63 protein-coding genes (2 of these 63 cut by a window edge) are annotated in these 54920 nt (G+C 70.6%); 35 read left to right on the plus strand and 28 right to left on the minus strand.

Translation table 11 applies throughout. The features are described from left to right. From ACFWVV_RS10835 to ACFWVV_RS10845, 3 genes are all read right to left on the minus strand, one after another. On the minus strand, window positions 1–711 hold the 5' portion of the coding sequence (locus ACFWVV_RS10835; RefSeq protein WP_384345849.1) for a GNAT family N-acetyltransferase. The gene continues 732 nt to the left of window position 1, outside the view; only the first 711 of its 1443 coding nucleotides appear in the window; it begins with the start codon at window positions 709–711; its stop codon lies beyond the left edge, outside the window. A 24-nt stretch (window positions 712–735) separates the two neighbouring features. Continuing rightward, on the minus strand, window positions 736–1707 hold the full coding sequence (locus ACFWVV_RS10840) for an asparaginase (protein ID WP_384345852.1): 972 nt from the start codon (window positions 1705–1707) through the stop codon (window positions 736–738). A 78-nt stretch (window positions 1708–1785) separates the two neighbouring features. After that, on the minus strand, window positions 1786–2403 hold the full coding sequence (locus tag ACFWVV_RS10845; RefSeq protein WP_384345855.1) for an ABC transporter substrate-binding protein: 618 nt from the start codon (window positions 2401–2403) through the stop codon (window positions 1786–1788). Between the two features lie 138 nt (window positions 2404–2541). Here ACFWVV_RS10845 and dtd point away from each other — a divergent pair, with 138 nt between their 5' ends. After that, on the plus strand, window positions 2542–2967 hold the full coding sequence (dtd, locus tag ACFWVV_RS10850; RefSeq protein WP_384345857.1) for a D-aminoacyl-tRNA deacylase: 426 nt from the start codon (window positions 2542–2544) through the stop codon (window positions 2965–2967). A gap of 77 nt (window positions 2968–3044) precedes the next feature. On the opposite strand, the gene ACFWVV_RS10855 is transcribed toward dtd, so the two are convergent. Genes ACFWVV_RS10855 through ACFWVV_RS10865 form a run of 3 tightly spaced genes read right to left on the minus strand, consistent with a single transcriptional unit; the run spans window position 3045 to window position 5102 of the window. Then, window positions 3045–4010, minus strand: coding sequence for a YgfZ/GcvT domain-containing protein (locus tag ACFWVV_RS10855; RefSeq protein WP_384345860.1), 966 nt, complete (start codon window positions 4008–4010; stop codon window positions 3045–3047). Window positions 4011–4034: 24 nt separating this feature from the next. Next, a complete protein-coding gene (locus ACFWVV_RS10860) occupies window positions 4035–4472 on the minus strand; it encodes a Fur family transcriptional regulator (RefSeq protein WP_384345861.1) in 438 nt (145 codons plus the stop codon). 57 nt (window positions 4473–4529) lie between these two features. Then, complete coding sequence (locus tag ACFWVV_RS10865; RefSeq protein WP_384345864.1) at window positions 4530–5102, minus strand: FABP family protein; 573 nt, start codon at window positions 5100–5102, stop codon at window positions 4530–4532. 274 nt (window positions 5103–5376) lie between these two features. On the opposite strand from ACFWVV_RS10865, the gene ACFWVV_RS10870 reads away from it, so the two are divergent. Beyond that, window positions 5377–5646 (plus strand): DUF3099 domain-containing protein, encoded by a 270-nt coding sequence (locus ACFWVV_RS10870; protein ID WP_384345867.1) that lies wholly within the window; start codon window positions 5377–5379, stop codon window positions 5644–5646. 17 nt (window positions 5647–5663) lie between these two features. On the opposite strand, the gene ACFWVV_RS10875 is transcribed toward ACFWVV_RS10870, so the two are convergent. The 7 genes from ACFWVV_RS10875 to ACFWVV_RS10905 form a co-directional block, all read right to left on the minus strand. After that, window positions 5664–6026 (minus strand): DsrE family protein, encoded by a 363-nt coding sequence (locus ACFWVV_RS10875; RefSeq protein WP_384345869.1) that lies wholly within the window; start codon window positions 6024–6026, stop codon window positions 5664–5666. A gap of 154 nt (window positions 6027–6180) precedes the next feature. Further along, window positions 6181–6468: a DUF1416 domain-containing protein gene (locus ACFWVV_RS10880; protein ID WP_384345872.1), complete on the minus strand. Its 288-nt coding sequence runs from the start codon at window positions 6466–6468 to the stop codon at window positions 6181–6183. 67 nt (window positions 6469–6535) lie between these two features. Next, complete coding sequence (locus tag ACFWVV_RS10885) at window positions 6536–7375, minus strand: sulfurtransferase (protein WP_384345875.1); 840 nt, start codon at window positions 7373–7375, stop codon at window positions 6536–6538. A gap of 164 nt (window positions 7376–7539) precedes the next feature. After that, complete coding sequence (locus ACFWVV_RS10890) at window positions 7540–7626, minus strand: putative leader peptide (RefSeq protein ID WP_384346055.1); 87 nt, start codon at window positions 7624–7626, stop codon at window positions 7540–7542. Window positions 7627–7865: 239 nt separating this feature from the next. Beyond that, a complete protein-coding gene (locus tag ACFWVV_RS10895) occupies window positions 7866–8561 on the minus strand; it encodes a DUF2993 domain-containing protein (protein WP_384345876.1) in 696 nt (231 codons plus the stop codon). A 192-nt stretch (window positions 8562–8753) separates the two neighbouring features. Then, entirely contained in the window at window positions 8754–10208 is a 1455-nt protein-coding gene (locus ACFWVV_RS10900) for a hypothetical protein (RefSeq protein WP_384345879.1), read from the minus strand. A gap of 6 nt (window positions 10209–10214) precedes the next feature. Further along, window positions 10215–10469, minus strand: coding sequence for a MoaD/ThiS family protein (locus ACFWVV_RS10905; RefSeq protein WP_384345881.1), 255 nt, complete (start codon window positions 10467–10469; stop codon window positions 10215–10217). Between the two features lie 621 nt (window positions 10470–11090). On the opposite strand from ACFWVV_RS10905, the gene ACFWVV_RS10910 reads away from it, so the two are divergent. From ACFWVV_RS10910 to ACFWVV_RS10930, 5 genes are all read left to right on the plus strand, one after another. Beyond that, window positions 11091–11879, plus strand: a complete 789-nt coding sequence (locus tag ACFWVV_RS10910) for a winged-helix domain-containing protein (RefSeq protein WP_384345884.1) — start codon at window positions 11091–11093, stop codon at window positions 11877–11879. Window positions 11880–11974: 95 nt separating this feature from the next. Continuing rightward, window positions 11975–12997, plus strand: coding sequence for a LacI family DNA-binding transcriptional regulator (locus ACFWVV_RS10915; protein ID WP_384345886.1), 1023 nt, complete (start codon window positions 11975–11977; stop codon window positions 12995–12997). A 142-nt stretch (window positions 12998–13139) separates the two neighbouring features. Continuing rightward, window positions 13140–14234 (plus strand): trypsin-like peptidase domain-containing protein, encoded by a 1095-nt coding sequence (locus ACFWVV_RS10920; RefSeq protein ID WP_384345889.1) that lies wholly within the window; start codon window positions 13140–13142, stop codon window positions 14232–14234. A gap of 320 nt (window positions 14235–14554) precedes the next feature. After that, window positions 14555–15331, plus strand: coding sequence for a response regulator transcription factor (locus ACFWVV_RS10925; protein WP_384345891.1), 777 nt, complete (start codon window positions 14555–14557; stop codon window positions 15329–15331). Then, window positions 15328–16758, plus strand: a complete 1431-nt coding sequence (locus tag ACFWVV_RS10930) for a sensor histidine kinase (RefSeq protein ID WP_384345893.1) — start codon at window positions 15328–15330, stop codon at window positions 16756–16758. The genes ACFWVV_RS10925 and ACFWVV_RS10930 overlap by 4 nt, the downstream gene beginning before the upstream one ends. 18 nt (window positions 16759–16776) lie before the next feature. Here ACFWVV_RS10930 and ACFWVV_RS10935 read toward each other — a convergent pair whose 3' ends face one another. From ACFWVV_RS10935 to ACFWVV_RS10955, 5 genes are all read right to left on the minus strand, one after another. After that, window positions 16777–17040, minus strand: a complete 264-nt coding sequence (locus tag ACFWVV_RS10935; protein WP_384345896.1) for a type II toxin-antitoxin system RelE/ParE family toxin — start codon at window positions 17038–17040, stop codon at window positions 16777–16779. Further along, complete coding sequence (locus tag ACFWVV_RS10940) at window positions 17033–17302, minus strand: type II toxin-antitoxin system Phd/YefM family antitoxin (protein WP_384345899.1); 270 nt, start codon at window positions 17300–17302, stop codon at window positions 17033–17035. Before ACFWVV_RS10940 ends, ACFWVV_RS10935 begins: the two co-directional genes overlap by 8 nt. Window positions 17303–17371: 69 nt before the next feature. Further along, entirely contained in the window at window positions 17372–18346 is a 975-nt protein-coding gene (locus ACFWVV_RS10945) for a hypothetical protein (protein ID WP_384422650.1), read from the minus strand. A 300-nt stretch (window positions 18347–18646) separates the two neighbouring features. Beyond that, window positions 18647–19231 carry a hypothetical protein gene (locus ACFWVV_RS10950; RefSeq protein ID WP_384345905.1) on the minus strand — a complete coding sequence of 195 codons (585 nt, stop codon included), beginning with the start codon at window positions 19229–19231 and terminating at the stop codon, window positions 18647–18649. 207 nt (window positions 19232–19438) lie between these two features. After that, the gene (locus ACFWVV_RS10955) at window positions 19439–19759 is read right to left on the minus strand and encodes a hypothetical protein (protein ID WP_384345908.1); all 321 of its coding nucleotides are present in this window, start codon (window positions 19757–19759) and stop codon (window positions 19439–19441) included. Window positions 19760–19878: 119 nt separating this feature from the next. Here ACFWVV_RS10955 and ACFWVV_RS10960 point away from each other — a divergent pair, with 119 nt between their 5' ends. From ACFWVV_RS10960 to ACFWVV_RS11000, 9 genes are all read left to right on the plus strand, one after another. Then, window positions 19879–20697, plus strand: a complete 819-nt coding sequence (locus ACFWVV_RS10960; protein WP_384345911.1) for a Scr1 family TA system antitoxin-like transcriptional regulator — start codon at window positions 19879–19881, stop codon at window positions 20695–20697. Continuing rightward, the gene (locus ACFWVV_RS10965; protein WP_384345914.1) at window positions 20694–20879 is read left to right on the plus strand and encodes a DUF397 domain-containing protein; all 186 of its coding nucleotides are present in this window, start codon (window positions 20694–20696) and stop codon (window positions 20877–20879) included. The genes ACFWVV_RS10960 and ACFWVV_RS10965 overlap by 4 nt, the downstream gene beginning before the upstream one ends. A gap of 4 nt (window positions 20880–20883) precedes the next feature. Further along, window positions 20884–21381: a hypothetical protein gene (locus tag ACFWVV_RS10970; RefSeq protein WP_384345917.1), complete on the plus strand. Its 498-nt coding sequence runs from the start codon at window positions 20884–20886 to the stop codon at window positions 21379–21381. 136 nt (window positions 21382–21517) lie between these two features. After that, window positions 21518–22651, plus strand: coding sequence for a cellulose binding domain-containing protein (locus ACFWVV_RS10975; protein ID WP_384345920.1), 1134 nt, complete (start codon window positions 21518–21520; stop codon window positions 22649–22651). Window positions 22652–23082: 431 nt separating this feature from the next. After that, window positions 23083–23490 (plus strand): hypothetical protein, encoded by a 408-nt coding sequence (locus tag ACFWVV_RS10980; RefSeq protein ID WP_384345923.1) that lies wholly within the window; start codon window positions 23083–23085, stop codon window positions 23488–23490. Window positions 23491–23577: 87 nt separating this feature from the next. Then, window positions 23578–24321 carry an ATP-binding cassette domain-containing protein gene (locus tag ACFWVV_RS10985; RefSeq protein WP_384345926.1) on the plus strand — a complete coding sequence of 248 codons (744 nt, stop codon included), beginning with the start codon at window positions 23578–23580 and terminating at the stop codon, window positions 24319–24321. Window positions 24322–24528: 207 nt separating this feature from the next. After that, complete coding sequence (locus ACFWVV_RS10990) at window positions 24529–25623, plus strand: hypothetical protein (RefSeq protein ID WP_384345929.1); 1095 nt, start codon at window positions 24529–24531, stop codon at window positions 25621–25623. After that, window positions 25620–26213, plus strand: a complete 594-nt coding sequence (locus ACFWVV_RS10995) for a hypothetical protein (RefSeq protein WP_384345931.1) — start codon at window positions 25620–25622, stop codon at window positions 26211–26213. The genes ACFWVV_RS10990 and ACFWVV_RS10995 overlap by 4 nt, the downstream gene beginning before the upstream one ends. Before the next feature lie 18 nt (window positions 26214–26231). Next, window positions 26232–26585: a hypothetical protein gene (locus ACFWVV_RS11000; RefSeq protein WP_384345933.1), complete on the plus strand. Its 354-nt coding sequence runs from the start codon at window positions 26232–26234 to the stop codon at window positions 26583–26585. 21 nt (window positions 26586–26606) lie between these two features. Here ACFWVV_RS11000 and ACFWVV_RS11005 read toward each other — a convergent pair whose 3' ends face one another. Both ACFWVV_RS11005 and ACFWVV_RS11010 read right to left on the minus strand, forming a co-directional pair. After that, window positions 26607–26807: an excisionase family DNA-binding protein gene (locus tag ACFWVV_RS11005; RefSeq protein ID WP_384345936.1), complete on the minus strand. Its 201-nt coding sequence runs from the start codon at window positions 26805–26807 to the stop codon at window positions 26607–26609. Window positions 26808–27016: 209 nt separating this feature from the next. Beyond that, window positions 27017–28849, minus strand: coding sequence for a bifunctional metallophosphatase/5'-nucleotidase (locus tag ACFWVV_RS11010; RefSeq protein WP_384345939.1), 1833 nt, complete (start codon window positions 28847–28849; stop codon window positions 27017–27019). Between the two features lie 308 nt (window positions 28850–29157). Here ACFWVV_RS11010 and mshD point away from each other — a divergent pair, with 308 nt between their 5' ends. The 12 genes from mshD (at window position 29158) to pstB (ending at window position 42640) form a co-directional block, all read left to right on the plus strand. Continuing rightward, entirely contained in the window at window positions 29158–30111 is a 954-nt protein-coding gene (gene mshD / locus ACFWVV_RS11015; RefSeq protein ID WP_384345941.1) for a mycothiol synthase, read from the plus strand. 139 nt (window positions 30112–30250) lie between these two features. Further along, window positions 30251–30712 carry a GntR family transcriptional regulator gene (locus ACFWVV_RS11020; RefSeq protein WP_384346057.1) on the plus strand — a complete coding sequence of 154 codons (462 nt, stop codon included), beginning with the start codon at window positions 30251–30253 and terminating at the stop codon, window positions 30710–30712. Continuing rightward, window positions 30709–31656 carry an ABC transporter ATP-binding protein gene (locus tag ACFWVV_RS11025; protein ID WP_384345944.1) on the plus strand — a complete coding sequence of 316 codons (948 nt, stop codon included), beginning with the start codon at window positions 30709–30711 and terminating at the stop codon, window positions 31654–31656. Before ACFWVV_RS11020 ends, ACFWVV_RS11025 begins: the two co-directional genes overlap by 4 nt. Beyond that, window positions 31653–32597 (plus strand): ABC transporter permease, encoded by a 945-nt coding sequence (locus ACFWVV_RS11030; protein ID WP_384345947.1) that lies wholly within the window; start codon window positions 31653–31655, stop codon window positions 32595–32597. Before ACFWVV_RS11025 ends, ACFWVV_RS11030 begins: the two co-directional genes overlap by 4 nt. Then, window positions 32594–33619, plus strand: coding sequence for an ABC transporter permease (locus ACFWVV_RS11035; RefSeq protein ID WP_384345949.1), 1026 nt, complete (start codon window positions 32594–32596; stop codon window positions 33617–33619). Before ACFWVV_RS11030 ends, ACFWVV_RS11035 begins: the two co-directional genes overlap by 4 nt. Window positions 33620–33893: 274 nt before the next feature. Next, complete coding sequence (locus ACFWVV_RS11040; protein WP_384345952.1) at window positions 33894–36416, plus strand: RNA degradosome polyphosphate kinase; 2523 nt, start codon at window positions 33894–33896, stop codon at window positions 36414–36416. 67 nt (window positions 36417–36483) lie between these two features. Continuing rightward, window positions 36484–37563 (plus strand): CHAD domain-containing protein, encoded by a 1080-nt coding sequence (locus ACFWVV_RS11045; protein WP_384345955.1) that lies wholly within the window; start codon window positions 36484–36486, stop codon window positions 37561–37563. Then, a complete protein-coding gene (locus ACFWVV_RS11050) occupies window positions 37560–37964 on the plus strand; it encodes an NUDIX hydrolase (protein WP_384345958.1) in 405 nt (134 codons plus the stop codon). The genes ACFWVV_RS11045 and ACFWVV_RS11050 overlap by 4 nt, the downstream gene beginning before the upstream one ends. A 470-nt stretch (window positions 37965–38434) precedes the next feature. Beyond that, window positions 38435–39565: a phosphate ABC transporter substrate-binding protein PstS gene (pstS, locus tag ACFWVV_RS11055; RefSeq protein WP_384345960.1), complete on the plus strand. Its 1131-nt coding sequence runs from the start codon at window positions 38435–38437 to the stop codon at window positions 39563–39565. A gap of 201 nt (window positions 39566–39766) precedes the next feature. Beyond that, window positions 39767–40759, plus strand: a complete 993-nt coding sequence (gene pstC / locus ACFWVV_RS11060) for a phosphate ABC transporter permease subunit PstC (protein ID WP_384345963.1) — start codon at window positions 39767–39769, stop codon at window positions 40757–40759. Next, window positions 40756–41832 (plus strand): phosphate ABC transporter permease PstA, encoded by a 1077-nt coding sequence (gene pstA, locus ACFWVV_RS11065; protein ID WP_384345966.1) that lies wholly within the window; start codon window positions 40756–40758, stop codon window positions 41830–41832. The genes pstC and pstA overlap by 4 nt, the downstream gene beginning before the upstream one ends. A 31-nt stretch (window positions 41833–41863) precedes the next feature. Further along, window positions 41864–42640: a phosphate ABC transporter ATP-binding protein PstB gene (gene pstB, locus ACFWVV_RS11070; RefSeq protein ID WP_384345970.1), complete on the plus strand. Its 777-nt coding sequence runs from the start codon at window positions 41864–41866 to the stop codon at window positions 42638–42640. 241 nt (window positions 42641–42881) lie between these two features. Here pstB and ACFWVV_RS11075 read toward each other — a convergent pair whose 3' ends face one another. Continuing rightward, on the minus strand, window positions 42882–43880 hold the full coding sequence (locus tag ACFWVV_RS11075; RefSeq protein WP_384345972.1) for an anion permease: 999 nt from the start codon (window positions 43878–43880) through the stop codon (window positions 42882–42884). Between the two features lie 5 nt (window positions 43881–43885). Continuing rightward, entirely contained in the window at window positions 43886–44506 is a 621-nt protein-coding gene (locus ACFWVV_RS11080; RefSeq protein WP_384345975.1) for a DUF47 domain-containing protein, read from the minus strand. Window positions 44507–44778: 272 nt separating this feature from the next. Between ACFWVV_RS11080 and ACFWVV_RS11085 the strand changes: the two genes are divergently transcribed. Next, the gene (locus ACFWVV_RS11085) at window positions 44779–45123 is read left to right on the plus strand and encodes a metal-sensitive transcriptional regulator (protein WP_384345978.1); all 345 of its coding nucleotides are present in this window, start codon (window positions 44779–44781) and stop codon (window positions 45121–45123) included. 163 nt (window positions 45124–45286) lie between these two features. On the opposite strand, the gene ACFWVV_RS11090 is transcribed toward ACFWVV_RS11085, so the two are convergent. Then, window positions 45287–45448: a hypothetical protein gene (locus ACFWVV_RS11090; protein WP_384346060.1), complete on the minus strand. Its 162-nt coding sequence runs from the start codon at window positions 45446–45448 to the stop codon at window positions 45287–45289. Between the two features lie 182 nt (window positions 45449–45630). Beyond that, window positions 45631–46437: a hypothetical protein gene (locus tag ACFWVV_RS11095; RefSeq protein ID WP_384345981.1), complete on the minus strand. Its 807-nt coding sequence runs from the start codon at window positions 46435–46437 to the stop codon at window positions 45631–45633. A gap of 240 nt (window positions 46438–46677) precedes the next feature. Between ACFWVV_RS11095 and ACFWVV_RS11100 the strand changes: the two genes are divergently transcribed. Then, entirely contained in the window at window positions 46678–46890 is a 213-nt protein-coding gene (locus tag ACFWVV_RS11100; RefSeq protein ID WP_384345985.1) for a hypothetical protein, read from the plus strand. 150 nt (window positions 46891–47040) lie between these two features. Here the strand turns inward: ACFWVV_RS11100 and ACFWVV_RS11105 are convergent, their stop codons facing one another. From ACFWVV_RS11105 to ACFWVV_RS11120, 4 genes are all read right to left on the minus strand, one after another. Continuing rightward, a complete protein-coding gene (locus ACFWVV_RS11105; protein ID WP_384345988.1) occupies window positions 47041–47796 on the minus strand; it encodes a phosphatase PAP2 family protein in 756 nt (251 codons plus the stop codon). Window positions 47797–48134: 338 nt separating this feature from the next. After that, a complete protein-coding gene (locus ACFWVV_RS11110; protein ID WP_384345991.1) occupies window positions 48135–49151 on the minus strand; it encodes an NlpC/P60 family protein in 1017 nt (338 codons plus the stop codon). Window positions 49152–49231: 80 nt separating this feature from the next. Next, window positions 49232–50953 (minus strand): protein kinase, encoded by a 1722-nt coding sequence (locus ACFWVV_RS11115; RefSeq protein ID WP_384345993.1) that lies wholly within the window; start codon window positions 50951–50953, stop codon window positions 49232–49234. 68 nt (window positions 50954–51021) lie between these two features. Then, a complete protein-coding gene (locus tag ACFWVV_RS11120; RefSeq protein WP_384345996.1) occupies window positions 51022–51366 on the minus strand; it encodes a hypothetical protein in 345 nt (114 codons plus the stop codon). 191 nt (window positions 51367–51557) lie between these two features. On the opposite strand from ACFWVV_RS11120, the gene ACFWVV_RS11125 reads away from it, so the two are divergent. The 5 genes from ACFWVV_RS11125 to ACFWVV_RS11145 form a co-directional block, all read left to right on the plus strand. After that, window positions 51558–51803, plus strand: a complete 246-nt coding sequence (locus ACFWVV_RS11125; protein ID WP_384345999.1) for a DUF397 domain-containing protein — start codon at window positions 51558–51560, stop codon at window positions 51801–51803. Window positions 51804–52152: 349 nt separating this feature from the next. Further along, complete coding sequence (locus ACFWVV_RS11130; protein ID WP_384346002.1) at window positions 52153–52461, plus strand: hypothetical protein; 309 nt, start codon at window positions 52153–52155, stop codon at window positions 52459–52461. 188 nt (window positions 52462–52649) lie between these two features. Then, window positions 52650–53510 carry a hypothetical protein gene (locus ACFWVV_RS11135; protein ID WP_384346005.1) on the plus strand — a complete coding sequence of 287 codons (861 nt, stop codon included), beginning with the start codon at window positions 52650–52652 and terminating at the stop codon, window positions 53508–53510. After that, entirely contained in the window at window positions 53500–54918 is a 1419-nt protein-coding gene (locus tag ACFWVV_RS11140) for a hypothetical protein (RefSeq protein WP_384346008.1), read from the plus strand. Before ACFWVV_RS11135 ends, ACFWVV_RS11140 begins: the two co-directional genes overlap by 11 nt. Further along, window positions 54915–54920, plus strand: partial view of an SCO6880 family protein gene (locus ACFWVV_RS11145; RefSeq protein WP_384346011.1) — the beginning only. 1545 nt of this gene lie beyond the right edge of the window; 6 of the gene's 1551 nt are visible here — the first part of the coding sequence; it begins with the start codon at window positions 54915–54917; its stop codon lies off the right edge, out of view. The genes ACFWVV_RS11140 and ACFWVV_RS11145 overlap by 4 nt, the downstream gene beginning before the upstream one ends.

Genomic DNA, 54920 nt, shown 5'->3' on the forward strand with positions numbered 1-54920 from the left:
CAGCTCGGGGCCCAGCTTCCTCACGTCCGCCGCGTCGACGAGGTCGATCCGGCCGCCGCAGTCGGGTCCCGCCCGGTGGGGGTCGAGACCTGTGCGGTGCACGTCGATCTCCCACGAGGTGACCGAGGTCGCGTGGCCGAACCCGTACCGCCCGTAGATGGGGTACTCGGCCGCGACGAGCGTCGCGACCACGTCACCGCGTTCCTTCGCCACGCGGAGGTCCTCGCGCATCATCCGGCCGAGCAGGCCGCGCCGCCGGTGCGTGGGCGACACCGACACGCTGGTTACGGCGTCCGCCTGCACGAACCCGCCGCCGGGGACGGTGAGCTGCTGCGCGAAGGACCGGAACGTCGCCACGCACCTGCCCCCGTCGAACGCACCGCGCGTCCGCCCCAGGTCCACGCGCGACAGCCGCAGCGCGAGGTCCTCGTCGCTGTACGGCGTGGAATTGAGGAACCCGGTGTGGTTGGCCCGCGCCCAGCCGGGGAAATCGGCCTCGGAAATGGTCCGCACCTCAAGGGCGCCACCGGCGGGAGCGGAGCCCGGAACGGCGGTGCGGGCAGCGTCGGAAGCAGCGGAAGTGGCACCGGCAGAAACGGCGGCAGAGCCGGCAGCGGGTGAAGAGCCGGCAGCGGGCGAGGAATCGGCAGCGGGTGAAGAGCCGGCAGCGGGCGAGGAATCGGCGGCAGCGGGGTCAGCGTGGGCACTCATGCGCCCACGCTAAACACACCCCACTCAGAAAGTCGCCCGGATTTCGCCGACCCTGACCGGGCCCCCGAGCAGCGGCGCCTCACCGATCCGCGCGACCACCTCGCCGGTCACCCCGAGCATCCCGAGCGCCCTGGCCAGGACCGGTCCCAGCGCGCGCACCGCGCCGTCGTCGATCTTGAAAGCGAGGGCCCGCCCGTCCGGCAGGGCCACCGCCTGCACCGCCTCGGCGCCCATCTTCGACAGCACGCCGGGCACCGCCGTCATCAGCCAGGTGTCGGGGCGCCTGGTCCCCGCCACGTACTCCGGGTGCGCCCGCATGGCGTCCGCCACCCGGCGCTCCGGGGAGCCGGGCTCGGCGAGCACGAAGTGGCGGAAGGCGCGCGCGAGACCGGTGAGGCTGAGCGCCATCAGCGGGGCCCCGCAGCCGTCCGTGCCGACCGCGGTGACCCGCTCGCCGCTCGCCCGCTCCACGCACTCGAGGACCAGCTGCTGGAGCGGGTGCGCCGGGTCCAGGTAGGTGGCGGTGTCCCAGCCGTTGGCCCGGCAGGCGGCGATCATCGCGGCGTGCTTGCCGGAGCAGTTCATGGTGACGCGCTCGCGGACCCGGCCCGACGCCAGGTACGACTCGGCCTCCACGGGGTCCAGCGGCAGATCGGGGGGCGTCTGGAGGTCGGCCTCGGTCAGCCCGTACTCGCCGAGCATCGTGCGGACGAGGCCGAGGTGGAAGTCCTCGCCGGAGTGGCTCGCGGCGGCCAGCGCGAGGCGTTCCCCCGAGAGGTCGAGACCGGCCCGCAGCAGGGCGGCGGCCTGCATCGGCTTGTTGCTGGACCGGGGGAAGACGGGCGCGTTCACGTCGCCCAGGGCCAGCTCCACACCGCCGTCCGCCGCCAGGACGACCAGCGAGCCCCGGTGATGGCCCTCGACGAAGCCGGATCGGACGACTTCGGCGAGAACCGGGGGTATGGCGGGGGCTGCGGTGGTGCTGGAGGAGGTCATCGTCGACTTGGCCTTCCGGACGGGCGCGAACGGTGATCCGCCCGTACCGGGAGCCGCCCGGATCTCCGGGCGTGGACCTCAGTGGAGCAGATCGTCTACTTGTGCTTCGCCCTCACGGTACCTGCGGGCGATCTCCGCACTGCAATCGTCGGCGGTCCGCTGGAGCTGCTGCCGTTCCCGGGAAACCTGCTGCTCGTAGCCGATCAGGCGGCCCATTCCCGCGTGCAGCTCTTCGTCCGTCCGGGCGCCGAGGTCGGACAGTTCGACCTCCGCGAGCATGTCCGCCGCCAGCCGCCGGTACTCCTCGTTGCGCGGCGTGGACAGCGTCACGTGCCGGGCGGACGACCGGTGCCGCGAGGGACTGTCGGCGAGGATCTCGGAGAGCCGCTCGACCACAGGCGACTGCGGCCCGCCCCGCCGGGCCAGCTCGGCACGGAGGATGTCGATACGGCCGTGCAGCAGCCGGCGTACGTAGCTCAGATCGGCCTCGTCGCGCTGCGCGTCCCTGCGCAGGGTCCGCAGCTGCGGCAGCCCCAGCAAGGACAGCTCGGGCCGTGGGTGCGCGGGGAGTACGGGAGAGTCCCCGCCGCACGCGGAGCGGGCGGAGCGTGGCGCGGGTGCCCGGACCGCCTCCACCATGGGTGCCATTTGCATCGGTACGGGACCGGACCCTCGCCCGGCGCCAGAAGTGCTCATGAATTTCCGTCCCCTCGAACGGTGCGGCGCACCGCCTTGCCCCGCATCGTGCCACTCCTTCCCGTATCGACGCAGGAACACTGCACCCGTATGGCCCTTGTACGAAGAAGGACATCGGGAAAAGGCATCATGGTCGTCATGCGAGCTGTGGTGCAGAGGGTGGACGGTGCGAGCGTCGTCGTCGGTGGCGAGACGGTCGGCGAAGTCGTCGGCGAGGGCCTGTGTGTCCTGGTGGGAGTGACTCACGAGGACACGCCCGAGAAGGCGGCGCAGCTGGCGCGCAAGCTGTGGTCGGTGCGGATTCTTGAGGGCGAGAAGTCCTGCTCCGACGTAAATGCGCCACTTCTCGTGATTTCGCAATTCACTCTGTACGGGGACGCCCGGAAGGGCCGGCGCCCCACCTGGAACGCCGCGGCTCCGGGCGAGGTCGCCGAGCCGCTGGTCGACGAGGTGGTGGCGCAGCTGCGGAAGCTGGGCGCGACGGTGGAGACGGGCCGGTTCGGCGCGGACATGCGGGTGTCCCTGACGAACCACGGCCCGTTCACGGTGCTGATCGACGTCTGACGGGTGACGGGCGCAGGCCTGCTGCCGCGGGTACGCCGCCCGCGGGTACGCCGCCCGTCGCCTGCCCGCCGGTACGCCTACGGCTCGACGACCACTTCCTGTGCCGCCGCGGTGTCCCCGGCCAGCAGCCCGGCGTCCAGCGCCACGTTCCGCTTGACCAGGGCGAGGGCGATCGGGCCGAGTTCGTGGTGGCGCACGGCGGTGGTGACGAACCCGATCTGGCGTCCCTCGGGGCCGTCCGACGCGAGCCGCAGCGGGGTACCGGACGGCGGCAGGTGCACTTCGCTGCCGTCCAGGTGCAGGAAGACGAGACGGCGCGGCGGCTTCCCGAGGTTCTGCACGCGGGCGACGGTCTCCTGCCCCCGGTAGCAGCCCTTCTGAAGGTGTACGGCGCTGCCGATCCAGCCGAGCTCGTGCGGGATGGTCCGGTGGTCGGTCTCGAAGCCGAGGCGGGGGCGGTGCCCCTCGACCCGCAGTGCCTCGTACGCCAGGACACCGGCCGCCGGCCCGTATCCGGCGGCGTACGTTTCCAGGTCCTTGCGCGGCAGGAAGAGGTCCCGCCCGTGCGGGGTCTCCCGTACGACCACGTCCGGGGGGACTTCGGCGATGGAACCGGCGGGCAGCCACACCACCGCGAACTCCTCGGTGCGGTCGGCGACTTCCACCCGGTAGAAGAACTTCATGCCCTCCAGGTAGGCGATCAGCTCGCCCTGGGTGCCGGGCTCCACGTGCACCCAGGTCGTCTCGCCGTCGTCCACCAGGTAGAGGGCGTGCTCCACGTGCCCGTTGGCGGTCAGCACCAGCGCCTCGGTCGCCTGCCCGGCGGGCAGCTCCGTCACGTGCTGGGTGATCAGCAGGTGCAGCCAGCCGAGCCGGTCGGCGCCGCTGACGCTCAGTACGCCCCGGTGCGAGAGGTCGACGAACCCCTTCCCGTCCGCGAGCGAGCGCTGTTCACGGAACAGGTCGCCGTAGTGCGCGGCGACTCCTTCGTCACGCCCCTCGGCGGGAACGGCTCCGGGCAGGGCAAGCAGGGGACTCGTCATGCACCCCAGCCTACGACTCGTGGGCTACTCGCCCGCCGCATCCTTCTTCGCCGTGCACGCGGCGCACACCCCGAAGATCGCGAAGTGCTTCATATCGGTCTCGAAGCCGAATCCCGAGCGGAGTTTCGCGATGAAGTCCCCCGCCACCTCGACGTCCGCCTCGATGACCTCGGAGCAGTGCCGGCACACCAGGTGCAGATGGTGGTGCCGGTCGGCGAGGTGGTAGGTGGGCGCGCCGTGCCCGAGGTGGGCATGGCTGACGAGCCCGAGCTCCTCCAGCAGCTCCAGGGTGCGGTAGACGGTGGAGATGTTGACGCCGGACGCGGTTTTGCGCACCTCGACGAGGATCTCGTCGGGCGTACCGTGCTCCAGCGCGTCGACGGCCTCCAGCACGAGCTGCCGTTGCGGTGTCAGCCGGTAGCCGCGCTGCCGCAGGTCACTTTTCCAGTCGGTGCTCACCACACGGCCCAGTGTAGGCAGCGCGGTGAGCAACCGGAGGAGTCGGCGGGCCCGGCGGGCTCAGCGGAAGAACGCGATGCCGTCGTCCGGCATGTCGGGGAGGTTCTTGGCCATGGCCTCGACCTCCTCGGGCGTCACGGTCTTCTTCAGGTGCGCCGACATGTACGGGCGCAGCTCGACCTCGGGGGTGGCCTTCTCGCCGACCCACATCAGGTCGCTCTTCACATAGCCGTACAGCCGCTTGCCACCGGTGTACGGGCCCGAGGCGGCGGTCCGTGCGACGGCGTCGGTGACCAGGTCGATCTGCGGCTTCTGCGCGGCCAGCTCGCCGTACCAGATCTCGACGACACCGCTGTCGCGGGTCATGACGACCTCGACCTTGCGGTCCTTGTCGATGCGCCAGAAGCCGGACTCGGTCTCCAGGGGCTTCACCTTGTTGCCCTCGGCGTCCAGGATCCAGGAGTGCGAGACGTACTCCAGGAAGTCGCGGCCGTCGTGGCTGAAGGTGACTTCCTGGCCGAAGTTGGCCTTCTCCTGGCCGGGGAAGTCGGTGACGCCCGCACCCGTCCACTTTCCGAGAAGGAAGACGAGGGGGACGAGGTCCGGGTGCAGGTCGGACGGGATCTCGATCATGAGGGGCTCAGGCGATCTGTGTAGGGGGTGACGGCGGGAGAGGGCCGGTCGGGAACTAGCGCTGGCCCTGGTAGAGCTTCTTCACGGTCAGACCGGCGAAGGCGAGGACGCCTACGCAGACCAGGACCAGCAGGGCGGAGAAGAAAGCCTCAAGCACGTGGTGCTCCTTGCGACGATCGAGAGGTGGGTACGGGCCGCCCTCAGCTTAGTCGGCCGGGGCCGAGCCCTCTCGGTGAGGTTCGTCGCGCTGGGCCGACCGCCGTACGGTGGAGACATGTACGCACGTCGCCGCCGCGACTACTTCCTGATGATGGGGACGTGCCTGGTCCTCTTCATCACCGCGTGCGCCCTGGTCCGGCTGTGGTCGGTGCCGGTGGCGGTGGGCATGTGCGTGGTCGCGGCGCTGATTCCGCCGTTCGCGGCCATCGTCGCGAACCGGCGGGGGCCCGGCGACCGGTGGTGGGACGAGACCACGGGTGACGACCGCTCGGACGACTGGTGGGACGAACTGGACGGCCGGAGCAAACGGGACCGGCCGTACTGAGCCCGTCTCCTGCACTTCTAGTAGACGAGCGCCTGGACCCCGTCGCCCATGATCTCGCTGACGAAGACCTGGGCGCCCGCGATCCGTACACCGTCCAGCACCCCGTCCTCGGTGATCTCCCGCCGGGCCGCGCACTGCGTGCAGAGCGTGATCCGCCCGCCCGCGAGGACCGACTCGATGAGGTCCGGCAGCGGGGCGGCGTGCGGCAGCTCGAACTCGGCCGCCCTGCCCGGCACCGCGAACCAGGACGACTCCCCGGTCAGCCAGAGCGACACCTCGACCCCACTGGCCACCGCCACCGCGGCCACCGTGAACGCCTGCGAGCACCGCTCCGGGGCATCGGCCCCCGCGGTCACCTTGATCACGAGCTTCTTCGACATACGCGGAACCCTAACGGCGCGGGGCCCCGGACGGGCCCGTGCGGCTCGGGCCCGGACAACGCACGGGGCCGGAGAACCGCACCCTTCGTCACAGGCAAGCGTCCAACCCCCTGTGAGTGCGGCCCTCCGGCCGGTTCCGTGCGCCGCTCGGTGCTCAGACCGCGATCGCGACCTCCGCCAGACCGCCCGTCTGGGCCACGACCGTACGGTCCGCCGTGCCGCCGGGGACCAGGGCGCGCACCGTCCAGGTGCCCTCGGCCGCGTAGAAGCGGAACTGTCCGGTGGCGGAGGTGGGGACCTCGGCCGTGAATTCACCGGTCGAGTCCAGCAGACGGACGTAGCCCGTCACCGGCTCGCCGTCCTTGGTGACGCTGCCCTGGATGGTGGTCTCACCGGGCTTGATGGTCGAGGCGTCGGGGCCGCCTGCCTTGGCTCCACACATGGTTCAGTCCTTAAAACGAGGGAGGGAGGGGACTTACGAGGGGGAGGGCCTACGAGGGGGAGGAGGCCTACTTGTTGGCGCCGAGCTCGATCGGCACGCCGACCAGGGAGCCGTACTCGGTCCACGAGCCGTCGTAGTTCTTGACGTTCTCGACACCGAGCAGCTCGTGCAGGACGAACCAGGTCAGGGCCGAGCGCTCGCCGATGCGGCAGTACGCGATGGTGTCCTTCGCCAGATCGACCTGCTCGGCCTCGTAGAGGGCCTTGAGCTCGTCGTCCGACTTGAAGGTGCCGTCGTCGTTGGCGTTCTTCGACCACGGGATGTTGCGGGCGCTGGGCACGTGGCCGGGGCGCTGCGACTGCTCCTGCGGGAGGTGCGCCGGGGCGAGCAGCTTGCCGCTGAACTCGTCGGGCGAGCGGACGTCGACCAGGTTCTGGTTGTTGATCGCCTTGATCACGTCGTCGCGGTAGGCGCGGATCGACTCGTCCTGCGGCTGTGCCTTGTACGAGGTGGCCGGGCGGGAGGGGACCTCGGCGACCAGGTCGCGGGAGTCCAGCTCCCACTTCTTGCGGCCGCCGTCCAGCAGGCGGACGTCGCCGTGGCCGTAGAGCTTGAAGTACCAGAAGGCGTAGCTGGCGAACCAGTTGTTGTTGCCGCCGTACAGGACGACGGTCGTGTCGTTGCCGATGCCCTTCCCGGACAGCAGCTTCTCGAAGCCGGCCTGGTCGATGAAGTCGCGACGGACCGGGTCCTGGAGGTCCTTGGTCCAGTCGATCCGGATCGCGTTGCGGATGTGGTTCTTCTCGTACGCGGAGGTGTCCTCGTCGACCTCGACGATGGCCACCTTCGGGTCGTCGAGGTGGGCCTCGACCCAGTCTGCGTCTACCAGTACGTCGCTGCGGCTCATGGTGTTTCTCCTCCGGGGCAGTTACGGCGGGGCGGTGCGCGGGTGTCCGGGTACGGCGGCGGAGCCGTAGGTACGGGTCGGTACGCGGCACGGAAATACGGAGTGGGGGCGCAAATCGCCCTGGGGAAGCGGGAGTCGGGGGCTCGGCCCGGCCGGGATCCCGCTCAGGCAGCGCGGCGACAGAGCATGGCGGCGACGCGGCACAGGTCTACTGCCCGCCGCTTCGTGAGGTCCGCCTGTCGCTGCTGCATGGGACCGATCGTAGGGAGGAACGGGTGGGCGTGTCACCGGCGTGTCGTATGTTGAGACGAGATCGTCCACCCTGTGGGACAGCAGGAGGGGCCGGGACAGTGGTCCCGGCCCCTCGCACCGCTCGTACCGCTTCACGTCCTGCGGACTGGACGCCTCCGTCTCGCCATCCGGCCCGACCCGCTGCCGGGCCCGCTGTCCGGCCGGCTCTCCGGCCCGCTGATCGACCGCTGCCCGGCCGCTACCCCGCCAGTTTCACGTTCGTGCCGACGACGCCGATCTCCACGCCGGACGCGGTCGGGGTGACCTTGTCCAGCTTGAGCCCGTTCGGCAGCCCGCCGATCTGACGGACGAAGTCGATCTTCTTGCGGATCATGTCCTCGATGCCCGGGATGCCCTGCCCGGGGACCTCGTCGGCGCGCACCGAGATCGACTTGCCGCCGTCCATGAGGGTCACCGTGGACAGCACGCTGCGGGAGATCTCCCGGCCCATGACCGAGACGGTGCCGGTCACCTTGACCTTGCCGTTCTCGCCGTAGCCGACCTTGACGTCCTTGTCGCCCGCCGCGCGCGTCAGGTCCGCGTAGCTGATCAGTGCGGTGCCGGTGGCGCGGGCCGCGGTGGCGGAGGAGAAGTTGTTGGTGAGGACGACGTCGTGGAGCTCGGCGGTGATCCGGCCCAGCCGCAGCCGCTTGCCGTCGCTGTTCGCCTCGACGCCGTCCATCGTGACGTCGACCTGGTCGAGCTCCTTGGAGACGATCTGGGTGAGGAAGGGGAAGCCCTTGATGTCGATCTGCGGCTCGGCCGAAAGCCCCTGGCTCGTGCGGACCTTGGCCGCCACCTCGGACTCGGCGTAGTTGACCGCGAGCCGGTCCACGGCGACGAAGATGCCGCCGAGGATCACGCCCAGGATCAGAAGTATGCGAAGTGCGCGCATTGTCGGTGTTTCCCCCACCCGCGTTCGTTGGCCCCCGTACTGAACGTGAGCCTAACCGGTGAGATCCACACCATTCCCGCCCAACGCCGAACGGCCCGCTCCCCCGGGGTACGGCACCCCTGGGAGAACGGACCGCGTCACACACGGCGCACGCGGCGCGCAGGGCGCACACGGCGCTCTCCGCGCACTGGATCAGGCGAAGGCCCGGCCCAGCATGTAGACGGCGGGCGCCGCCGCGGCGAGCGGCAGGGCCACCCCGGCCGTCATGTGCACGAACTTCGACGGGTAGTCGTACGCCGCCACCCGCAGCCCGATCAGTGCGCACACCCCCGCCCCGAGGCCGATCACCGCTCCGCCGCCGCCGAGCCCGCCCACACCGCCGGCCGCGATGCCCGCGCCCGCCGCGGCGAGCAGGGCGACGACGACGGAGGCCGGAGTGGGCAGTGGCAGCGCGCGGGCCACGACGGCCGCCGCGACCGCGACCGCACCGGCGGTCGCCGCCTTGCCGTCGGCCGCGAGCAGCCCCGCGGCGACCACGGTCAGGGCGGCCGTGGTGACGCCCGCGGTGAGCGCGTACAGCCGCTCGTCGGCGGGCATCCGGTTGCGCAGGTGCAGGACGAGGGTGAGCAGCACCCACACCCCGAGCGTGCCCAGGATCGCGACGGGCGCGTGCACGGTGTCGACGGCGAGGATCGCGGCGTCCGCGACCAGACCGCCGAGGAAGGCGAGCGCGATGCCCTGCCGGGCGGGCCACATCCCGTTCAGCCGGAACCAGCCGGCCGCCGTGACCGCCTGTAGCAGCACCACCGGCACCACCACCGCGAACGGCCCGACGAGCGCCGCCCCGGCGATCAGCAGCGCGAGCACTGCCGTCAGCAGCGCGGGCTTGAACCCCGGGTCGATGATCGGCGACCTGCCCTCGGCGCGGGCACGCTGGGCGTCGGTGATCCGGGCGTTGCCACGGGTCGCCGGGGAGCTGTAGGCGGGCGCGGCAGGATCGTCGTACGGAGCGTTCGCCTGCGGGGCCGGGGGCTGCGCAGCCGCCGACCCGTGCACGGGCTCCGGCTCGGCGGCAGCCGCCCGCACGGGAACCTCAGGCGGCAGCGGATACGCCCCGGAGGGTCCACCGACGGGCCCGCTCCCGCCCTGCGAGGGCAGGTACGCGGTGTCGGCGGCACTCCCCTGCGGAAACGACGCCTGCTGAGCGTGCGGGGCCTGCGGGGCCTGCGCGTACGGCGAGTATGGGGGCTGGTGGTGCTGGGGCTGCTGCTGAGGCTGGGAGTGGTGCTGAGGCTGGTGCTGCTGCTGAGGCTGGGAGTGGTGCTGAGGCTGGTGCGGGTGCTGGGGCTGCTGCGGCTCCGGCTGGTACGGGTGCTGCTGCTGGTAGCCCGGCTGCTGCACCGGCTGGTACTGGGTGTCCCAGGTCTGCCCCTGCCAGCTCTGCGTGGCGTACGGGTCCTCGGCGGACGGCAGCTGCCCGCCCGGCTCCTGGAACTGCTGCTCCCCGGCGGGCTGCCGGCCGTACGAGGGCTGCGAGGGCTGTCCGGGCTGCGAGGGCTCCTCGTACGGCACACCCTCGTACGATGCCCCCTCGTAAGGCGGCCCCTCGTACGGGTACCGGCCGTCACCGTTCCTGTCGCTGCTCATGTCCCGTCACCCTCCCGCGAACGGCGGGAGCACCTCGACGGTGCCGCCCTCGGCCAGCCGTACCGTCCCGTGGTCGCGCGTGCCGACCGGATCGCCGTCCACCAGGAACGAGCACCGCTGGAGCACCCGCACCAGCTCCCCGGGGTGCTGCGCACGGACCGTGTCCAGTGCCTCGGCGAGGGTCTCGGCCGCGTACGGCTCCTCACCGGTACCGGCAGCGGCCTTGGCCGCCGCCCAAAAGCGGATGGTGCCCGCTGCCATGGCGGCACTCCTTTCGTCAGCTGTCCATGATGGGCCATCCCCCGCGTACCCCCCGCCCTCCGCCCGCGCACCGCCCGCCCTCCGCCGGAGCCCCCGCGTCCGGCGTCCGCGCCCGCGCGTGCTTCTGTGCGCCCCCCGTGCCGTACTCCCCGCCCGGACCCGTACAAATGCCTCCGCGTCGCCGGTGGTCAGTGCTCCGGAGACCGCTGTTCCGCCCGTACGGGGAGTGAACGGAGGGTGATGCACCGGTTGGCAGGAGTGATCAAGCGCACGGTCACCCGCGCTGTCGGTTGGGCTATTCTGCTGGGCAGAGGACTCGGGCACCGTTGCCCCCGGGTCCTTTTGTGCTTTCCGCGGGTCTAAAGGCCTGGGAAAGAACAGGGCAAGAGAGCGGGAAACGGGCAGGTCGGACCCCGGGGCGCGGGGGCCTTCCGCCTAGCAATGGAGCACCACGCAGTTCGAAGTGAGCAGTACGCAGTGAGCAGTACGCAGTACGAAGCAGTGCCGTAAACGTCCTCGCAGGGACCGAGGAGGAACCGACGTTATGGGCAGGCGAAACGTGCACCAACCGAAAACGACGACTCAGCAAGTGATGCGGGCAGTGCGGGCAGGTGGGGCGCGATGAGTTCTCTGCTGCTCCTCACCAATGCCCTCCAGCCGTCGACGGAGGTGCTTCCCGCCCTCGGCCTGCTGCTGCACAACGTGCGGGTCGCCCCCGCCGAAGGGCCCGCACTCGTGGACACCCCCGGGGCCGACACCATCCTGATCGACGGCCGCCGCGACCTCCCCCAGGTGCGGTCGCTGTGCCAGCTGCTGCGGTCCACCGGGCCCGGCTGTCCGCTCATCCTGGTGGTGACGGAGGGCGGGCTCGCCGCCGTCAGCGCGGACTGGGGTGTCGACGACGTACTCCTGGACACGGCGGGGCCCGCCGAGGTGGAGGCGCGGCTGCGGCTGGCGACCGGCCGGCAGAACCTGGCGGCCGACGACATCCCCACCGAGATCCGCAACGGCGACCTCTCCGTCGACGAGGCGACGTACAGCGCGAAGCTCAAGGGCCGGGTCCTGGACCTGACCTTCAAGGAGTTCGAGCTGCTGAAGTACCTGGCGCAGCACCCCGGCCGGGTCTTCACCCGGGCGCAGCTGCTCCAGGAGGTCTGGGGGTACGACTACTTCGGCGGTACGCGCACGGTCGACGTCCACGTACGGCGGCTGCGGGCGAAGCTCGGCGTCGAGAACGAGTCGCTGATCGGGACCGTCCGCAACGTCGGCTACCGCTTCGTCGTGCCGGAGAAGACCGACCGCTCGGCCGAGGAGGCGGAGAAGCGGAACAGCAGCCGGGAGGCCGAGAAGGCCCGGGCGCGTGCCTCCGCCTCCGTCACCCGGCCGGCGGAACCGGCGGGCGCGGATTAGCCGATTCGGCCGTAACCGGAGCATCCGGTACCAAGTCGGCCACATCCTTGCGACGACCGGCCTGTGACCTGGTCCATCCGCGTAGACTCCAGCCCGTGGCCAAGGTGACGCGGGACGATGTGGCGCGACTGGCGGGGACTTCGACCGCGGTCGTCAGTTACGTCATCAACAACGGACCTAGGCCGGTCGCCCCGGCCACGCGCGAGCGTGTCCTCGCCGCGATCAAGGAGCTGGGTTACCGCCCGGACCGGGTCGCGCAGGCGATGGCGTCCCGGCGGACGGACCTCATAGGGATGATCGTGCCGGACGCCCGGCAGCCGTTCTTCGCGGAGATGGCCCACGCGGTCGAACAGGCCGCCGCCGAGCGCGGGAAAATGGTGCTCGTCGGCAACTCCGACTACCGCAACGAGCGCGAGGTGCACTACCTCCGCGCCTTCCTCGGCATGCGCGTCTCGGGCCTCATCCTGGTCAGCCAGGGCATGACCGAGAGCGCGGCCGCGGAGATCGACGCGTGGGACGCCCGGGTGGTGCTGCTGCACGAGCGCCCCGAGGCGATCGACGACGTCGCGGTGGTCACCGACGACGTGGGCGGCGCCCAGCTCGCCACCCGCCACCTCCTGGAGCACGGCCACGCGTACGTGGCCTGCCTGGGCGGGGTGGAGTCCACCCCGTCCGTCGGTGACCCGGTCGCCGATCACGTGGAGGGCTGGCGCCGGGCCATGCGGGAGTCGGGCAGGACGACGGAGGGCCGGCTGTTCCAGGCCCCGTACGACAGGTACTCGGCGTACCAGGTCGCGCTGAAGCTGCTCGCGGGCCCCGACCGCCCGCCGGCCATCTTCTGCTCCACGGACGACCAGGCGATCGGCGTACTGCGGGCCGCCCGCGAGCTGCGCATCGACGTGCCGGGGGAACTGGCGGTGGCCGGGTTCGACGACGTCAAGGAGGCGGCCCTCACCGACCCGCCGCTGACCACGATCTCCTCGGACCGGCCCGCGATGGCCCGTGCGGCGGTGGACCTGGTGCTGGACGACGGGCTGCGGGTGGCGGGCTCCCGGCGCGAGCGCGTCAAGCAGTTCCCTTCCGCGCTGATCGTGCGGCGCTCCTGCGGCTGCGCCTGACCGCCGGGGGGGGGGTGGCTCCCTCCTGATCCCGCCGCCCTCAGACCGGGCCGGCTCCGGCCGCCCTTATATCGGGCATACGGGAATCTGCCCGCCTTCTTACGCTGTCCTCAGCCAGTTCTCATACTGCGTCGCGAAGCTCATGAGCATGACGAACGAGACCCCGCAGACCCCGCGTCCCGGCGACGAGCAGCCCTCCACGCAGCACGCCGCGCAGCCCGTCCCGCAGCCCTCTCCGTCGTACGCCGGTTTCCCGCCGCCGCCCGGGCACGCGCCGACCGCGCACCGGGCCCGCGCGGGACGGCCGGTCGCCCTCCTCGCCGCCGTCGCGATCGTCGCGGCCACGGTCGGCGGCGGGGCCGCCTACGTCACCGAGCGGTACGCCGGCGGAGGTGACGGCACCGGCAACGGCACGGGCGCGGTCGGTACGAACGTCTCGCAGTCCAGCATGGGTACGGTCGCGGGCGTGGCGCAGGCGGTCGGCCCTGCCATCGTCGAGATCAGCGCGACGTCGAGCGCGGGAGCCTCGACCGGCTCCGGCGTGATCATCACCGGGGACGGCGAGATCGTCACCAACAACCACGTGGTGGCCGGTGCGGACACGGTGAAGGTGACCCTGTCCACGGGCAAGACGTACACCGCGAAGGTGGTCGGCACCGACCCCGACAAGGACCTCGCGCTGATCAAGCTCCAGGGCGCGAGCAAGCTGCCGACCGCCAAGCTGGGCAGCAGCAAGGACGTCAAGGTGGGTGAGGAGGTCGTCGCGATCGGCTCGCCGGAGGGGCTGTCCGGCACGGTCACCAGCGGCATCGTCTCCGCGCTCGACCGTGACGTCACCGTCTCGAAGGACCAGGACAAGGGGCAGTCGCAGGGCGGTCAGGGCGGGCAGGACGGTGGATGGCCGTTCGAGTTCGGCGGGGAGCGGTTCAACGGGGACACCGGCTCGTCCAAGACCACGTACAAGGCGATCCAGACGGACGCCTCGCTGAACCCGGGCAACTCCGGTGGTGCGCTGATCAACATGCGTGGTGAGGTCATAGGGATCAACTCCGCGATGTACGCGCCGAGTTCGGGGTCGGGCAGCAGCTCGGGCAGTGTCGGGCTCGGTTTCGCGATCCCCGTCGACTCGGTCAAGGCGGACCTGGACAGCCTCCGCAAGGGCGGCAGCGGCGAGGACTCGTCCGAGAGCGGGACTCCGTCGTCCCCCGAGGACCGCCTGGGCGGGTTCGGCATCTAGCCCCCGCATCCCCCGAGGGGCCGCCCGGTGGGTTCGGCACCCAGCTCCCGCCGTCCCCGAGGACCACCCGGCGGGTTCGGCACCCAGCTCCCGCCGTCCCCGAGGACCACCCGGCGGGTTCGGCACCCAGCTCCCGCCGTCCCCCGGGCTCGCCCCGGCACACGCGTCCGACGCCCCTCCGGGCTCGACCCCGGCACACGCCTCGGCCGTACCCGCCCGGCACCCCCGGGCGTGCAAAGCTGGGCCGCGACCCGCCGAGCGGGCCGACCCGCCAGCCGGGTGGACCCGCGCCGCCCACCGGAGAACACCAGGAAGCCCCGATGACCCCCGCGAGCTCCGCAGCCCCGCCCCCCGAGGACCGCCCCCACGGCACCGAGCGCATCCTCATCGTCGACGACGAACCGGCCGTGCGGGAGGCGCTCCGGCGCAGCCTGGCCTTCGAGGGGTACGGGACGGAGACCGCCGCCGACGGCATCGAGGCGCTGACGAAGACGGCCACGTACGCACCGGACCTGATCATCCTGGACATCCAGATGCCGCGCATGGACGGGCTGACCGCCGCCCGGCGGATGCGGCACGCCGGGGACACCACACCGATCCTGATGCTCACGGCCCGCGACACGGTCGGCGACCGCGTCTCGGGACTGGACGCGGGGGCCGACGACTACCTGGTCAAGCCGTTCGAGCTGGACGAACTCTTCGCGCGGGTAAGGGCGTTGCTGCGGCGCAGCTCGTACGCGGCGCTGGCGGGGCTGCCGTCCGCTCCCGGTGACGTACTGACCTTCGAAGACCTCCGGATGGACATGATCACCCGCGAGGTGACCCGCGGGGACCGTCAGGTCGACCTGACCAGGACCGAGTTCACGTTGCTGGAGATGTTCCTGGCACACCCGCGTCAGGTCCTCACCCGCGAGCAGATCCTCAAGTCGGTCTGGGGCTTCGACTTCGAGCCGTCCTCGAACTCGCTGGACGTGTACGTGATGTACCTGCGCCGCAAGACGGAGGCGGGCGGTGAGCCGCGTCTGGTGCACACGGTGCGGGGCGTCGGGTACGTGCTGCGCGCGGACGCGGCCTCGCAGCCGGGCGGCCCCGCGTGACCTCGCTCGCCCAGCGGCTGCGCACCCTGCGCATCCGCACCCGGCTCTCACTGCTGGTCGCCACCACGGTGGCGGTCGCGGTGGCCCTGTGCGCGGCCGCGTGCTGGCTGGTGACCCGCAGCCAGCTCCAGGCGGAGATGGACAACACCCTGGGCAAGTCGCAGGCGGGGGCGGGCTACCTCACCCAGACGTACCGTGACTGCCGCCCCGACGACCCGCTGCACACTCCGCAGAACATGTCGCCCGGCACGGTGTCCGTGCAGGTGGTGCTGACCGACGGGACGCGCTGCGTGGGTCCCGGGTCGACACCGGTCGCGGTCCAGCGCTCCGACCAGGCGGTGGCGCTCGGTCTTGTCACGGAGGCGCTGCACGACGGGGTCAACGCGAAGGGCGAGGACGTACGCGTACTGACCCGGCGCGACGGGGAGACCGGGCTGACCGTCTCCCTCTCCCGCCAGCTCTCCGAGATCGACAACCCGCTCAACCGGCTCGCCCTGTTCCTGCTCGCCGTCTCCGGCGTCGGCATCGTCGGCGCCGGCGCGGCGGGCCTGTGGGTGGCCCGTACGGGACTGCGTCCGGTCGACCGGCTCGCCGAGACCGTCGAGCACATCGCCCGCACCGAGGACCTCACGGTCCGCATCCCGCCGTCCGGCTCGGCGGACGACGAGATCGCCCGGCTCTCCGCGTCCTTCAACGCCATGACGGCGGCGCTGGCCTCCTCCCGGGACCTCCAGTCGCAGCTGATCGCCGACGCGGGCCACGAACTGCGCACCCCGCTGACCTCCCTGCGCACCAACATCGAACTCCTGGCCCGCAGCGACGACACGGGCCGCCCGATCCCCCCGGCGGACCGCAAGGCGCTGCTGGACTCGGTCAAGGCCCAGATGACCGAACTGGCCGCGCTCATCGGCGACTTGCAGGTGCTGGCCCGCCCGGAGAAGACCGCGACGGGTACCTCGGCCTCCCCCCAGGTGGTCCCCTGGCACGACCTCACCCGCATCGCCCTGGACCGTGCCCGCCTGCGCGGCCCGGAACTGACCTTCGAAACGTCCCTGGCCCCCTGGTACGTCCGGGCCGAGCCGGCCGCCCTGGAGCGGGCCCTGGTCAACGTCCTCGACAACGCGGTCAAGTTCAGCCCGCCAGGCGGCACCCTCCACGTCCGGCTGCACCTGGGCGAGCTGACGGTCCGCGACCACGGCCCCGGCATCCCGCCCGCCGACCTCCCGCACGTCTTCGAACGCTTCTGGCGCTCGGAGTCCGCCCGCGCGCTGCCCGGCTCGGGCCTGGGCCTGTCGATCGTCGCCCGTACGATCCGCGAATCGGGCGGCGAGATCGTCCTGCGCGCCCCGGCGGACGGCGGCCCGGGAACGGAAGCGGTGATCCGCCTGCCGGGCGCACCGACACCACCGCCGAGCGAGGTTCCGTAGCTCTGCCGGGACGCCCTCTCAGGTGTCGTAGACGGTGGAGCGATGCCCCACGTGCACGACCCACACCACCAGCTCGCCTCTGTCGATTGTGTAGACGACGCGGTAGTCACCCACACGGAGCCGACGGCGGTCGGGCTGGGACACCAGAGCGGTGGTGCCGAAGCCCAGGGGATCGGTTTCCAGCTCGGTCAATTTGGCCAGGATGCGCAGTGCCGTGGCGCGGGGAATCTTACGCAGCTCCTCTTGGGCCTCGGGCCGAAAGACGGTGCGGAACTCACTCACTGCGCGCCAGCGTCTCCCTCATGATGTCCTCCATCGCGACGCCCGCCTCGGGGTTCGCCATGCGCTCGTCGATGATCCGGTTGATTTCGCGCTCTTCCCATTCCTGGTACTTGCGCAGCACCTCAATGGACACGACGGCGGCGACCTCTCTACCACGTCGCGTAATCACGGTGGGCACATCGTCACGGTCGGCACGCTCCACCACCTCGGCCAGGTGAGCACGCACATCGCGGATGGACTCTATGGGTGCGGGTTGCGTCATACACCAACGGTACCAAGTGTGCCATGTGTACACAACATGGCCCGGCCGTCCCGGCGGATGCGGCCAGGATTACCGGCGACGGCGACGGCGCGCCAAAGAGGCCCCACCGTCCCGCTCCCGCCGCACCCGCATCTCCCTGCGGATGCGCGCGGCCTTGCCGCGTACGGCCTTCGGTGAGGGGCGGCAGGTGGGGTCCGCGCAGGCGGGCCGGCCGCAGCCGCCTCGCTCCCCCGTCGCGCACCGCACCGGGTCCGTACTCCGGCAGGGGCGGCACAGCCCGCCCGGCAGTTCCTCCGGGCGCCCGGCCGCACCGCACCCGACGCACTCGGTCATCGGTACGCCGAGGGGGACCGGGGGCAGTTCAGGGGGCAGCTTGTCGAGCAGGCGGGACTGTACGAAGCCGAAGGGGTGGGTGACCCGCGGGGGCAGCAACAGCGTGATCCCGTACACGAGTTGCGTCTCGCTCGCCCCGCGCCGGAACCACTCCCCCGCCGTCTCCGCCAGGGCGTAGCACTCGCTCTCCGACAGCGCCAACTGCGGCTCCCGTCGCCCGAGCCGGGCCAGCGCGCGGAAGCCGCGCCCCTCGTGCCCGCCACTCCCGCCGCGCACGTCGCCCGGCTCCGGGTCGTCGTAGCCGGACGCGGGCACGCTGTCGGTGAAGACGTCGTGCCACCAGGCGTCGGGCCGGGGCGTACGGCTGAAGTGGGACTGGGTCACGTACCGGACGTTGCCCTGGTCGTCCACGAGGCCGGTGCGGCGGCGACGCAGGTGACCGGCGGCGGTGAGGCGGTTGAGGGCGGAGCCGATGGCGCACTGGCCGTAGTCGGCCATCTCGCGGGCCAGGGTCTTGATGCTGATGTCGGCGCCTTCGGGCAGCCGGTCGATGTACTGAGCAATGGCCGCCTCACGCCTGGGCAGGTGTGCGAAATCGCCCTTGCGGCGCGGCTGTTGGTCGGGCGCCTCGCGCTTCCCGAAGCCGGGAGAGGCCATGGGGTGGGCGGGGGCATGGGGGGTACGACTACGACTAAGCTGGCCAGCAGCCATGAGATCGGGCCTAACGATCGAAGTGGTGAGGCCTCTGTGCGGTGCGCCAAACACCCGCAGGGGCCGCTCTGTTGTGACGGACCGTACATGCTCGCCACGCGCTGCCGCCACTCGATCACAAATTGTCACCCGGCTTGCTGAAGCGGTGAGTTGAGAGGCGGTGGCCGCCTCGCGTGCGGGGGTGCGTACGCGCGAAGGGCGGGTGGGTGGGTAGGTTCCCACCAGCCTCTTCCGAGTAAAGAGCGCTCGATTCTCTGACCTCGAAGCTCAAGTGGTCGGGGCGTGCCTGGGCGGCACTGTTCAGGCCGTGCCCGGGGCCCGTGTGAGGCGGTGCAGGGAGGCGTCCGCCGGCTCACGGACCAGGCCCGGGGTCCGGGCCGCGAGCTTCTCCGCGATGTTGCCGCGGGCCACGACGGTGTCCGGGAAGGGAGGGGCCGTGTCTCCGTCGTACAGCACCGAGGAGTCCCAGCCCTCCGGGTCCGTCATCCCGCGCCGGTCCACGATCACCGCGCGCGTCGGCACCGGCAGGCGCGTCGCCGCCGCCGTCACGGCCGACTCGACACGGCGTGCCTCGTCGGTCGTCAGACCGTCCAGCCACAGGGTCTGAACCTCGCAGCCCAACGGGTCGTACACGAAGGTGTCCAGGACGTTGATGTCCGCCGAGAACCACCAGTTCATCGTGATCGACGCGATGCGGCGGCCGAGCAGGAGCCGCAGCTCCTCCCGCCCGAGCGGCACGTCGTCGCCCTCCACGTCGACCGCGCGCACCTCGCCCGTCGCCGGGTGCGCGAGATGGATCCCGTACCGCGCGAAGAGTTCCGTCTGCTCCGCGAAGACGGAGGTGGCTCCCGACTCCCGGTACCAGCGGATGTAACCGTCAGCCATCAGTCCTCCCCAAGGGCATACCCGGCCGGCCCGACCGCGGCTTCCGGGGGTGTGGTGGCGAGATCGTAGATGGCCTGCCCACCTGCCGCGTCGGCGGTGCCATGGGCAGCGGTGTGCGGCAGGCCGGGCAGCGGCTCGTACCGTCCATCCACAGGACGATCTTCTCGCACGCGGGGCACAGGACCGCCGAGCCCCCGTCCTCGGCGCTCACTTCCGGTCCGCCGTCCGCCGGTGCTCGCTGTGCTCGCTGTGCCCCGGGAGGACGGGCCGGTACTTCCGTACGTCGGCCTCCAGCGCCAGGAGGAGGTTGAGCCTCCGGGCCAGGTGGAGGCAGTCCACGGCGCTCAGCCGCCCGAGGTCCAGCGGGACACCCGGCTCGTCGAGGCACAGCGTGAGGTGCGGGAGGAGGGTGCCCGCCTTCACCATGGCGGCGAAGAGCTCGTTGAACGCGACGGTCGCGGTCTGGTTCTGCCGCTCCTGGGCGGTGTCGCGCGTGGGTGTGGTGTGGGCTCTGGGGTGGAGGGTCATGCCTCTTCTTCCTGTTCCTGCTCGCGCAGTGGAACTCCGTTGTTCTTCCTCCAGGTTGGCGACTCTTAGTTACGATCGGTAGGAGTTTGCTACCTGAGCGCGATCGAGGTACTGGGCATATGCCGAAGGCGCGAGAGCCGGACCCCAGCGAGAACATCGAGCAGTACATCGGGAACGTGGTCCAGGAGGCGCGGCTGGCCAGGGCCAGGGCGAAGGTGCCTGGCGAGGACTGGTCGCAGACGTATCTGGCGAAGCGGGTGTTCGTCAGCCAGTCCCGGATCTCGGAGGTGGAGACGGGCGACGCGCCGCCGGACACGGATCTGGCGCGGAAGCTGGAGTCGGTGTTGGGGCTGCGGCCGGGCGAGCTGGTGAATCTGGTCCGGATTCTGGAGCAGGACACCGTCCGGGACTACGCGAAGCCCTTCCTGCGGCGACAGGCTCAGGCGGAACTGATGCACGCTTGCGGGCCTGTCGTACCCGGGCTGCTCCAAACGCCCGACTACACACGCGAACTGCTGCTCTCCGGCCAGGCAGGCGACCCTAAGGACATCGAATCCTTTGTGGAGCAGCGCATGGCGCGCCAGGTTGTCTGGGAGCGGGAGAGCCCTCCATGGATGTCCGCCGTGCTCGCTGAGTCAGTGCTGCACGGGGCTACCGGCCCACAGCTGAAGCGGCTCTTGGAAGCTCAGGAGACGCCCAACATCACCTTGCGAATCCTTCCGAACCGGGCTGGGCACGTGCTGGGGACCATGATGATCCTCACCCTCCCCAACGGCGTCCGAGGTGCCTACACCGAGGGGTTTGACACTGGTCATTACAGCGAGGAATTGGCCCAAGTCCTGCGATTCCAGAAGGTTTATGATCGGCTGGCCGCCGACTCGATGTCGGCCGAGACGTCCACTGCGGCCATCCACGAGGCACTGAAGAGGTTCCGTTGAGCGGCGACACCCTGAACTGGCACAAGTCCACGTACAGCAGCGGGGGCAGCAACGACTGCATCGAGGTCGCCGACAACACCCCCGGCCTCACCCTCTTCCGCGACACCAAACTGGCCGACGCCAGCCCCGTCATCACCGTCACCGACCACGCCTGGAACACATTCCTGACCCTGGTCAGGTAGACCCGTGCCGACGCACACCCACCGCCCGCACCTCCTGCCCCTGCTCCTGACGACCGCGCTCGTGGCCGCGACGCTCACCGGTTGCACGCTGCTCGACGCGGTGGCGGCGGACTGCGCGGGGACAGAGGGCCGGGTCGAGGAGCTGGCGGGACTCGATGTCCTCGACTCCCGGCCCGCCGGGGCCGCCGTGGCCCGGGGGTTCGAGAAGGTCGACGCCGGCTGCTGGGCGGACAGTGGCGAGGTCGTCCTCCACGCCGACCGGACGTACTCGTTTCCCGGCACGCGCGAGGAAGTGAGCACGCACTACCGGGCGTTGCTGATCCGCGACGGATGGACTCCGGATCCCCTGACCGAGCCCGACGGTCTGACGCTCAGCAAAGACACATTGAGCCTGCACGTCGCCTTCCTCACCGCGGAACGCCTCGCAGAGGACGGTCACGGAAGCCGCCCCGACCTCACCACCGGTGCCGGCTACTCGATCGGCATCGAAGAACACCACTGACCACGGGTGCCGCCACTCCCCCTTGCCAGATCCCACCGGTGTCCCTACAGTCCTGCCCGAGACACCCAATGGGAGCGCTCCCACCCCCGTGGCGCGGCGCTTCCCTCCGCCACCACCGCTCGCGGAAAGGGTTCACATGAGACTGCTGCCGCCCCGCCTCCGTACCGCTCTCGCCGTCACGCTGACCGTCCTCGCCTCGCTCGCCGCGCTCACCACGACTGCCGGAGCCGCACCGGCCGGTGTCCCCGCGCCCGCCGACACCCAGATCTGTGACGCCTTCGGCACCACGACACTCCAGGGCCGCTACGTGGTCCAGAACAACCGCTGGGGCACCGGTGCCGCCCAGTGCGTCAACGTGACGTCGACCGGTTTCGAGCTCGCCCGGGCCGACGGGTCCGTACCGACCAACGGCCCCCCGAAGTCGTACCCCTCCGTCTTCAACGGCTGCCACTACACCAACTGTTCGCCCGGCACGGCCCTCCCCGCCCAGCTGAGTTCGGTCAGCAGCGCGCCGACCAGCGTCTCCTACGGGTACGTGAACAACGCGGTCTACAACGCCTCGTACGACATCTGGCTCGACCCGACGCCCAAGAAGGACGGCGTCAACAGGACCGAGATCATGATCTGGTTCCACCGCGTCGGACCGGTCCAGCCCATCGGGTCACCGGCCGGAACCGCCACGGTCGGCGGCCGTACCTGGCAGGTCTGGTCGGGCAGCAACGGCGCCAACGACGTGCTCTCCTTCGTGGCCCCGGCGGCGATCTCCGAGTGGAGCTTCGACGTGATGGACTTCGTGGACGAGACGGTGGCTCGCGGCCTGGCCCAGCCGTCCTGGTACCTGACCAGCGTGCAGGCCGGGTTCGAACCGTGGGAGAACGGCGCGGGCCTCGCCGTCCGGTCCTTCTCCTCCGCGGTGAACACCGGCGGCGGCGACCCCGGGACGCCGACGCCCGGCGCCTGCCAGGTGCGGTACGCCACCCAGTCGTGGCCCGGCGGGTTCGTCGCCGACGTGACCCTCACGAACGGCTCGGCGACCCCGGTCGACGGCTGGAAGGCCGCCTTCACCCTCCCCGCCGGCCAGTCCGTCACCCACGCCTGGAACGCGTCCCTGTCCCCGGCGTCCGGAGCCGTCACCGCAACAGGCACGGCCTCCAACGCCCGCATCCCGGCAGGCGGCAGCACGTCGTTCGGCTTCCAGGGAACGTATACGGGTTCGTTCGAGAAGCCGACCCGGTTCACGCTCAACGGAGCGGTGTGCGCGGTGACTTAGGCACGGGCGAGAGAAGGGAACTGTCCGCGCAACCGTCCCCGGCACCGCTGCCGACCTCGCGAAACGCCGCGCTTGCGACCTGGATATCGGGCCGCGATCGCTATACGAGTCAAGGCGCTGGGTCGCGCTTCTGTGTCGCACCACGCACCTCGGCGCACCGGCCATCACCTCTCACGACCGGCGTGTACGGGAACGGGTCACGTGCGAGGAATGGCTGAAAATCCACGTTCGCACCGACATGCAGAAAGTGGAGAATGTCTGGACATTCGGTAAACGCAGTACATAGGCAAGGCACCTAACGTGATTGACGACCGACATGCAGTGACGCAAGATCTCTCCCAGGTCTGAGACGGACGAACGACCACGTTCCGTCATGAATGACGATGCAGGCCGACCACACAAGGGGGAATTGAAGAGTGCGAATCTCACGCATGTCCGGCGCAGTGGTAGCCGGTGCGATTGCTGTATCGGTGCTTGGTGCGGTGCCCGCCAACGCCGAGGGGAAGCGTTCGACTTACATCAGCTACTGGTCAACGGGCCAGGAGTCCTCACGGTGGCAGGACAACAACACCGATGCCTCCATCACTGCGGTCAAGTTTTCCAACTGCACGGCTCCCAGCTCACCCGGAAAAAGGGCATCAGCGCTCATATCCCTGCGCAAGGACGTAGTGGGCCCGGACCCGCACCGCGGACAGTCAGGTGACGTTTGCACCGGAATTGGAAAACGCTGGGGCGATGAGTCCGCAGGTAAGTACTACTTCACCCTGGACAGAATCAACGGAACGCAGGGGCCGGGGAACTTCCACCTCGACGCCAACCCTGTAGAGATCTGGTACTGATCCAGTAAGTGATGACGTCGCGGCCCGGTTACGCACCAAACGCGTAACCGGGCGCTTCATTCTGGCATTTAAAGCAACAAGGACAACATGTCTCTCACGTTCGAGAAATGCACTTTCCGGTATGGGCGCACCACGACCGTTCTCAACGAGCTCGACCTCACCATTGAGCACAGATCGACTGTGCTTCTGGGGCCCAACGGGGCGGGTAAGTCGACGCTGCTGAGCATCGCCGCTTCCTGCCTGCAACCGACCAGTGGCACAGTAAGCTGGCGGGGTCTTACGCCTTCCCGGGGTGGGGCTCGGACTGCGTACCGCAAAGCTGTCGGGTGGCTACCTCAAGAGGTCAAACCCATGCCGGGGCTGACTGTTCGTGAGAACGTCGCCTATGTGGGGTGGCTGAAAGGCCTGTCGCGAAGGGACGCTTGGGACTCCTCCAAGCCCGCGCTTGCCAGAGTAAGGCTCGAAAGTCTTGCCCATCGGAAAAGCCACCAGCTGTCCGGTGGCCAGCTCCGGCGCATGGGGATTGCCGGGACGCTCGTGCACCGGAGCGAGGTCCTTCTGCTGGACGAACCCACTGCGGGCCTGGACCCCTCCCAGCGACAGGCGTTCCGCGAGATCATTACCGACCTCGCGTCTGATGTCCACGTGGTCGTTTCCACTCACCAGACCGAGGACCTGGACTCCTTGTACGACCGAGTGGTGGTCCTGGACCAGGGCAGGGTGCGGTTCCAGGGCGATATCCACGACTTCCTGGCTTTGGCCGACCCGGAAGTGGCCGGAGGTCGGCGCGCAGAAGGCGCGTACAGCAAGCTGATCGCCCAGGAGGTCTGAGCAGTGTTGTGGCGCAGCGTGTTTCGTTCGTCGTCGGCCACCTGGCTGGCCCCTGCGGTCGCGGCCTTCTTGGTAGTGGTCCTCCATGAGGACCTGGTGACAGGGGTGACCTTTGGATACTTGCTGAGCGCTCTGGGATCTGCCGGAGTCGCACTCCCCTTCGTCGCTCCTGCGTGCGCTGCGGCGGGCGCTTGGGAGGGGGCGCGCATGGTGCAGGGACGGGTCGCCGGATGGGCTCCTGCCAGGAGCGGTTTCTCGGTGTTGCTTCCCCTGCTCCTTCCCGTCCTGGCCATGGGGGTCTTCGGCATGGCGGTGGCGACATACATCACTGTGTCCGCCGGGCAGCCTTCGGCCGCCGTGCCGAGCCCGGAGATTCTCGGCATGTGGCTTTTCGTCCTCACCGCACACAGCATGGCGGGATTCCTGATCGGCAAGTACCTCCCACGTGTCCTAGCTGCTCCACTGGCCCTGATCGCCAGCTTTCTGCTGACCGCCTACCCCGCGGCCTTCGAGCCCCTCTGGCTCAGACACCTGGTCACCGGTGGTATCTCCACGTGCTGTTCGCTCGACCAGACCCTGGACTGGCGCGGGCCCGCAAGCGCTGCGAGTGTTGCGCTGGGTGTCTTGGCAGCCGTGGTGCTGATACTGGCCGCCCTGCCGAGAGTCACCCGTATGCTCACCGCCGTGGTTTCCATGGCGCTCGGACTGACCGCCGGAGTACTTCTGGCAGGAGGACTGTCAGCCGACCCGGTGAAAGCCCGATCGAAGTCGGAACTTCAATGCGAGAGCGGCAACCCCCGGATCTGCATCTGGCCTGAGCTGTCAGGCGACTCCGAAGTGATCCGAGAGAACGCGGCTGATGCGCGGGCACGACTGATGCGCGTCGGGCTGGCCATGCCGGACACACTCACCATGGACAACAAGCCGGGCCAGGGCGAGCTCTTCCTCGGTTCCTGGTCGAAGCCCACTCCCACAGCTATCCGGTCGGGAGTGGCGCATGGCTTGATACCGGACGGGCCCCCTGAATGCTGGCTCGCTGGAAGCCCGTTTCCCGGCGGGGCTGCTTTCGGCCCGCTCGCATCGTGGGCTACGCTCACCGCCGGGGGCGACGGCGCGGAAATGGCGGTCCGTTACGGCCAGAAGGACCATGCACTCGCCGTTGAGGTCACCAAGTGGCCGGCCCCCCGCCAGAAGGAGTGGTTCGACCACAACCGCAAATCGCTCGACGACTGCACGACCAAACCCGCCGTCACCAGAGCGCAGTTCGACGCCGTAGCAGCCGTGAAGAAGGCCGGACGATGATCTGGTGGCTCAAGGTCCGGGGAGTCCGTGCGACGCTCTTCGGCACGCTGGCGGCGCTTGTCCTCTCGGCGCTCGTTCCGCAAGAGGCCATCCCATTGCCCTCGTTGGTGGGTTCGGTGGGAGGCATTCTGGTCGTGCAACTGCTTGGGCTGCTGCCCGCCTTCCTCATGCTCTACGGGATCGACCGCGGCGACCCCTCCGCCGAGGAAGTAGCCGTAAGGCATTCGCCGCGGCTGAGTCTCGCGCTGTGTTGCGCCTTTGCGCTGGCCACGGGAATCGTTTCGCTCGTGTTCCATCTCGCGCTCGACAGGCCTGAGACTCTGTCCCTGGCGCGCAACAGCATCGGGTTTCTGGCCGCCGCGCTGATTGTGAGAGCGTTGCTCGGCGCGGGCGTCGCCGTAATTTGCGTCGCCGCCCTGCCCATCGCATGCGCGGTGGCGGGCCGCGGCGCCGGCGGTGTGGCACTGCCGTGGGCCTGGCCCATCCACGAGCCCACGTCGGTCTTGGCGGTAGCCGAAGTGGCGGTTCTCTTCGTCGTGGCGAGCGGCCTACTGGTCCGGCGGAGCCGGCCGCTGCACGACCCTCTCTAGCGGCTTCGACCGGGTGCCGTGCCCACCAAGCGCCCCAGGGGCGGCACCCGGAGCATCCCGGGTGCCGCCCCACTCCATATCGGCCTCAAATCCGCCGCCGGCCTCCGCCGCGAACTGCTCCGCACCGCCTCTCGCCAGCAGGTCGAGCAGACCGTGCAAGTCCTTGGGTTCGCGCCGGTAACGGGCCACCTGCTCCGGCAGGACGAGCATGACGGCCACTGGTTGAAGCTCCGCCGCCACCTCACCACCGCGCTGTACGGGAAGGCATGCGACATGGCTTCGACCGCAGGCCCAGTCCTCGGAGATCCGCTGCGCGAGATCGCGGCGCAGCTCCTCCAGGGTGTGGGTCGAGGAGGCTCGTTCACTCAGTGACGTACAGGCTTGAGTCCTCGGTCAGTTCAACGAGTCTGTCCAAGCCACTGCGCCTCTCGGAACGGCGTAGGTCCCGGACGACGAGCACGTCGGAGAGCAGCACACGTCGGTCACGTCCGGACCCGCGGAACGGGAGCTTCCCTCGTCGAGGATCTTCACGAAGGTCGGCCGGCTGACCCCGAGCAGATCCGCCGCCTCCTGAATGGTCAGGGTCGTGGTCACGGGGGCGACTGTATTCGACCTGCCCTCGGTCGGCAGCGCAGCACGGATGTCGGCGAGCAGGACCGCGCACACCTCGACGGGCGGCGTGTGCCCTGTCTCGTCGAGACAGCGCAGCATCCGCGGGCGCGTGAGCCGAGGGTGTGAACGCCGCAGGGGCGGCGTGCGGGAGATCCCGGGTGCCGCCCCTGCGGTGTCAGCGTGCGGACGTACTACTTCACGATCGTGATCCGGTCCGCCGCCGACGGGGCGATCGGCTTGGTGGCGCTGGAGTTCGCGGCCAGGTAGGCGTTGAAGACGTCCAGGTCGGAGGCCGCGTTGAGCTTGTTCTTGCCGAGGGCGAGGGCGGGGAAGTTGTCGCCGCCGCCTGCCAGGAACTCGTTCATCGCGACGCGGTACGTCTTGGCCGGGTCGATCGCCGCACCGTTCAGCTTGATGGTCGCGGCGTCGACGCGGTCCGCGCCGGACTTGGTGAGGTCGAGCGTGTAGGTCAGGCCCTTCGAGACCTGGAGGATCTTCGGGGAAGCCTCGTTCTTGCCGCTGACCTGCTGCTTCAGCGCAGCGATGAGGTCCGCGCCGGTGAGGTCGACGACGTTCATGAGGTTGGTGAAGGGCTGGACCGTGAAGGCTTCGCCGTAGGTGACGACCCCGTCGCCCTCGCTGCCCGACGCCTTGTAGACCAGGTCGGAACGGATGCCGCCCGGGTTCATGAGGGCGAGCTGCGCGCCGCCCTTGTCCGCCGGGGACAGGCCCTGGAGCTGGGCGTCGGCTATCAGGTTGCCGAGGGGCTTCTCCAGCGCCGTGGAGCCACGGCCCTCGATGTCGGCGGAGATGTAGCCCTGGGGCCGGTTCGCGATCGGGGCCGCGAGGACGTTCCAGCGCTCGATCAGCTTCCGCATGTCCGCACCCAGCACCTCCCTCTCGGGCTGGTCACGGGTGACGATGTAGTTGCGCGAGGTCGGCGACTTGGCCGTCGTACGGACGATGTCCTGGGTACGGCGGTCGTAGGTGAGTGTCGTCTCGGTGTAGAGCTTGCCGAACGAGGACGCCGACGTCACCAGGCGGGGGTTGCCCGCCGGGTCGGGGATGGTGCACACGTACGACTGGTGGGTGTGGCCGGTGACCAGCGCGTCGACCTTCGGGCTGATGCCCTTGGCTATGTCGGTGATCGGACCGGAGATGCCGTCACCGGCGCCCGGACTGTCGCAGTTGTAGTCGTACGCGGTGGAGGCGGGCGCGCCGCCCTCGTGGATGAGCGCGACGATGGACTTCACGCCCTGCCGGTCGAGCTCCTTGGCGTACTTGTTGACCGTCTCGATCTCGTCGTGGAACTTGAGCCCCTTGACGCCGGCGGCCGTGACGATGCCCGGGGTGTTCTCGAGCGTGACGCCGATGAAGCCGATCTTGACGCCGTTCTTCTTCCAGACGGTGTACGGCTTCAGGAGGGTCTTGCCCGTCTTCTCCTTGGTGACGTTCGCGGAGAGGTACGGGAAGTCGGCGCCCTCGAACTTCTTCGGCTTGCCCTTCTTGTCCTTCTCGTAGCAGCCCTCGGTGGGGTGGCAGCCGCCGTACTGCATGCGCAGGAGTTCCGCGGAGCCCTCGTCGAACTCGTGGTTGCCGACGGACGACACGTCGAGCTTCATCTTGTTGAGGGCTTCGACGGTGGGCTCGTCGTGGAAGAGCCCCGAGAGCATCGGGGATCCGCCGATCATGTCGCCGGCGGTGGCCGTGACCGAGTACTTCTTGCCCTCGCGGGCCTTGCGGAGGCTCGTCGCCAGGTGCTCGACGCCGCCCGCGTCGACGGTGCCGACCTTGCCCGAGGAGCCGGTCGGCGGCTCCAGGTTGCCGTGCAGGTCGTTGAAGGAGAGGAGCTGCACGTCGACGGTACGGCCGTGGCCGGAGCCGTGGCCGCCGCCCTTGCCGTTGCCGGCCGGGCCGTTCGCTGCGGCGGGCATGGCGGCGACGAGTGCGCCGGCGGTGGTCAACCCGGCGGCGGCCACCAGAAGGCGGCGTACCGCGCGGTTCGGACGAGGGTTCGCTGACATCTGTCCCCTTGTGAGTTCAGCGTGAGGGTGAGGGCTGCGTTCGGCAGCCTAAGGTCGACGCGCGTAGCGCAACAGGGGGTGACGGGTTACGAGGTGGTTTCCGTTGGCGGTACGTCAGCCCCCGTGCGAGAGCGACGGGCACACGGGGCAGCACCGGCGTCCGTCCGCACCTCCGCCCCCCGAGGCCGACCGTCCGTGCCTGCGCCCGCCGGTTCCCGATGCCGCCTGTCCGCGCCTCCGTCCCCCGGTTCCCGACGCCGCCCGTCCGCACCCCCGCCCGCCCGTTCCCGCGCCGTACGCTCGACTGCATGACGACTGACGCATCCGCCGCCGGCTCCGCCAACCCGGCCGCACCCCTGGTCCGTACATTCGACGCGCTCGACGAGCGCCAGGCCACCGAGGTTCTCGCTCTGCTGGCCGGGGCGGCGCGCACGGACGGCGTGCAGGCCGTGTCCGAGCAGGGGCGGCTCGCCATCAAGGGAGGCCGCAGGAGCGGCGTTTCGCACCTGCTGGTGCACGACGACGGGGGTGTCCTCGTCGGGTACGCCCAGCTGGAGGACACCGACCCGGTCGAGGCACCGGCCGCCGAGCTGGTGGTGCATCCCGAGCGGCGCGGGCACGGGTTCGGGCGGGCGCTCGGGGACGCGCTGCTCGCGGCCTCGGGGCGGCGGCTGCGGGTGTGGGCGCACGGCGGCAAGGCGGCTGCGCGGCACCTGGCGCAAGCGCTGGGTCTCGCTCTCTTCCGTGAACTGCGGCAGCTGCGGCGCCCCTTGGGCAAGGTGGACGAACTGGACATCGCCGAGCCGGTGTACCCGCAGGGCGTCCGGGTGCGGACCTTCGTGCCCGGTCAGGACGACGCGGCGTGGCTGGCCGTGAACGCCGCCGCCTTCGCCCACCACCCCGAGCAGGGGTCGCTGACGCAGCGGGACCTGGACGACCGGATGGCCGAGGAGTGGTTCGACCCGGAGGGGTTCTTCCTCGCGGTGGCGGAGGACGACGGGCGGATCGTCGGGTTCCACTGGACCAAGGTGCACCGCCAGGAGCAGCTCGGCGAGGTGTACGTGGTCGGGATCGCGCCGGACGCCCAGGGCGGCGGACTCGGCAAGGCGCTGACCGCGACCGGGCTGCGGCACCTGGCTGCACAGGGGCTGCCGACCGCTTCGCTGTACGTCGACGCGGACAACGTGGCGGCCGTGACGGTGTACGAGCGGCTCGGGTTCAAGACGTACGAGACCGATCTGATGTACCGGACCGAATCGTGACGTAGGTGCAGTGAGTGGCTCAAAGGTGACTCGGGGGGTGTGAGCGCCGAAAGACCGCAGGGCCGAGGGGCCGGTTGACACCGGCCCCTCTCTTGCATCACCCTTTCACTACTTGATTAGTGAAAGGGGGGTGAGCGTGATGGTCGAGTACCGCATCGACCGGCGCAGCGGCGTCGCCACCTACCTCCAGATCGTGCAGCAGACCAAGCACGCCCTGCGGCTCGGACTGCTGGAGCCCGGCGACCAGCTGCCCACCGCCCGCGCGGTGGTGGAGGCCACGGCGATCAACCCGAACACCGTGCTCAAGGCGTACCGCGAGCTGGAGCGGGAGGGCCTGGTGGAGGCCCGGCGCGGGATGGGGACCTTCGTGACCCGGTCCCTGGGGGCCGTGCAGCAGCCCGACTCCGGGCCGCTGCGCGAGGAGCTGAAGGGGTGGGCGCTGCGCGCCAGGGAGTCCGGGATGGACCGGGACGACGTGGCCGCGCTCCTCACCTCCGTACTGGACGAAGTCTTCGCCGACGGGACGCCCGTCGGCACAGCACCGCACACGGCCGACGGGATACCCGTCGGCACAGCACCGCACACAGGGGAGCAAGGATGACGGCGACTGCCGCGATCGAGGCGGCCGGCCTCGGAAAGAAGTACGGACGGCCGGGCAAGTGGGCGGTACGCGACTGCTCCTTCCGTCTTCCACGGGGGCACATCTGCGCACTCGTCGGCCCCAACGGGGCGGGCAAGTCGACCCTGCTGGCGCAGCTGGCGGGCCTGCTGCGGCCGACGGAGGGTGCCGTACGCGTCCTGGGCAAGCGGCCCGGCGAGGCGCGCGAGCGAGTCTCCTTCCTCGCCCAGGAGAAACCGCTGTACGGGCAGTTCAGCATCGCGGAAACCCTGCGCATGGGCCGCGAGCTGAACCCGGGCCGGTGGGACGACGAGCGCGCCGAGCGGATCGTGGCCGACGGCGGTCTCAGCCTGGCGGCGCGGGTGCGTGAGCTCTCCGGCGGCCAGCGCACCCGGGTCGCCCTGGCCCTCGCCCTCGGCAAGCAGCCAGAACTCCTGCTGCTGGACGAGCCGATGGCCGACCTCGACCCCCTCGCCCGCCACCAGCTGATGGGCAACCTGCTCGCCGAGGCGGGCGAGAGCGGCACCACCGTCGTCATCTCGTCGCACATCCTGGCCGAGCTGGAGGGCGCCTGCGACTACCTGTTCCTGATGGAGGGGGGCCGCGTACGGCTCGGTGGCGAGACCGAGGAACTCCTCTCCGCCCACGCCCTGCTGACCGGCCCGGTCGCCGAGCTCGACCCGGAGACCACGGTGGTCGAGTCGCGTGTGACCGGTCGTCAAATGACGGCGCTGATAAGGAAGGACGGGCCTTCCGCGCCCGGCGGCGCCTGGGAGTCCGTCGAGCCCACCCTGGAGGAGCTGTTGCTCGCCCACATGCGCGCACCCGAGGCACCCGCCCTGCTGACGCCGAGCGCGGAGCCGCGCGATCTGGCGCACACCGTGCGTCCGGCGGACGCGGGACACCGGACGGGGGCCGCCGCATGAGCACGCTCACCCACCTGCCTTCCCTGCACGGCCCGCGCTGGGTCACGCTGCGCCAGCACCGCACCACCGCGAGGGCGTTCGCCTGGTTCGTGCTGGTGGCGGCACTCGGCGTGGCGGCCTTCCTGGTCGCCGCCGGTGGCGACCCGAAGTCCGCGCTCGTCAGGAACGCCGACACGGCCATGTCCATGGTCCTCACCCGCTCCACCACGGCGCTCGCCCTGCTGCCCGCCCTGGTCGGCGCGTTCGTCGCGGGCCCGCTGGTGGCCCGCGAGCTGGAGTCGGGGACGTACACCTGGCTGTGGACCCAGTCGGTGACCCCGGCCCGCTGGCTGGCCGCCAAACTCGCGGTGGCGACGGCGGTCACCCTGACCGGGACGGCCGCGCTGGTGGTGCTGTTCCGGCTGGCCAGGGGCGGCCTTCAGGAAGTGTCGCGGATGGGTCTGGTCTGGCACGACACCGCGTTCGAGATGCTCGGCCCGGTCGCCGTCGCCCAGTGCGCGCTCGGCATCGGCGTCGGCACCCTGGTGGGGCTCCTGGTGCGCAGGACGGTGCCGGCGATGGTGGTCACCGGGCTCACGGTGATCGTCACGCAGCTGCTGTTCACGACCACCCTGCGGGAGAAACTCTGGCCCGTGGACACCGTCCAGCCGAAGCAGCTGTTCACCGGAACCCCCGGCATCCAGGTCATCGAGGAAGGCATGCTGACCGCCTCCGGCGAACGCATCCCGCTGGACCTCTGCTTCGGGCCTGCCGGGGCGGGCAAGCCCCTCGAAGAGTGCATGGCCGGACTCGGCGGGGTGCGCAACTTCGCGGACATCCACCCCGAGTCGCACTTCTGGCCGCTCCAGCTGGTGGAGAGCGGGCTGCTGGTACTGGTCGCGGGCGTCGCTGTGGCGGTGTCCTTCCGGATACTGCGCAGGCGGTACGGGGTGGGGGCGTGAGCGAACTGACGCTGCGCGCACCGGAAGCCGCTCAGGTGGCGCCCGCACGGCCCTCCTTGCGAGGACTCATCCGGCTCCAGGCGCGGCAGCACCGGCGGACGATGTGGATCGCCGGAGCGACCGTGGCGGTGGCCGTCCTGCTGGCCTGCGCAGTGCGGTGGTGGTGGGAAGCGTCGGGGGCCGCCGCGCCGGACGCCCTCTGGGGCGAGGCCCAGTTGGCGGAACTCGCCAAGCGCGGCGGAACGGTGCTCGTCGCGCTCCCCTTCCTGATCGGTGCCGTCGTGGCGGGGCCGATGATCGCGCGGGAGCTGGAGTCGGGCACGTACAAGGTCGCCTGGACGCAGTCCGTCTCCCCGGCACGTTGGCTGGTCTCGAAGCTGGTGCTGCCGGTGGGGGCGGTGGTGGTGACGACACCGCTCCTGGTGGGGGCCTTCCGGCTGGTGCGGGGACCGTTCGCGACGCGGCCGTACTTGGGCCTCGCCTGGTACGACAGCGGCGTGTACGAGGCGCTGGGGCCGGTCTTCCTCGGGTACTCGCTCCTGGGCGTCACCCTCGGCGCGCTGATCGGGCTGCTGGTGCGGCGGACGCTGCTCGCCATGGCCGGCACGGTGGTCACCATGGGAGCCCTGTTGCTGGTGATGCAGCAGTGGCGGGACGATCTGTCGCCGATGCGGACGGCGGTGGGCGAGGGCGTCACCTCGTTCACTCCCGGGGACCACTGGCGGATGGAGTGGAGCCACGGCGGCGGCTGGCAGACCGCCGCCGGGGTGCGGATCGACACGGAGCCGTGCAACGAAGTGGCGGGGCGGGCCCTGGACGCGGCACCCCATGCCGACGCGGACGTGTACGAGCCCGTCTTCAGCCGGTGCGTCGCGGAGCGGGGCGGGGTCACCGAGTTCTCGGACTACCACGCGGCGGCGGACTTCTGGCCGTTGCAGGGCGTGGAGACGGTAATCCTGCTGGTCCTGGCGGCGGGGGCCGGCTGGCTGGCCTTCCGCGCGCTGCGGAGGCTGCACGGGTGAGACAGGGCCCGACGAGGGCGTGACGGGGGTGACGGGGGCGGTGACCCGGCCGTCACCGCGGCGGAGCTTGCGGGGGTGTCTCCCGTAAGCCCCGCCGCGGGCGTGCAGGGGTGACCCCGACCGCCCCCACCGCGGCCCTCGTATGACACGTCCCCGTAACCCCGCATTCAGACATGCTTGCGAAGCTCGCGGGATGCGACCCCCCGTGCACTCTCCGCCCGCCGCCTCCCCGTCCGGCGCGCCCGCCGAGGGCCCCGCGCGGAAGAATGGGGGTATGAGCCAGCAGCCGAAGCACCGCCCCGACGCCGAGGTCCCCGTCCAGCACGCCCAGCCGGACCCGCAGCCCCCGGCCGACGGGCAGCCGCAGGCTCAGAAGCAGACCCGGCCACGAAACCAGGCACAGGACGCGTCAGCGGACCGGTCACAGGACGCGTCAGCGGACCGGTCACAGGGGACGTCCACGGACCGGTCACAAGGCACGTCCGCCGGTCGGACACAGGGCGCGTCCGCCACTGAGACGGCAGAAGAACCGGTGGATGGGCCGGGCGGCGCTTCAGGTACCCCGTCCCGCCCCCAGCCCTCCGTAGGAGCGATAGCCGCCCACCGGCCGTTCACGCGCGTCGGTTACGGCTCCCGTTCCGGGTCGGCGCGATCGGCTGCCGGGCTGGACCCCGACCTCGACGCGGACGTCCACATGTACCAAGAGGCCGAGTACGGCGACGGCACCAGCGCACCCCTCCCCCAGGGCCGCTTCCTGGACCGCGAACGCAGCTGGCTCGCGTTCAACGAGCGCGTCCTCGAACTGGCCGAGGACCCCTCCACACCCCTCCTCGAACGGGCTAACTTCCTGGCGATTTTCGCCAGCAACCTGGACGAGTTCTTCATGGTCCGGGTCGCCGGACTCAAGCGGCGCATCGCGACCGGCGTCGCGACCCGTTCCGCGTCCGGACTTCAGCCCCGCGAGGTGCTGGACCTCATCTGGACCCGGTCGCGCGAACTCATGGCCCGGCACGCCGCCTGCTTCCAGCAGGACATCTCGCCCGCCCTGTCCGACGAGGGCATCCACCTCATCCGCTGGCCCGACCTGACGGAGAAGGAACAGGCGCGCCTGTTCACCCTCTTCCGGCAGAAGATCTTCCCGGTGCTGACCCCCCTCGCCGTCGACCCGGCGCACCCCTTCCCGTACATCTCCGGCCTCTCCCTCAACCTGGCCGTCGTGGTGCGCAACCCCGTCTCGGGGCACCGCCACTTCGCCCGCGTGAAGGTCCCGCCGCTGCTCTCGCGGTTCCTGGAGGTCACCCCCGAGCGCTACGTACCGCTCGAAGACGTCATCGCGGCCCACCTGGAGGAGCTCTTCCCGGGGATGGAGGTGCTGGCGCACCACATGTTCCGGGTGACCCGCAACGAGGACCTCGAAGTCGAGGAGGACGACGCCGAGAACCTCCTCAAGGCCCTGGAGAAGGAGCTGATGCGGCGCCGCTTCGGGCCGCCGGTGCGCCTGGAGGTCGAGGAGTCCATCGACCCGTACGTACTGGACCTGCTGGTGCGGGAGCTGAAGGTCTCGGACTCCGAGGTCTACCCGCTGCCCGGCCCCCTGGACCTCACCGGCCTCTTCGGCATCGCCGGACTCGACCGCCCCGAGCTCAAGTACCCGCGCTTCATCGCGGGCACCCACCGCGACCTCGCCGAGGTCGAGTCGGCCTCCGCGCCCGACATCTTCGCCGCCCTGCGCGAGCGCGACGTCCTGCTGCACCACCCGTACGACTCCTTCTCCACCTCCATCCAGCTCTTCCTCGAACAGGCCGCCGCCGACCCGGACGTCCTCGCCATCAAGCAGACGCTGTACCGGACCTCGGGCGACTCGCCGATAGTGGACGCCCTCATCGACGCGGCCGAGTCCGGCAAGCAGGTTCTCGTCCTGGTGGAGATCAAGGCCCGCTTCGACGAGCAGGCCAACATCAAATGGGCGCGGAAGCTGGAGGAGGCCGGCTGCCACGTCGTGTACGGCCTCGTCGGGCTGAAGACGCACTGCAAGCTGTCGCTGGTGGTGCGGCAGGAGGGCGACACGCTCCGCCGCTACAGCCACGTGGGCACCGGCAACTACCACCCCAAGACGGCCCGGCTGTACGAGGACCTCGGCCTGCTCACCACCGACCCGCAGGTCGGCGCGGACCTCTCCGACCTCTTCAACCGGCTCTCCGGCTACTCCCGCCGCGAGACCTACCGCCGGCTGCTGGTCGCCCCCAAGTCCCTGCGCGACGGGCTGATCTCCCGCATCAACAAGGAGGCCGTCCACCACCTGGCCGGCCGCCCCGCCCACGTCCGCATCAAGGTCAACTCGATGGTCGACGAGGCGATCATCGACGCGCTCTACCGGGCGTCCCAGGCGGGCGTACCGGTCGACGTGTGGGTACGCGGCATCTGCGCGGTCCGCCCCGGCGTCACCGGCCTCTCGGAGAACATCCGGGTCCGGTCCGTCCTCGGCCGCTTCCTCGAACACTCCCGGATCTTCGCCTTCGGCAACGGCGGCGAGCCCGAAATCTGGTTCGGCAGCGCGGACATGATGCACCGCAACCTGGACCGCCGGATAGAGGCGCTGGTACGGGTCACCGACCCGGCGCACCGGGCAGCGCTCAGCCGCCTCCTCGAAACCGGCATGTCGGACACCACCGCCTCCTGGCACCTCGGCCCGGACGGCAACTGGACCCGCCACTCGACGGACGCGGACGGACACCCCTTGCGCCACGTACAGGAAATGCTGATCGACGCCCGGAGGCGCCGACGTGCCACGCCATGAACCAGCCACCACCGGAGTACCGGATCCCATACTTACCGGCCACCTCCGCACCACGGCCGGGGCCCTGATGCCCGGCGGTACGGACGACGGCCCCCTCGCTCCCTATCTGCACGCCCAGGCGGCCGAGTTCCTGCGGGCGCTGCGACGGCACCGGGAGGGCACGGAGGCCACCGATCCGGTGCTCTCCACGCGCTCCGCACTCGACATGCGCCGGGCGGCCCGGCGGATCGGCGGCGCGCTGCACACGTTCCGGCCCCTGACGGACCGGGCCTGGGCGGACCCCCTGCGCGCCGAACTGGCCTGGCTCTCGGGCACCCTGGCCCGCGAACACGCCCACGCTTCCCAGCTGTCCCGCCTGCTGGACGCCCTCCAACGCCTGGACTCCCCGGCACCACTGCCACAGCCGGCCCAGCCGACGAGGCCTCGGACCGAGGCCGTCCATTCCGCGCCGCCCGGGACAGGGCCCTTCCCCTCCGGACCCGCCGGCTCCCGGTCCGCGCCGACCGGGGCCGGGTCCTCCGCCTCCGGGCCCGCCGCCCCCACGCTGTCGCGGGAGACCGCGCTCGGTATCGCCCGCGCCGGGGCGCTCCTGGAACGGCAGCTCACCCTCGCCCGTACCCGCGCGCACTCCGCCGCCCTCCAGGCGCTCGGCTCGTCGCGGTTCCACGCGGTGGCCGACGCGGTGGCGGTGCTCGCCTCCGAGGCGCCGGTGACTCCCGGCGACCCGGCCCCGTACGCCGCCCACGCCGCGCACCGGCTGACCGAAGCGGTGGACGTCCTGCCGCTGGGCCGCGCGGCCCGCCCGTACAACGCGGAGGCCGCCCACGACGGCCAGGACTCCCCCTGGCACCAGGTCCGCCTGCTGCTGCGCCTGCACCGGTACGCCCAGGAGGTCACCGGCGGCGACACCACCGTCCTCGCCGAGGCGAGCCGCACGCTCGACCGGCACCGCGACGCCGCCGAAGCGGCATCGGCCGCCGCGGCCGCCGCCCGTACCGCCCGCATCGCCCCCGCCACGGCGTACGCGCTCGGGGTACTGCACTCCGAGCAGCGCCACGAGGTGGAGGCGGCCCGCTTCGCCTTCCAGCGGCAGTGGCGGCTCGCGGCGGACGCGACCAGGGAGACGAGGGAGGCGATGCGGGGATGAGGACCGGCGCGGGTACGGTGCTGGCGGCCGGCTGCGTGCTGTGGCGGCGGGCACCGCACGGCGACGGCATCGAGGTCTGCCTCGTGCACCGGCCCAGGTACGACGACTGGTCGCACCCGAAGGGCAAGCTCAAGCGCGGCGAGGACCCGCTGGCGGGGGCGCTGCGGGAGGTGCGGGAGGAGACCGGGTACGAGTGCGTGCCGGGGGCGCAGCTGCCGACGGTGCGGTACATGGCGCACGGGCGGCCCAAGCAGGTCATGTACTGGGCCGCGGAGGCCACGACCGGCTCCTTCGTCCCCAACGCGGAAGTGGACCGCCTCCTCTGGCTCCCCCCGAAAGCCGCCACCCCCCACCTCACCCACCCCCACGACCGCCCCCTCCTCACCTCCCTCCCGCACTAACTCCCCCCTCCCCAGCCCCCTTGGGCGGCGGGGCCGCCCCCGGGGGCGGAACGGGCGGGCAAGGGGGCGGCCCCCGGCGGAGCCGTGCACCCCTGTCCCGCCCACCCCGGTCCCCGGCGGACCCGCGCCCCCCGGCGGCCCCGTGCGCCCCGGCCCCGCCACCCCCGCGGACCCACACCCCCGGCCCCGCCCACCCGAATGGCCCCCACCCCCCGGCGGAGCCCCCGGCACCCCTCCGCCCGCCACGGTTCACCTCACGTTCACTCTCCCCCGTAGGCCGCGTCACCTGTTCTGCCTAATTTCGTACCTACGAGGTGCCCGGCCCCCGGCCGAAGGCACCACGCTCAACACGTAGCGCTCGACACGTAGCGCTCACCACGTAGCGCGCACCACACGACGGCAGCACAAGGACATCCCACGCACGCCGCCCGCCCCAGGGCCCGGCGGCACCCGGAAGGAACCAGAGAGTGATGAAGCTCCAGCGCAAGAACCGGCTCCGCGCCTCCGCACTCGGCGCCCTCGCCGTCTCCGGCGCCCTGCTCCTCACGGCGTGCGGCTCGGACAACAACACCGGCGGCACCGGCGGCACCGGCAACTCCGCCGCCGCCAAGAACGTCAAGTGCGACGGCGCCAAGGGCAAGCTCCTCGCCTCCGGCTCCTCCGCGCAGAAGAACGCCATGGACCTCTGGGTCAAGAACTACATGGCCGCCTGCCAGGGCGTGGAGATCAACTACAAGGGCTCCTCCTCCGGCGACGGCATCAACGCCTTCACCCAGGGCACCGTCGGCTTCGCCGGCTCCGACTCCGCGCTGAAGCCCGACGAGGTCACCGCATCGAAGGCGGCCTGCAAGACCGGCCAGGGCATCAACCTGCCGATGGTCGGCGGCCCGGTCGCGATCGGCTACAACCTGCCGAACGTCGAGAACCTGGTCCTGGACGCCCCGACCCTCGCCAAGATCTTCGACAGCAAGATCAAGAAGTGGAACGACCCGGCGATCACCAAGCTGAACCCGGGCGTCAAGCTCCCGGACTCGGCGATCCAGTCGATCCACCGCTCCGACGACTCGGGCACCACCCAGAACCTCGGCAAGTACCTCGGCAAGGCCGCCGCCTCCGACTGGAAGTACGAGGCGGAGAAGAAGTGGCCCGCCGCCGGCGGCCAGGGCGCCCCCAGCTCCTCCGGTGTCGCGGCCCAGGTCAAGCAGGTCGAAGGTGCCATCGGCTACTTCGAGCTCAGCTACGCCACCTCGCAGTCCATCCCCACGGTGAAGATCGACACGGGCGCCGCTGCCCCGGTCGCCGCCACCTCGGAGAACGCCTCCAAGGCCATCGCCGCCGCCAAGATCAAGGGCACCGGCAAGGACCTGGCGCTGAGCCTGGACTACGCGACCAAGGCCGAAGGCGCGTACCCGCTGGTCCTGGTCACGTACGAGATCGTCTGCGACACGGGCAACAAGGCCGACAGCCTGGGCACGGTCAAGTCCTTCCTGACCTACACCGCCTCCGACGAGGGCCAGAAGGTCCTGACCGAGGCCGGCTACGCCCCCATCCCCACCGAGATCATCACCAAGGTCCGCGAGACCGTCGCAGGCCTGAAGTAACCCCGGCCTGAACCACCCAGTTCCGAAACAACCCAGTTCCGGAACAACCCAGGGTGCGGGGGCCGGCCCCGACCGGGCCGCCCCCGCATCCCCGGCTCCGTACACCCCGCTCCCGCACTCCCCCCGCCCCACCCATCCGGTGCACCGCCGCCCGGGAACGGCCCACGCATCCGCTCCCATCCCAGACCGGAAAGACACGCCATGCCCACCACAGTGACACCCCCGGACGCGCCCCCGGCACCTCCACCGCTCGCCAAGGAGCGCACCGCAGCCCGCCCCGGCGACAAGATCTTCCTCGGCCTCTCCCGCGGCTCCGGCATCCTCCTGCTCGCGGTCATGGCGTCCATCGCGGCGTTCCTGACCTTCCGCGCCGCGGTCGCCCTCTCGAAGAACGAGGGAAACTTCCTCACCACCTTCGACTGGAACCCGACCGGAAACCCCCCGGTCTTCGGCATCGCCGTACTCCTCTACGGCACGGTCGTCAGCTCCGTCATCGCGATGGTGATCGCCGTCCCGATCGCCGTCGGGATCGCCCTCTTCATCTCGCACTACGCGCCCCGCAGGCTCGCCGCGCCCCTCGCGTACGTGGTGGACCTCCTCGCCGCGGTGCCGTCGATCATCTACGGCATCTGGGGCGCCCTGATCCTCGTCCCGTACCTCACGGGTCTGAACTCCTGGCTGGACACGTTCTTCGGCTGGACGCAGATCTTCGACAAGACCGAGACCGGCGCGGCCCGCAACCTCTTCACCGTCGGCATCCTCCTCGCGATCATGATCCTGCCGATCGTCACGAGCGTCAGCCGCGAGGTCTTCCTCCAGGTCCCGAAGATGAACGAGGAAGCCGCACTCGCCCTCGGCGCCACCCGCTGGGAGGTCATCCGCCTCTCGGTCCTGCCCTTCGGCCGCTCCGGCGTGATCAGCGCGTCGATGCTCGGCCTGGGACGCGCACTCGGTGAGACCATGGCAGTAGCCACCGTCCTCTCCCCCAGCTTCCTCATCTCCCCGCACCTGCTCGACGCGGGCGGCGGCACCTTCGCGCAGAACATCGCCGCGAAGTTCGACGAGGCCAACGAGTTCGGGCGCGACGCGCTCATCGCCTCGGGTCTCGTCCTCTTCGTCCTCACCCTGATCGTCAACGGCGCGGCTCGCCTGATCATCGCCCGCCGCAAGGAGTACTCGGGGGCCAACGCATGAGCCAGGCAACGATGACCCAGGACACCCGCCCCACCCCGGCCCCCCTCGCGAGCACCCTCGCGGGCAAGAGCCTCCCCCGCTGGTCCCCGTTCGGCTTCGCCGCCCTCTCGCTCGCCCTTGCCGTCGGCGTCGGCACGCTCGCGGGCTGGCAGAGCAAGGTCCAGTGGGGCCTGATCGCGGCCGTGCTGTTCGTCGCGGTGACCTACACGGCCAGCGCCGTCGTCGAGGACAAGCGCCAGGCCAAGGACCGCGTGGCCACCAGCGTCGTCTGGGTCTGTTTCCTCCTCGCGATCATCCCGCTGGCCTCGCTGCTGTTCACGACGATCAGCCGCGGCATGAAGGTCCTCGACGGCTACTTCCTCACCCACTCGATGGCCGGCGTGCCCGGCTTCGAGGTGGGCGGCGGCGTCTACCACGCCCTGATCGGCACCCTGGAACAGGTCGGTCTCGCCACCCTGATCGCCGCCCCGATCGGCCTGCTGACGGCCGTCTACCTGGTGGAGTACGGCAAGGGCGCGCTCGCCAAGGCGGTGACGTTCTTCGTGGACGTCATGACCGGCATCCCGTCCATCGTCGCGGGCCTCTTCCTCCTCGCGATCATGCTGATGTTCCAGCTCCAGGTCTCCGGCTTCATGGGCGCGCTCGCCCTGTCGATCCTGATGGTCCCGGTCGTGGTCCGCTCCACCGAGGAAATGCTCAAGCTGGTGCCGAACGAGCTGCGCGAGGCCTCCCTCGCCCTCGGCGTACCGAAGTGGCGCACGATCCTGAAGGTGGTCCTGCCGACCGCCGTCGGCGGCATCACCACCGGCGTCATGCTGGCCGTCGCCCGCATCGCCGGTGAGACCGCTCCGATCATGCTGCTGGTCTTCGGTTCCCAGCTGATCAACACGAACCCCTTCGACGGCGCCCAGTCCTCGCTCCCCTTCTACATCTGGGAGCAGTACCGGGTCGGCAGCGAGGCGAGTTACGACCGCGCCTGGGCAGCCGCCCTGGTCCTGATCGCCTTCGTCATGATCCTCAACCTGGTGGCCCGCGGCATCGCCCGCTGGAAGGCTCCCAAGACCGGTCGCTGACGCGACCTTTGAAAGCGAAGTGACCGTCATCATGGCAAAGCGAATCGACGTCTCCGGACTCTCCGCCTTCTACGGCACCCACAAGGCAATCGACGACATCTCGATGACCGTCGAGCCCCGCTCCGTGACTGCCTTCATCGGCCCGTCCGGCTGCGGCAAGTCGACCTTCCTGCGCACCCTGAACCGGATGCACGAGGTCACCCCCGGCGGTCGCGTCGAGGGCAAGGTCCTGCTGGACGACGAGAACCTGTACGCGTCCAACGTCGACCCCGTCTCCGTGCGCCGCACCGTCGGCATGGTCTTCCAGCGCCCCAACCCGTTCCCCACCATGTCGATCTTCGACAACGTGGCGGCGGGCCTGCGCCTCAACGGCTCGTACAAGAAGAACGAGCTGGCCGACGTCGTCGAGAAGTCCCTCAAGGGCGCCAACCTCTGGAACGAGGTCAAGGACCGCCTCAACAAGCCGGGCTCCGGCCTCTCCGGCGGCCAGCAGCAGCGCCTGTGCATCGCCCGTGCCATCGCGGTCGAACCGCAGGTCCTGCTCATGGACGAGCCCTGCTCGGCCCTGGACCCGATCTCCACCCTCGCGATCGAGGACCTGATCGGCGAGCTGAAGGAGCGCTTCACGATCGTCATCGTGACGCACAACATGCAGCAGGCCGCCCGCGTCTCCGACCGCACGGCCTTCTTCAACCTCGCGGCGGTCGGGCAGCCCGGCAAGCTGATCGAGATCGACGAGACGGAGCGGATCTTCTCCAACCCGTCCGTCCAGGCCACCGAGGACTATATCTCCGGCCGCTTCGGCTGAGCCGCCACCCCCCAAGACCCTCGCGGTGCTGCATGGCGGTGCCACCGCGAGACCACTTCGCCCCGTCGGGCCCACAAGGCCGGGCGGGGCGAAGCCATGGGCCGGGACCCGCGCGGCAGGGGCCGGGACCCGCGCGGCAGGACAGCGAAAGGGCCCGCCCCGGTGCGCAAGCGAAAGGGCCCGCCCCGGTACGCACCGGAAGCGGGCCCCTCGTACGACAACAGCCCTGAAGCAGCAGCCGCTACCCGAAGGCGAGCTGAACCGCCCAGAAGCTGACGGCGGCCACGAACGCCGCCGCCGGCATCGTGATGAACCAGCCCATGACGATGTTCTTGGCCACGCCCCAGCGCACGGCCCGCGGGCCCTTCGTCGAGCCGACACCCATGATCGCGGAAGTGATCACGTGCGTCGTCGAGATCGGTGCGTGGAACATGAACGAGGCGGTGTACATCACCGAAGCGGCGGTCGTCTCCGCAGCGAAGCCCTGCGGCGGGTCCAGCTCGATGATCCGGCGGCCCAGGGTCCGCATGATGCGCCAGCCGCCCGCGTACGTACCGAGCGAGAGCGTCACCGCGCAGGCGACCTTGACCCAGATCGGAATCGCGTCGTCCTGGCCCTCGACATCGGCGATGACCAGCGCCATCACCACGATGCCCATGGTCTTCTGCGCGTCCTGGAGGCCGTGGCCGAGCGCCATGCCCGCGGCCGAGACCGTCTGGGCGATACGGAAGCCGCGCTTGGCCTTGTGCGGGTTGGCCTTCCGGAACATCCACATGATCGCGACCATCACCAGATAGCCGATGATCAGGCCGACGAACGGCGACAGGAACATCGGGATGACGACCTTGGACAGCACGCCGCCCCAGATCACCTCGGTGCCACCGGCCAGGGCCGCACCCACCATGCCGCCGAACAACGCGTGCGAGGACGACGAGGGAAGCCCGAAGTACCAGGTCACGAGGTTCCACACGATCGCGCCGACGAGCGCGGCGAACAGGATCGCCATGCCCTTCTGGCCGTGCGGGGTTTCGATCAGGCCCTCACTGACGGTCTTCGCGACGCCCTGCCCGAGAAAGGCACCGGCGAGGTTCATGACCGCGGCCATCGCGAGCGCCGCCCGCGGAGTCAGCGCGCGCGTCGACACCGAGGTGGCGATCGCGTTCGCCGAGTCGTGAAAGCCGTTGGTGTACGTAAAACCGAGCGCGACACCGATGGTCACGATCAGCGCAAAGGTGTCCACGAAGCTCAGGACTCCTTGACGGCGATGGTCTCCACCGTGTTCGCCACGTGCTCAAAGGCGTCGGCCGCCTCCTCCAGCACATCCACGATCTGCTTGAGCTTCAGCACCTCCATGGCGTCGTACTTGCCGTTGAAGAGCTGGGCCAGCAGTTTGCGGTGGATCTGGTCCGCCTGGTTCTCCAGCCGGTTGACCTCGATCCAGTACTCGGTGAGGTTGCTCATCGTGCGCAGTCCGGGCATCGCCTCGGCGGTCAGCACGGCCGCCCGCGCCAGCACCTCGATCTGCTGCTCGACGCCCTTGGGCAGTTCTTCCACCTGGTAGAGGACGACCAGGTCGACGGCCTCCTCCATGAAGTCCATGATGTCGTCCAGGCACGACGCGAGGTTGTAGATGTCCTCGCGGTCGAACGGCGTGATGAACGAGGAGTTCAGCTGGTGGAAGATCGCGTGGGTGGCGTCGTCGCCCGCGTGCTCCGCTGCCCGCATCCGCTCCGCGATCTCGGCCCGGGCGGACATATCCGCTCCGAGCAGTTCCATGAGGAGCTTGGAGCCCGTGACGATGTTGTCCGCGGATGCGGAGAACATGTCGTAGAAGCTCGTCTCCCGGGGGGTCAGACGAAAGCGCACGTGGGGTCCTCGGGGTGCATTGGATTCGGTCAGGCTGATGCTAGGCGCATCATCCGGCCACGGCTAACCGGCGTTCTTCAGTGTCGCCCATCGGGCAGAGTGGCGGGCACGGGGCCCCGCGGCCCGGCGGGAAGCGCCGTACAATATACCCACGAGGGGTATGAAGCCCCCGGTGGGCCCCCCGCGCCGGCATCTCGTCGCCCTCCCGCTGATGTCCGCTGTCTCCACCCTGCTTTTCCCTTGATCACCCGTTGCTACCCCTGGAGGACGTGATGACGACCACCGAAGAGGCGGCCAGCATGCCCACGACGGATGCGCCCTCCGAAGCCGCCGTGACGCACGGCTACCACAAGCAGAAGGACGAACACCTCAAGCGCCTGCGCCGCATCGAGGGCCAGATCCGCGGCCTGCAGCGGCTGGTCGACGAGGACGTCTACTGCATCGACATACTCACCCAGGTCTCCGCCTCCACGAAGGCCCTGCAGTCCTTCGCCCTCCAGCTCCTGGAGGAGCACCTGCGGCACTGCGTGGCGGACGCGGCGCTCAAGGGCGGCGCGGAGATCGACGAGAAGGTCGAGGAAGCGACGAAGGCGATCGCGCGGATGATGCGGACCTGACGGACGGAGCGGGCTGACGCCGACGGGTGAGGGGGAGGCAGCCGGTGCTGCCTCCCCCTCACCCCGTCCCGCACCTCCGGGCCGCGACCACCAGGCTGCTCGGCAGCCTGGCTGCTCTCGGCAACTCGGCGGCTCGGAAGCCCCGCTGCTCTCGGCAGCCCGGCTACTCGAACTCCTTCGCCGCAGCCCTCAGCACCTCGTCGATCCGGTCCGCGCTGAGCCGTTCCCCGTCCGTGGACGAGGCGGCGATCATCAGCTCACCGCACAGTTCGATCTCGGCGAGAGCAATGCGGTCCTGTACGGCCGCACCACGCATCAGAGCCACCTGCATCACCTCTTCCCGGCCTTGCCGATCCGGCCGGCCTCCGCTCCTGCCGCGGGCCGACTTCCTAGCGTAGGGAGAAGGACACACGCCGCGCATGGCACGGACGGGCCATTTCACCCCCACCCGCCCTCGCCATACGCCGGAGTGCGCCGGGGCCACGCACGGCCCCCACCGGCACCCGGCTACTGGCGGATCTTGCCCGCGTAGATGTCCTTGGCCGGCGGCAGCACGATCCGCACCGGCCTCCCGAACGCCGCGAGCGACGTGGTGGACGCCACGGCCACGTCCTTGCCCCCGTTCACGAAGCCGAACCGGTGGAGCACCTTGCTCACCCGCCCCCGCTGGTCGAGGTACGCGTCGAACGGCACCCCTTTCTTGGAGAACCCTTTCGCCGCCGCCCCGAGCGCCCCGCGCTGCGCCGCGGACGCGGCCCGCGCGGCCCGGGGCAGATCGACGACGCCGCGGTAGTGCCGCAGCCCGCCCTGCTTCCCGACGTAACGCACGTGCTGCGCGCCCCGCAGCAGCTCGACGGCCGCCATCGGGTCGGTCGCGCCGCCGGTCACCAGGTTTCCGTCCGGGAGGGCCGCGGTCTCGATGCGCACCCACTTGTCGGCGGGGACGCCGGCGCCGCGGTTCTTCATGAACAGCGCGCCCGGGACGAACACCTCGACCATCGGCCGGCGCTCCGGCCGGCCCGCGGGCCCGGTGGGCAGCAGCAGCCGCAGCTGCCCCGTGCTGCCCCGGAAGTCGTACGTCCCCTCGCCGTGGATGGTGACCCGGGTCCCGCCGGCGGCCATCTCCATGCCGGTGCGCACCGAGCCCGCGCTGCCTGCCCGGACCACGGTGTCGGCCGCCCGTCTGACCAGCTCCGCCGGGTCCGCGCCCGGCCGGTCGTCGGCGACGGCACCACCGCCGCCGCACCCGGCGGTCGTCCCCACCAGCCCCGCTACGGCAACAAGTCCGACCGCCCCGTCCCTGACCCTGCCCATCCCGCCGCCTCCGAAGTAAGAGCCCCCTGCTCGCCCCTACAACGACCCCACCCGCACCTGCGTCACGCCTCAAGCCCCGACCCCGACGAAACAACCACGATCCGACCCCCGGCGGAACCTGGCACCACCCCGAGCCCGAAACCCCGAGACCCGGCAGCCTCCCCAGCTCTTCACGCCCCCGCCGCCTCCCGGGCACCTCCGGTCCCCCGCCGCTTTCCGGTCCCAAGTACCGTGGGACGCGTGTCTCAGAACGACCCGCCGTCGGCCCCGGCCGGCACCAGTTGCCACCGCGCCACCACCGCTGAGCGCGGCTCCTTCGCCTACGCCCACTGCACCTGCGGCTGGCGCGGACCGTCCCGCCGCAGTCGCGACAAGGCCCGCCAGGACGCCACCACCCACCACGGCGCCCCTGATCCGCTGCCCTCCCCCCGGACTCCGCCCCGGCACCCCTGAGAACCGCTCCCCACCGCCCGGCGCCCACCCAGGCCGCCGGGCGGCACCGTCGTGCGCGTCACGCCGGGGCGGCACCGCCATCTCCTCGCTCCGGGCTGTACCGTCACGCCCACCGCGCCCAGCGGCGCCCCCGAGTGCCCGTCAGTTCCCTCACGCGGCGAGGTCGTTGAACCCCCGGTCCGTCCCGCTGCCGCCGTCCCCCTCGTGCCGTGCACGGGCCGCCGCCCGCACCTGACCGGCCAGTGCGGCGGCCCGGCGCTCGGCGTCGGCGTCCCGCGCCCGCCTGCTCCGTACGAGCGAGGCGGTCGCACCCCACCGGGAGAGCGCCGCCACCGCGGGAGTCAGCAGCATCATCGCGAGCGGAGCGAGCAGCAGCGTCACCGCCGTCCCCAGCGCGAACCCGCCCACCACGTCGGTCGGGTAGTGCACCCCCATGTACACCCGGCAGAATCCCGCCACCGCGGCCAGCAGGAGCGCCACCACGCCCAGCTTCCGGTCGGCCATGAAGATGCCGACGGCGAGCGCCATCGCGAGCGTCGCGTGGTCGCTCACGAAGGAGAAGTCGGACTTCCCCGCCACCAGGACTTCCAGGCCCCTGTGTTCCATGAACGGCCGTGGCCGCTCCACGAATCCGCGGATCGGGATGTTGACCAGCAGGGCGATACCGGCCGCCAGCGGCGCCCACACGAGCGCGGCCGCCGACGCCACGGAATCCTCGGCACTGCCCCGGCCGCGGCCGCGCCACCAGCACCAGATGCCGACCAGGACGAGGCCGAGCAGGATCCCGTACTCACCGACGAACTCCACGGTCCGGTCGGCCCAGCCCGGCGCATCGGCGGCGATGCCGTTGATGTCGTAGAGCAGGCTGACGTCGGGGTTCGACCCCTCCACTGCTAGTCCAGCCATCTGCACGGCCCCTTGCCCTTGCTGTGTCGCTTCCGCGCGTCCGCCCGCCGCACGCACGGGGTGTGCGTAGCGGGGTCCATCACCCCCGTGACAGTCCCTCGTCGCGTCGGTCGGCAAGGAGCTCCCGGCCGCCTCGACGCACACGTGTACGTGTACGTATGGCCGTCGCATGGTCGGTGCGACGGACACTGCTGATGTTCCCGCCCAGGGAACGCACCGCACCCCACCGGGGTTCCACTCTCCACCGAACGATCACCATGACGTTATCGACTCTTGATCCATCGTCCCAGCTCAGAGGCAAGTCGTCACAGAGAGTTCCGGCCATGTACGACGGCGCGTCAGGCTTCCGGCCGAGCCGTCGGCAGCGCCTCGGCACCCGCTTCCGTCACACGCGTGGCACCGAAATAGTCGGGGGTGTCGATTTTGTCGAAGCGGATGACGGCACCGGTGAAGGGTGCGTTGATCATGTAGCCGCCTCCGACGTAGATGCCGACGTGGCGGATTTTGCGCGAGTTGGTGAGGTCGTCGGAGAAGAAGACGAGGTCGCCGGGGAGCAGTTCCTCGCGGGAGGGGTGGGGGCCGGCGTTGTACTGGTCGTTGGCCACACGCGGCAGCTCGATGTCGACGGTCCGGTACGCGGCCTGCGTGAGCCCGGAACAGTCGAACCGCCCCTGCTGTTCCGGGGTGCCGTTGCCACCCCAGAGATAGGGGGTGCCGAGCTTCTTCTGCGCGTAGTAGATGGCCGCGGCGGCCTGCCGCGAGGGCGCGACCCGGCCGACGGGCTTGGCGAAGCTCTGCTCGAGGGAACGGATGATCTTTACGTAGTTCTTGGTTTCCGGGTACGGGGGAACGCCCCCGTACTTGATGACCGCGTACGCCCCGGCGTTGTAGGCCGCGAGCATGTTGTTGGTCGGGTCCCCCGGGGCCTTCTTCACGTACCCGGCCAGTTCGCAGTCGTACGAGGCGGCCGACGGGATGGCGTCCGCCGGGTCCCAGATGTCCTTGTCGCCGTCGCGGTCCCCGTCCACGCCGTGGGCGGCCCAGGTGCCGGGGATGAACTGGGCGATCCCCCGCGCGTCGGCCGGGCTGACCGCCTTGGGGTTCCAGCCGCTCTCCTGGTACAGCTGCGCGGCGAGCAGCGCGGGATTGATGGCGGGGCAGAGGTTGCCCCATCGCTGCACCAGGGGCTGGTACAGGGCGGGCACCGCGCCCTTGGCGAGGGCGACCGCCCGTCCTCCGGCACCACCCTGCCCGGCCAGCCCAGCGGCCGCCGAGAACGTTCCGACGACGAGCAGCGTGAGGAAGGCCAGGCACAGCCCGACCCCGATCCCGCTCGCAACCCAGACTTTGCGCACCCCTCAACCCTCCCCCATCCAAGCTGTTTGTACGTCCGTTTCGCCGCAGGCATGTCGCGGTGGCGCCCCGGCCGGGCCCGTCAGCGTGGGTACATGAACCCCTCGCACTGGATGACCTTGTACGCCTTGGGCGCCGTGACGTGCAGGAAACTGACGGTCCATTCGCCGGTGTACGAGGAGAGCGGGGCGGCCGGCAGCCTCTTGCCGCCCACCCTGGCCGTGAAGTCGTCCGGGTAGGTGAAGGACTTGAACTCCTCGCCCCCGCCCTCGTGCAGATTCAGCACCTTGCTCACGGCCCCGAGTTCGGTGTTGTCCTTGCCGTCCTTCGTCACGGGCTTCACGGCGACGGCCACGTAGTACGGCGGCGCGCCCGCCACGGAGTACTTGAGCCGGTAACCGATCTCCACCTTGCCCGGCGGCATGTCGCTGGGCGCGCCGTTGCGCGGCATGGAGGTCTGCAGGTCCAGCGGGGCCTGCTCCTCCGGAGGGAGCGCGCATGTGTCCCGCAGCCCGTTCCACCAGTGGGCGGCGGGGGCGGTCTGCTCCACGTACTGCGGCGGCCCGGCCGGTTCCTCGCTCTTCGGGGCATCCCCGGCCCCGGGTGCGCGTGTCCCCGCGCCGTCACCCGGGCTCGCACCTCCCGTCCGTCCCGCCCCGCCCGCCCCGGGCGTGGACGAACCCGCCGTCTGCTGCGCCCCGCCCGCCCCCGGCGTCCCGGAAGCCCCGCCCTCGTCGGGCGGCGGCCGCAGCCACAGCGCGCCGGCTACCGACACCCCCACCACCGCTCCCACTGCGGCGGCCACCAGCCAAGGACGGGTGCGCCGCCCCGTTCCGCCGGGCGCGGCCGACGTGCCCCCCGGCCCGGCGCCCACCGTCGGCACGTACCCCAGCCCCGGTCCTCCCGTGGGCAGCTCGTGCAGGACGTCGGGCGCCTCGGGCACCGACTCGCCGAGTCCGCCCACCACCGCCCCGTAGAACGGATCGTCCACCAGCGCGATGCGGACCGCGCAACGACGGATGACCTCCCCGGGCGTGGGCCGGTCGACGTGGTCCTTCGCCACGCACGCCCGTACCAGCTCGACGAGCCCGGTGTCCGTGACCCCGTCCAGGTCTATCGGCTCGTGCACGGCGCGGTAGGAGACGGCGTCCGTCGGCCCGCTGCCGAAGGGCGGGCGGCCCGTCACCGCGTAGGCCACCGTGGCACCCAGCGCGAAGACATCGGCCTCGGGCCCGACCTGATTGCGTATCAGCACCTCGGGCGCGGTGAACCCCGGTGTGCCCGGTGCCGTCCCCGTCACGGTCAGCGCCGTGTCCCCGACGCCGCGCGCGATGCCGAAGTCGATGAGCTGGGGGCCCTGGCCGGCCAGGATCACGTTCATCGGCTTGAGGTCCCGGTGCGTCACGTCGTACGCGTGGACACTCGCCAGCCCCTCCGCCAGCGCGGCGCACAGCCCGCGCGCGGTGTCCGCGGGGAAGGCGCCGCGCTCCCGCACCGCGCGGGCGAGCGTCGGCCCGCTCACGTACTCGGTGGCGATCCAGTACGGCGCGCCCTCCAGCGAGGCGTCGATCAGATTGGCGGTGTAGGCGCTGCGCACGGCCCGTACGGTGTTCGCCTCGCGCCGGAACCGGGACAGCGCCTCCGGATGGTCGGTGATCTCGTCCCGGATGACCTTGATGGCCACCAGCCGCCCACCCGGCGACCGCCCCAGGTACACCTGCCCCATCCCACCGGCCCCGAGACGCGCGAGAAGGGTGTACGCGCCGATGCTGGCCGGGTCCTGGCGGGGCCTGAGTGATTCCACCCGGCCGACTGTACCGAGGCGTGCTGGACCTCTCCCAGGGGGAGTTGACGTCAACTCCACCCCCACGGTTACTTCGGCAGCACCCCCGTCGCGAGGCTGAGCGAGAAGAGTGCGGAGATGTGGGCAGTCACCAGCGCGGCCCACCCCACGAACGGCAGCTGCCACCGCTCCCGCGCCAACAGGCGCCACTCGTGGACGGCCGCACCGACCCCGACGACGTACAGCGGAACCCACAGCAGCGCCCACCAGTTCCAGGGGCCTTCGGTCCACCGGATGACGAGGGAGGGGATCCCGAAGAGGAACAGGACGTAGCCCCACCCCGGCTTCTCCTTCTCCTGCTCCTTCTCCTGCCCGGCCCCGGCCCCGGCCCCGACCGCCGCCCCGCCTGCCTTGTTCGCCCCGTTGCTGCGCATCCGCACCCCTTCGTCACGTGTGTACGGCAGCAACCCTCTCACCGGCAGCCGCCCCGGAAGCCGAGGGGTGCGGCCGGTTGCCGAGGGGCGCGGCCCGGAAGCCGAGCGGTGCGGCCCCCCGGGGCCCCTCCCTAAGCTGGCCCGTGGAGCCGCCCGGACGGCCGCGCCACCCCCGCAGAAGGAGGAGCCCCATGGACACCCCCGCCCCCCTCATCTGGACCCGGGCCGCCCCCGAGGGCGCGGAGGGCCCTGGCCCCTGGATCGAGATCGCCTTCGGCCCCGGCGAGGGCCCCGAGGACCTGGTCCACCTCCGCGAGACCAGCGACCCGGACACCGTCGTCACCACCAACCGCCGCAAGTGGGACGCGTTCGTGCTCGGCGTACGAGCGGGCGAGTTCGACCACTTCGTCGCGGACCTCGACACCCGCCACCCCTGACCGGGCCGACGGCCGGCTGGCCGGCCGCGCGACCATGACGGTCACTCAGCGTCCCTGCACCACGCGCGCGGACGCCCTTCCCGCACGTAACAGAGCCAAGGTGCCTAACGCCAGTCATTGCCCGGAGTCACTCTCCGTGATACACAGAGTGACGATACGGCTTTCCGCATAAATCCGGTCCCCTTCGCTCCGCATCGCAGGTCAGAGCGGTGGGACCGGACTCATGTGCGGAAGTCGGGTAAAGAGAGCCGCCAAGTCGACATACCGGGGCGGTTTCATCAGCGAAGATAGGGCGATGCTCTCTGCCGTCCGGCAGAGCGGCGAACTTCCCAACAGGGGCGGTGACTTAATGATCCTGGCAGCCGAAAAGGGCGACATCACCACCATCATCGGCGGAATCGCGCCGAACTGGGGCCCGTTCGGGAGCCTCGGCAGCGAAGCCCGCATCATGATCGAGGTCGTGATGGCCGTGGCCATCCTCCTCTGCCTCGGCATCGCCATCTGGGGCGCGGCAAAGCAGCGGATCGGCGCTACGGCACTGCGCGACACGTTCAGCGCCGAACAGGGCAAGGGCCTCATCGTCGCGGGCCTGACCGGTGTCTTCATCATCGGATCGCTCGGCACGCTGTTCACCATCGTGTACGGAATGGCCGTCTAGCCTCCTCCTCCCCGTCCTCACCGGGCGCGCCCGGCCCTCCCCCTGAGGTTGCGTTTCCTGATGACGAGTCACCACACCGCGCCCGTGCGGGAAGCAGCCCCGCTACCGTCTAAGTACGACGCATGCGAATGCGAGTGCGAGTGCGACCACGGCACGGGACTGCGAAAGGCTGAGGGGGCGTACGCGGCATGAGCCTCGGTGAGGACGACGACCGGAGGGGACCCGACGACCCCTATACGACGATGGGCGGCACCCGCCAGACCCGTACCCGCATGCCGGACGACCCGGGCTCGCCCCGCCCCCGCGGCTCCCGCCCCGGCCCCAGGGCCTCGCGGTCGATGATCACGGTCGTGGCAGTGGTGGTACTCCTGATCGCGGCCATCGCCTTCGCGAACAGGGGGCCGGGGAGCGGCCCGGCCGACAAGGGCGGAAACGGCCAGGCCGACAAGCCTTCGTCGGAGTCGACGGCGGCGACGGGCGAGAGGCCGGTGCAGGCTCACTCCGGTGCCCTGCCTTCGGGCTATGCGCACAACGCGCAAGGCGCCCAGAGCGCTGCCGCCAACTTCGCCGTCGCACTGGTCTCCGCCGACATCCTCAAGCCGGACCGTCGTCGCGAGATCGTGCCCCAGGTGTTCGTCCCCGCCAAGGTCGATGAACTTCAGGCGAAGTTCGACGCGGCGTACGACAAGGCATTCCTCGACAAGGTCGGCCTCGACGCCAAGGGGAACGCGGGCAAGGGCAGAACGTACGTCTCCAGGACCGCCCCCGTCGGCACCAAGGTCACGGCATCCTCCGACACCACCTCGACGGTCGAGGTCTGGTGCACCGGCGTGTTCGGAACGGCCGGCGGTGGCGCCGAGACCAAACCGGTGACGAACGACTGGTTCACCATGGTCTTCAATCTCCAGTGGAGCGACAACGACTGGAAGGTAGAGAGCTACTCCCAGAGAGAGGGCCCGGCTCCCGTGAACGCCGACCGTAGGGCCTCCGACGCAGATGCGATCGCCAAGGCAGTCGAGGAGTACGGAGGATTCACGTATGCCCGGTAGCCCGCGCCGCGCGCTCAAGATCACCGCTGTCCTGGCATCGGCCCAGGCCACCGTCGTGGTCATGTCGGCGCGTGCCTTTGCAGCTCCGACACCGCCGCCGACGCCGGCACCCTCCAGCAACTGCGACCTCATCGTCGGCCCCGCCAAGGAGTACTGCGAACAAGGCAACTCCGCCCCCGGCTCCACCGCTCCCGGCACCTCCCCCTCCACCGTCGCCCCCTCCCCCGCCGACTCCACGCTCGACCCCCTCACCTCCCTCGCCAAGGGCTGCGCAGACGCCGCCGCCTGGATCGTCGGCAAGCTCAGCGAGGCCGTGAACTCCACCGCCAACGTGGACTTCACCAACCCCAAGTTCCTCCAGCAGTACGCCGTCGTGTTCGCCGCATCGACCGTGCTGACCCTGGTCCTGTGGCTGCTGGCCGTCGCCAAGCGCGCCATGCGCGGCGTACCGCTCGCCACCGCCGTCTCCGAGGCCATCGGATTCCTCTGGCTGACGGTCCTGGCGTCCGCGTTCACGCCGCTGATCCTCTACACGATCGTCTCGGCCACCGACGGCGTCACCAAGGTCATCGCCTCCGCGTCCGGCGGCGAGACCGACGTCTTCTTCGGGTCGTTCGCCGAGGCACTGCAAAAGCGCGACCAGATCGGCGGCGGCCCGATCATGCTGATCGTCGTCGCCCTCGTCACGATCCTCGCCGCGGGCGTCCTCTGGCTCGAACTGGTCGTCCGTGCGGCCCTCCTCTACGTCGGCGCCCTCCTCGGCACCGTCGTCTACGCAGGACTCGTCGACAAGAACCTCTGGAGCCACGTCCGCCGCTGGGCCGGCATCATGATCGCGGTGATCCTGGTCAAACCGGTGATCGTGATCGTGCTCGGCCTGGCCGGCGCCCTCTCCACCGGCGACGGCCCCAACGCCTTCTCCGCCGTCGTCTCCGGCCTCGCCATCATCCTGCTGGCCATCTTCGCCTCCGCGATGATCTACCGGTTCGTGCCCGGCTTCGGCGACGACATCGCCGCCGCCAGTGCCAGCCGAAAGCAGGTCACCGACGGCGCCCGCGCCTCCGCGGTCCTCTCCTCCCCCGCCAACCTCGTCTCCCAGGGCATCAAGACCCACAGCAGCCGCGGCGGAGGCGGCGGCGCACCCGCCCCCCGCCAGGCGTCCACCGCGTCCGCCAGCGGCGGCATCACCGCCCACGGCTCCCGTACGGGCAGCGGCGGCAGCCCCTCGGCCGGAAGCGGAGGCGCAATCGGAGGCGGCGGCGGAGGCCAGGGCGCGATCCCGTCGGCCGCCCCCTCGGCCCGCAGCAACAGCACCCACAGCAATCGCGGCACCGGCGGTGCGGGCAACACCGGCAGCTCCGGTACGCCCCACAGCCACCGCAAGAACACAGGAGGAGGAGGGCGTTGACC

The sequence above is a fragment of the Streptomyces sp. NPDC058663 genome (assembly GCF_042716745.1).
GTDB lineage: Bacteria > Actinomycetota > Actinomycetes > Streptomycetales > Streptomycetaceae > Streptomyces.

Bases quoted from the DNA above. Each gene is read 5' to 3' on its own strand.
- ACFWVV_RS10840 (WP_384345852.1), bottom strand. From the start codon at position 1,707: ATGACCTCCTCCAGCACCACCGCAGCCCCCGCCATACCCCCGGTTCTC.
- ACFWVV_RS10845 (WP_384345855.1), bottom strand. From the start codon at position 2,403: ATGAGCACTTCTGGCGCCGGGCGAGGGTCCGGTCCCGTACCGATGCAA.
- dtd (WP_384345857.1), top strand. From the start codon at position 2,542: ATGCGAGCTGTGGTGCAGAGGGTGGACGGTGCGAGCGTCGTCGTCGGT.
- ACFWVV_RS10855 (WP_384345860.1), bottom strand. From the start codon at position 4,010: ATGACGAGTCCCCTGCTTGCCCTGCCCGGAGCCGTTCCCGCCGAGGGG.
- ACFWVV_RS10865 (WP_384345864.1), bottom strand. From the start codon at position 5,102: ATGATCGAGATCCCGTCCGACCTGCACCCGGACCTCGTCCCCCTCGTC.
- ACFWVV_RS10870 (WP_384345867.1), top strand. From the start codon at position 5,377: ATGTACGCACGTCGCCGCCGCGACTACTTCCTGATGATGGGGACGTGC.
- ACFWVV_RS10875 (WP_384345869.1), bottom strand. From the start codon at position 6,026: ATGTCGAAGAAGCTCGTGATCAAGGTGACCGCGGGGGCCGATGCCCCG.
- ACFWVV_RS10880 (WP_384345872.1), bottom strand. From the start codon at position 6,468: ATGTGTGGAGCCAAGGCAGGCGGCCCCGACGCCTCGACCATCAAGCCC.
- ACFWVV_RS10885 (WP_384345875.1), bottom strand. From the start codon at position 7,375: ATGAGCCGCAGCGACGTACTGGTAGACGCAGACTGGGTCGAGGCCCAC.
- ACFWVV_RS10890 (WP_384346055.1), bottom strand. From the start codon at position 7,626: ATGCAGCAGCGACAGGCGGACCTCACGAAGCGGCGGGCAGTAGACCTG.
- ACFWVV_RS10895 (WP_384345876.1), bottom strand. From the start codon at position 8,561: ATGCGCGCACTTCGCATACTTCTGATCCTGGGCGTGATCCTCGGCGGC.
- ACFWVV_RS10900 (WP_384345879.1), bottom strand. From the start codon at position 10,208: ATGAGCAGCGACAGGAACGGTGACGGCCGGTACCCGTACGAGGGGCCG.
- ACFWVV_RS10905 (WP_384345881.1), bottom strand. From the start codon at position 10,469: ATGGCAGCGGGCACCATCCGCTTTTGGGCGGCGGCCAAGGCCGCTGCC.
- ACFWVV_RS10910 (WP_384345884.1), top strand. From the start codon at position 11,091: ATGAGTTCTCTGCTGCTCCTCACCAATGCCCTCCAGCCGTCGACGGAG.
- ACFWVV_RS10920 (WP_384345889.1), top strand. From the start codon at position 13,140: ATGAGCATGACGAACGAGACCCCGCAGACCCCGCGTCCCGGCGACGAG.
- ACFWVV_RS10925 (WP_384345891.1), top strand. From the start codon at position 14,555: ATGACCCCCGCGAGCTCCGCAGCCCCGCCCCCCGAGGACCGCCCCCAC.
- ACFWVV_RS10940 (WP_384345899.1), bottom strand. From the start codon at position 17,302: ATGACGCAACCCGCACCCATAGAGTCCATCCGCGATGTGCGTGCTCAC.
- ACFWVV_RS10945 (WP_384422650.1), bottom strand. From the start codon at position 18,346: ATGGCTGCTGGCCAGCTTAGTCGTAGTCGTACCCCCCATGCCCCCGCC.
- ACFWVV_RS10950 (WP_384345905.1), bottom strand. From the start codon at position 19,231: ATGGCTGACGGTTACATCCGCTGGTACCGGGAGTCGGGAGCCACCTCC.
- ACFWVV_RS10955 (WP_384345908.1), bottom strand. From the start codon at position 19,759: ATGACCCTCCACCCCAGAGCCCACACCACACCCACGCGCGACACCGCC.
- ACFWVV_RS10960 (WP_384345911.1), top strand. From the start codon at position 19,879: ATGCCGAAGGCGCGAGAGCCGGACCCCAGCGAGAACATCGAGCAGTAC.
- ACFWVV_RS10975 (WP_384345920.1), top strand. From the start codon at position 21,518: ATGAGACTGCTGCCGCCCCGCCTCCGTACCGCTCTCGCCGTCACGCTG.
- ACFWVV_RS10980 (WP_384345923.1), top strand. From the start codon at position 23,083: ATGTCCGGCGCAGTGGTAGCCGGTGCGATTGCTGTATCGGTGCTTGGT.
- ACFWVV_RS10985 (WP_384345926.1), top strand. From the start codon at position 23,578: ATGTCTCTCACGTTCGAGAAATGCACTTTCCGGTATGGGCGCACCACG.
- ACFWVV_RS10990 (WP_384345929.1), top strand. From the start codon at position 24,529: ATGGTGCAGGGACGGGTCGCCGGATGGGCTCCTGCCAGGAGCGGTTTC.
- ACFWVV_RS10995 (WP_384345931.1), top strand. From the start codon at position 25,620: ATGATCTGGTGGCTCAAGGTCCGGGGAGTCCGTGCGACGCTCTTCGGC.
- ACFWVV_RS11010 (WP_384345939.1), bottom strand. From the start codon at position 28,849: ATGTCAGCGAACCCTCGTCCGAACCGCGCGGTACGCCGCCTTCTGGTG.
- mshD (WP_384345941.1), top strand. From the start codon at position 29,158: ATGACGACTGACGCATCCGCCGCCGGCTCCGCCAACCCGGCCGCACCC.
- ACFWVV_RS11020 (WP_384346057.1), top strand. From the start codon at position 30,251: ATGGTCGAGTACCGCATCGACCGGCGCAGCGGCGTCGCCACCTACCTC.
- ACFWVV_RS11025 (WP_384345944.1), top strand. From the start codon at position 30,709: ATGACGGCGACTGCCGCGATCGAGGCGGCCGGCCTCGGAAAGAAGTAC.
- ACFWVV_RS11030 (WP_384345947.1), top strand. From the start codon at position 31,653: ATGAGCACGCTCACCCACCTGCCTTCCCTGCACGGCCCGCGCTGGGTC.
- ACFWVV_RS11040 (WP_384345952.1), top strand. From the start codon at position 33,894: ATGAGCCAGCAGCCGAAGCACCGCCCCGACGCCGAGGTCCCCGTCCAG.
- ACFWVV_RS11045 (WP_384345955.1), top strand. From the start codon at position 36,484: ATGCCCGGCGGTACGGACGACGGCCCCCTCGCTCCCTATCTGCACGCC.
- ACFWVV_RS11050 (WP_384345958.1), top strand. From the start codon at position 37,560: ATGAGGACCGGCGCGGGTACGGTGCTGGCGGCCGGCTGCGTGCTGTGG.
- pstS (WP_384345960.1), top strand. From the start codon at position 38,435: ATGAAGCTCCAGCGCAAGAACCGGCTCCGCGCCTCCGCACTCGGCGCC.
- pstC (WP_384345963.1), top strand. From the start codon at position 39,767: ATGCCCACCACAGTGACACCCCCGGACGCGCCCCCGGCACCTCCACCG.
- pstA (WP_384345966.1), top strand. From the start codon at position 40,756: ATGAGCCAGGCAACGATGACCCAGGACACCCGCCCCACCCCGGCCCCC.
- pstB (WP_384345970.1), top strand. From the start codon at position 41,864: ATGGCAAAGCGAATCGACGTCTCCGGACTCTCCGCCTTCTACGGCACC.
- ACFWVV_RS11085 (WP_384345978.1), top strand. From the start codon at position 44,779: ATGACGACCACCGAAGAGGCGGCCAGCATGCCCACGACGGATGCGCCC.
- ACFWVV_RS11095 (WP_384345981.1), bottom strand. From the start codon at position 46,437: ATGGGCAGGGTCAGGGACGGGGCGGTCGGACTTGTTGCCGTAGCGGGG.
- ACFWVV_RS11105 (WP_384345988.1), bottom strand. From the start codon at position 47,796: ATGGCTGGACTAGCAGTGGAGGGGTCGAACCCCGACGTCAGCCTGCTC.
- ACFWVV_RS11120 (WP_384345996.1), bottom strand. From the start codon at position 51,366: ATGCGCAGCAACGGGGCGAACAAGGCAGGCGGGGCGGCGGTCGGGGCC.
- ACFWVV_RS11125 (WP_384345999.1), top strand. From the start codon at position 51,558: ATGGACACCCCCGCCCCCCTCATCTGGACCCGGGCCGCCCCCGAGGGC.
- ACFWVV_RS11130 (WP_384346002.1), top strand. From the start codon at position 52,153: ATGATCCTGGCAGCCGAAAAGGGCGACATCACCACCATCATCGGCGGA.
- ACFWVV_RS11135 (WP_384346005.1), top strand. From the start codon at position 52,650: ATGAGCCTCGGTGAGGACGACGACCGGAGGGGACCCGACGACCCCTAT.
- ACFWVV_RS11140 (WP_384346008.1), top strand. From the start codon at position 53,500: ATGCCCGGTAGCCCGCGCCGCGCGCTCAAGATCACCGCTGTCCTGGCA.